At 63.1% G+C, this 57,300-nt stretch carries 52 protein-coding genes and 2 tRNA genes (1 of these 54 only partly in view); 25 read left to right on the top strand and 29 right to left on the bottom strand.

Translation table 11 applies throughout. The annotated features are described in order from the left end of the window. The 4 genes in view from ACN0YJ_RS08690 to ACN0YJ_RS08675 are tightly spaced (at most 36 nt apart) and all read right to left on the bottom strand, a layout consistent with a single transcriptional unit that may run on beyond the window. Window positions 1-68: the beginning of an ATP-binding cassette domain-containing protein gene (locus ACN0YJ_RS08690; RefSeq protein ID WP_417495953.1), read on the bottom strand. The gene continues 421 nt to the left of window position 1, outside the view; 68 of the gene's 489 nt are visible here — the first part of the coding sequence; it begins with the start codon at window positions 66-68; its stop codon lies beyond the left edge, outside the window. Then, window positions 65-1,357 (bottom strand): ATP-binding cassette domain-containing protein, encoded by a 1,293-nt coding sequence (locus ACN0YJ_RS08685; protein WP_417495952.1) that lies wholly within the window; start codon window positions 1,355-1,357, stop codon window positions 65-67. Before ACN0YJ_RS08685 ends, ACN0YJ_RS08690 begins: the two co-directional genes overlap by 4 nt. Window positions 1,358-1,393: 36 nt before the next feature. Further along, entirely contained in the window at window positions 1,394-2,830 is a 1,437-nt protein-coding gene (locus tag ACN0YJ_RS08680; protein WP_417495951.1) for a sulfotransferase family protein, read from the bottom strand. A gap of 7 nt (window positions 2,831-2,837) precedes the next feature. Next, window positions 2,838-3,680 (bottom strand): sulfotransferase, encoded by an 843-nt coding sequence (locus tag ACN0YJ_RS08675; protein ID WP_417495950.1) that lies wholly within the window; start codon window positions 3,678-3,680, stop codon window positions 2,838-2,840. Window positions 3,681-3,886: 206 nt separating this feature from the next. Between ACN0YJ_RS08675 and ACN0YJ_RS08670 the strand changes: the two genes are divergently transcribed. After that, the gene (locus tag ACN0YJ_RS08670; protein ID WP_417495949.1) at window positions 3,887-4,390 is read left to right on the top strand and encodes a c-type cytochrome; all 504 of its coding nucleotides are present in this window, start codon (window positions 3,887-3,889) and stop codon (window positions 4,388-4,390) included. Here ACN0YJ_RS08670 and ACN0YJ_RS08665 read toward each other — a convergent pair. The 3 genes from ACN0YJ_RS08665 to egtB form a co-directional block, all read right to left on the bottom strand. Then, on the bottom strand, window positions 4,387-5,073 hold the full coding sequence (locus tag ACN0YJ_RS08665) for a hypothetical protein (protein ID WP_417495948.1): 687 nt from the start codon (window positions 5,071-5,073) through the stop codon (window positions 4,387-4,389). The two genes, ACN0YJ_RS08670 and ACN0YJ_RS08665, sit on opposite strands and share 4 nt — an antisense overlap. Window positions 5,074-5,150: 77 nt before the next feature. After that, window positions 5,151-5,918, bottom strand: coding sequence for a class II aldolase/adducin family protein (locus ACN0YJ_RS08660; protein WP_417477871.1), 768 nt, complete (start codon window positions 5,916-5,918; stop codon window positions 5,151-5,153). A 73-nt stretch (window positions 5,919-5,991) separates the two neighbouring features. Continuing rightward, a complete protein-coding gene (gene egtB, locus ACN0YJ_RS08655; protein WP_417495947.1) occupies window positions 5,992-7,230 on the bottom strand; it encodes an ergothioneine biosynthesis protein EgtB in 1,239 nt (412 codons plus the stop codon). Between egtB and ACN0YJ_RS08650 the strand changes: the two genes are divergently transcribed. From ACN0YJ_RS08650 to ACN0YJ_RS08635, 4 genes are all read left to right on the top strand, one after another. Next, complete coding sequence (locus ACN0YJ_RS08650; RefSeq protein ID WP_417495946.1) at window positions 7,111-8,409, top strand: DUF2336 domain-containing protein; 1,299 nt, start codon at window positions 7,111-7,113, stop codon at window positions 8,407-8,409. The two genes, egtB and ACN0YJ_RS08650, sit on opposite strands and share 120 nt — an antisense overlap. Before the next feature lie 28 nt (window positions 8,410-8,437). Then, entirely contained in the window at window positions 8,438-9,202 is a 765-nt protein-coding gene (locus ACN0YJ_RS08645; protein WP_417477868.1) for an NAD kinase, read from the top strand. 84 nt (window positions 9,203-9,286) lie between these two features. Continuing rightward, window positions 9,287-9,787 (top strand): response regulator, encoded by a 501-nt coding sequence (locus ACN0YJ_RS08640; protein ID WP_417495945.1) that lies wholly within the window; start codon window positions 9,287-9,289, stop codon window positions 9,785-9,787. A 13-nt stretch (window positions 9,788-9,800) separates the two neighbouring features. After that, on the top strand, window positions 9,801-10,325 hold the full coding sequence (locus tag ACN0YJ_RS08635) for an Hpt domain-containing protein (RefSeq protein WP_417495944.1): 525 nt from the start codon (window positions 9,801-9,803) through the stop codon (window positions 10,323-10,325). Here the strand turns inward: ACN0YJ_RS08635 and ACN0YJ_RS08630 are convergent. Both ACN0YJ_RS08630 and ACN0YJ_RS08625 read right to left on the bottom strand, forming a co-directional pair. Further along, the gene (locus ACN0YJ_RS08630; RefSeq protein ID WP_417495943.1) at window positions 10,301-11,437 is read right to left on the bottom strand and encodes a DUF2336 domain-containing protein; all 1,137 of its coding nucleotides are present in this window, start codon (window positions 11,435-11,437) and stop codon (window positions 10,301-10,303) included. The two genes, ACN0YJ_RS08635 and ACN0YJ_RS08630, sit on opposite strands and share 25 nt — an antisense overlap. Before the next feature lie 80 nt (window positions 11,438-11,517). Then, window positions 11,518-12,318 carry a hypothetical protein gene (locus ACN0YJ_RS08625; protein WP_417477864.1) on the bottom strand — a complete coding sequence of 267 codons (801 nt, stop codon included), beginning with the start codon at window positions 12,316-12,318 and terminating at the stop codon, window positions 11,518-11,520. Between the two features lie 178 nt (window positions 12,319-12,496). Here ACN0YJ_RS08625 and ACN0YJ_RS08620 point away from each other — a divergent pair, with 178 nt between their 5' ends. Further along, the gene (locus tag ACN0YJ_RS08620; RefSeq protein ID WP_417488685.1) at window positions 12,497-12,898 is read left to right on the top strand and encodes a DUF6491 family protein; all 402 of its coding nucleotides are present in this window, start codon (window positions 12,497-12,499) and stop codon (window positions 12,896-12,898) included. 530 nt (window positions 12,899-13,428) lie between these two features. On the opposite strand, the gene ACN0YJ_RS08615 is transcribed toward ACN0YJ_RS08620, so the two are convergent. Together ACN0YJ_RS08615 and ACN0YJ_RS08610 are read right to left on the bottom strand one after the other, a co-directional pair. Continuing rightward, window positions 13,429-13,505 (bottom strand) — tRNA-His (locus tag ACN0YJ_RS08615). Between the two features lie 108 nt (window positions 13,506-13,613). Further along, window positions 13,614-14,408 (bottom strand): M48 family metallopeptidase, encoded by a 795-nt coding sequence (locus ACN0YJ_RS08610; RefSeq protein WP_417477862.1) that lies wholly within the window; start codon window positions 14,406-14,408, stop codon window positions 13,614-13,616. A gap of 132 nt (window positions 14,409-14,540) precedes the next feature. Here ACN0YJ_RS08610 and ACN0YJ_RS08605 point away from each other — a divergent pair, with 132 nt between their 5' ends. The 3 genes from ACN0YJ_RS08605 (at window position 14,541) to phhA (ending at window position 19,116) form a co-directional block, all read left to right on the top strand. Continuing rightward, the gene (locus tag ACN0YJ_RS08605; RefSeq protein ID WP_417495942.1) at window positions 14,541-16,676 is read left to right on the top strand and encodes an AsmA family protein; all 2,136 of its coding nucleotides are present in this window, start codon (window positions 14,541-14,543) and stop codon (window positions 16,674-16,676) included. 139 nt (window positions 16,677-16,815) lie between these two features. Continuing rightward, window positions 16,816-18,078: a beta/gamma crystallin-related protein gene (locus ACN0YJ_RS08600; protein ID WP_417495941.1), complete on the top strand. Its 1,263-nt coding sequence runs from the start codon at window positions 16,816-16,818 to the stop codon at window positions 18,076-18,078. A gap of 156 nt (window positions 18,079-18,234) precedes the next feature. Then, window positions 18,235-19,116 carry a phenylalanine 4-monooxygenase gene (phhA, locus tag ACN0YJ_RS08595; RefSeq protein ID WP_417477859.1) on the top strand — a complete coding sequence of 294 codons (882 nt, stop codon included), beginning with the start codon at window positions 18,235-18,237 and terminating at the stop codon, window positions 19,114-19,116. 73 nt (window positions 19,117-19,189) lie between these two features. Here the strand turns inward: phhA and ACN0YJ_RS08590 are convergent, their stop codons facing one another. From ACN0YJ_RS08590 to ACN0YJ_RS08550, 9 genes are all read right to left on the bottom strand, one after another. After that, window positions 19,190-19,615, bottom strand: coding sequence for a response regulator (locus ACN0YJ_RS08590; RefSeq protein ID WP_417477858.1), 426 nt, complete (start codon window positions 19,613-19,615; stop codon window positions 19,190-19,192). Between the two features lie 85 nt (window positions 19,616-19,700). Next, window positions 19,701-21,041: an N-succinylarginine dihydrolase gene (gene astB, locus ACN0YJ_RS08585; RefSeq protein WP_417495940.1), complete on the bottom strand. Its 1,341-nt coding sequence runs from the start codon at window positions 21,039-21,041 to the stop codon at window positions 19,701-19,703. Between the two features lie 20 nt (window positions 21,042-21,061). Then, window positions 21,062-22,507 (bottom strand): succinylglutamate-semialdehyde dehydrogenase, encoded by a 1,446-nt coding sequence (gene astD / locus ACN0YJ_RS08580; protein WP_417495939.1) that lies wholly within the window; start codon window positions 22,505-22,507, stop codon window positions 21,062-21,064. A 10-nt stretch (window positions 22,508-22,517) separates the two neighbouring features. Next, window positions 22,518-23,528, bottom strand: coding sequence for an arginine N-succinyltransferase (locus ACN0YJ_RS08575; protein ID WP_417477855.1), 1,011 nt, complete (start codon window positions 23,526-23,528; stop codon window positions 22,518-22,520). A gap of 16 nt (window positions 23,529-23,544) precedes the next feature. Further along, the gene (locus ACN0YJ_RS08570; protein ID WP_417495938.1) at window positions 23,545-24,813 is read right to left on the bottom strand and encodes a hydrolase; all 1,269 of its coding nucleotides are present in this window, start codon (window positions 24,811-24,813) and stop codon (window positions 23,545-23,547) included. Between the two features lie 78 nt (window positions 24,814-24,891). After that, on the bottom strand, window positions 24,892-26,178 hold the full coding sequence (locus ACN0YJ_RS08565; protein WP_417495937.1) for a cystathionine gamma-synthase family protein: 1,287 nt from the start codon (window positions 26,176-26,178) through the stop codon (window positions 24,892-24,894). Window positions 26,179-26,392: 214 nt separating this feature from the next. Further along, window positions 26,393-27,469, bottom strand: a complete 1,077-nt coding sequence (locus tag ACN0YJ_RS08560) for an OmpA family protein (RefSeq protein WP_417477852.1) — start codon at window positions 27,467-27,469, stop codon at window positions 26,393-26,395. Between the two features lie 411 nt (window positions 27,470-27,880). Next, window positions 27,881-29,440, bottom strand: a complete 1,560-nt coding sequence (locus ACN0YJ_RS08555) for a L,D-transpeptidase family protein (RefSeq protein ID WP_417495936.1) — start codon at window positions 29,438-29,440, stop codon at window positions 27,881-27,883. A 120-nt stretch (window positions 29,441-29,560) separates the two neighbouring features. Beyond that, the gene (locus ACN0YJ_RS08550) at window positions 29,561-31,435 is read right to left on the bottom strand and encodes a cation:proton antiporter (RefSeq protein WP_417495935.1); all 1,875 of its coding nucleotides are present in this window, start codon (window positions 31,433-31,435) and stop codon (window positions 29,561-29,563) included. Window positions 31,436-31,675: 240 nt separating this feature from the next. Here ACN0YJ_RS08550 and ACN0YJ_RS08545 point away from each other — a divergent pair, with 240 nt between their 5' ends. After that, window positions 31,676-33,742: an amidohydrolase family protein gene (locus ACN0YJ_RS08545; protein ID WP_417495934.1), complete on the top strand. Its 2,067-nt coding sequence runs from the start codon at window positions 31,676-31,678 to the stop codon at window positions 33,740-33,742. Window positions 33,743-34,758: 1,016 nt separating this feature from the next. On the opposite strand, the gene ACN0YJ_RS08540 is transcribed toward ACN0YJ_RS08545, so the two are convergent. The 4 genes from ACN0YJ_RS08540 to ACN0YJ_RS08525 form a co-directional block, all read right to left on the bottom strand. After that, the gene (locus tag ACN0YJ_RS08540; RefSeq protein ID WP_417477848.1) at window positions 34,759-35,301 is read right to left on the bottom strand and encodes a CDP-alcohol phosphatidyltransferase family protein; all 543 of its coding nucleotides are present in this window, start codon (window positions 35,299-35,301) and stop codon (window positions 34,759-34,761) included. Between the two features lie 34 nt (window positions 35,302-35,335). Further along, complete coding sequence (locus ACN0YJ_RS08535; protein ID WP_417477847.1) at window positions 35,336-35,974, bottom strand: lysophospholipid acyltransferase family protein; 639 nt, start codon at window positions 35,972-35,974, stop codon at window positions 35,336-35,338. Further along, window positions 35,975-36,925: a phosphatidate cytidylyltransferase gene (locus ACN0YJ_RS08530; RefSeq protein ID WP_417477846.1), complete on the bottom strand. Its 951-nt coding sequence runs from the start codon at window positions 36,923-36,925 to the stop codon at window positions 35,975-35,977. It abuts the gene before it with no gap. Between the two features lie 146 nt (window positions 36,926-37,071). After that, window positions 37,072-37,647, bottom strand: coding sequence for a hypothetical protein (locus tag ACN0YJ_RS08525; protein ID WP_417477845.1), 576 nt, complete (start codon window positions 37,645-37,647; stop codon window positions 37,072-37,074). A gap of 177 nt (window positions 37,648-37,824) precedes the next feature. On the opposite strand from ACN0YJ_RS08525, the gene ACN0YJ_RS08520 reads away from it, so the two are divergent. The 13 genes from ACN0YJ_RS08520 to ACN0YJ_RS08460 all read left to right on the top strand — a co-directional run bounded on the left by ACN0YJ_RS08520 (window position 37,825) and on the right by ACN0YJ_RS08460 (window position 49,729). Further along, complete coding sequence (locus ACN0YJ_RS08520) at window positions 37,825-38,100, top strand: helix-turn-helix domain-containing protein (protein WP_417477913.1); 276 nt, start codon at window positions 37,825-37,827, stop codon at window positions 38,098-38,100. A 64-nt stretch (window positions 38,101-38,164) separates the two neighbouring features. Then, window positions 38,165-39,901 carry a SulP family inorganic anion transporter gene (locus ACN0YJ_RS08515; protein ID WP_417495933.1) on the top strand — a complete coding sequence of 579 codons (1,737 nt, stop codon included), beginning with the start codon at window positions 38,165-38,167 and terminating at the stop codon, window positions 39,899-39,901. Next, window positions 39,894-40,232 (top strand): DUF983 domain-containing protein, encoded by a 339-nt coding sequence (locus tag ACN0YJ_RS08510; protein ID WP_417477843.1) that lies wholly within the window; start codon window positions 39,894-39,896, stop codon window positions 40,230-40,232. The genes ACN0YJ_RS08515 and ACN0YJ_RS08510 overlap by 8 nt, the downstream gene beginning before the upstream one ends. Window positions 40,233-40,279: 47 nt before the next feature. Further along, on the top strand, window positions 40,280-40,642 hold the full coding sequence (locus ACN0YJ_RS08505; RefSeq protein WP_417495932.1) for an ArsR/SmtB family transcription factor: 363 nt from the start codon (window positions 40,280-40,282) through the stop codon (window positions 40,640-40,642). Beyond that, a complete protein-coding gene (locus ACN0YJ_RS08500; RefSeq protein ID WP_417477841.1) occupies window positions 40,639-41,112 on the top strand; it encodes an ArsI/CadI family heavy metal resistance metalloenzyme in 474 nt (157 codons plus the stop codon). Before ACN0YJ_RS08505 ends, ACN0YJ_RS08500 begins: the two co-directional genes overlap by 4 nt. After that, window positions 41,112-42,140: an ACR3 family arsenite efflux transporter gene (gene arsB, locus ACN0YJ_RS08495; RefSeq protein ID WP_417477912.1), complete on the top strand. Its 1,029-nt coding sequence runs from the start codon at window positions 41,112-41,114 to the stop codon at window positions 42,138-42,140. The genes ACN0YJ_RS08500 and arsB overlap by 1 nt, the downstream gene beginning before the upstream one ends. Continuing rightward, a complete protein-coding gene (gene arsC, locus ACN0YJ_RS08490) occupies window positions 42,137-42,574 on the top strand; it encodes an arsenate reductase (glutaredoxin) (RefSeq protein WP_417477840.1) in 438 nt (145 codons plus the stop codon). The genes arsB and arsC overlap by 4 nt, the downstream gene beginning before the upstream one ends. 156 nt (window positions 42,575-42,730) lie before the next feature. Further along, entirely contained in the window at window positions 42,731-43,846 is a 1,116-nt protein-coding gene (locus ACN0YJ_RS08485; RefSeq protein ID WP_417477839.1) for a hypothetical protein, read from the top strand. 28 nt (window positions 43,847-43,874) lie between these two features. Further along, entirely contained in the window at window positions 43,875-44,924 is a 1,050-nt protein-coding gene (locus ACN0YJ_RS08480; protein ID WP_417477838.1) for a hypothetical protein, read from the top strand. Window positions 44,925-45,029: 105 nt separating this feature from the next. Continuing rightward, entirely contained in the window at window positions 45,030-45,920 is an 891-nt protein-coding gene (locus tag ACN0YJ_RS08475; protein ID WP_417495931.1) for an N-formylglutamate amidohydrolase, read from the top strand. Then, the gene (locus ACN0YJ_RS08470; protein ID WP_417495930.1) at window positions 45,917-47,308 is read left to right on the top strand and encodes a YfcC family protein; all 1,392 of its coding nucleotides are present in this window, start codon (window positions 45,917-45,919) and stop codon (window positions 47,306-47,308) included. The genes ACN0YJ_RS08475 and ACN0YJ_RS08470 overlap by 4 nt, the downstream gene beginning before the upstream one ends. Window positions 47,309-47,383: 75 nt before the next feature. Continuing rightward, window positions 47,384-48,712, top strand: coding sequence for a M20/M25/M40 family metallo-hydrolase (locus tag ACN0YJ_RS08465; protein ID WP_417495929.1), 1,329 nt, complete (start codon window positions 47,384-47,386; stop codon window positions 48,710-48,712). Between the two features lie 123 nt (window positions 48,713-48,835). Beyond that, complete coding sequence (locus ACN0YJ_RS08460; RefSeq protein ID WP_417495928.1) at window positions 48,836-49,729, top strand: LysR family transcriptional regulator; 894 nt, start codon at window positions 48,836-48,838, stop codon at window positions 49,727-49,729. Window positions 49,730-49,856: 127 nt separating this feature from the next. Here the strand turns inward: ACN0YJ_RS08460 and ACN0YJ_RS08455 are convergent, their stop codons facing one another. Together ACN0YJ_RS08455 and ACN0YJ_RS08450 are read right to left on the bottom strand one after the other, a co-directional pair. After that, the gene (locus tag ACN0YJ_RS08455; protein WP_417495927.1) at window positions 49,857-51,959 is read right to left on the bottom strand and encodes a HAMP domain-containing methyl-accepting chemotaxis protein; all 2,103 of its coding nucleotides are present in this window, start codon (window positions 51,957-51,959) and stop codon (window positions 49,857-49,859) included. 242 nt (window positions 51,960-52,201) lie between these two features. After that, window positions 52,202-52,277, bottom strand: a tRNA-Lys gene (locus ACN0YJ_RS08450). A gap of 149 nt (window positions 52,278-52,426) precedes the next feature. Here ACN0YJ_RS08450 and ACN0YJ_RS08445 point away from each other — a divergent pair. Next, complete coding sequence (locus ACN0YJ_RS08445; RefSeq protein ID WP_417488708.1) at window positions 52,427-53,002, top strand: hypothetical protein; 576 nt, start codon at window positions 52,427-52,429, stop codon at window positions 53,000-53,002. Here ACN0YJ_RS08445 and ACN0YJ_RS08440 read toward each other — a convergent pair. Genes ACN0YJ_RS08440 through queA form a run of 3 tightly spaced genes read right to left on the bottom strand, consistent with a single transcriptional unit; the run spans window position 52,999 to window position 55,735 of the window. Next, window positions 52,999-53,541, bottom strand: coding sequence for a GNAT family N-acetyltransferase (locus ACN0YJ_RS08440; protein WP_417495926.1), 543 nt, complete (start codon window positions 53,539-53,541; stop codon window positions 52,999-53,001). The two genes, ACN0YJ_RS08445 and ACN0YJ_RS08440, sit on opposite strands and share 4 nt — an antisense overlap. After that, window positions 53,538-54,680 carry a tRNA guanosine(34) transglycosylase Tgt gene (gene tgt / locus ACN0YJ_RS08435; RefSeq protein WP_417495925.1) on the bottom strand — a complete coding sequence of 381 codons (1,143 nt, stop codon included), beginning with the start codon at window positions 54,678-54,680 and terminating at the stop codon, window positions 53,538-53,540. Before tgt ends, ACN0YJ_RS08440 begins: the two co-directional genes overlap by 4 nt. Continuing rightward, window positions 54,677-55,735, bottom strand: coding sequence for a tRNA preQ1(34) S-adenosylmethionine ribosyltransferase-isomerase QueA (gene queA, locus ACN0YJ_RS08430; protein WP_417495924.1), 1,059 nt, complete (start codon window positions 55,733-55,735; stop codon window positions 54,677-54,679). Before queA ends, tgt begins: the two co-directional genes overlap by 4 nt. A 202-nt stretch (window positions 55,736-55,937) precedes the next feature. Between queA and ACN0YJ_RS08425 the strand changes: the two genes are divergently transcribed. Further along, on the top strand, window positions 55,938-56,942 hold the full coding sequence (locus ACN0YJ_RS08425; RefSeq protein WP_417495923.1) for an endonuclease/exonuclease/phosphatase family protein: 1,005 nt from the start codon (window positions 55,938-55,940) through the stop codon (window positions 56,940-56,942). The last annotated feature ends 358 nt before the right edge of the window (window positions 56,943-57,300 follow it).

The following is a 57,300-nucleotide window of genomic DNA, read 5'->3' as shown; positions in this document are numbered from 1 at the left end:
GCCTCGTCGGTCTCGGCCAGCCCCATCCCGGCGGCGATATTGTCGCGCGCGGTCAGCTTGTAATTCATGGCGGGCTGGATCTGCGGCACTGGCAGTGCCGCAGATCCAGCCCGTCGAGCGTAACGCGGCCGCTATCGGGCGCGTACAGGCCGGTGGCGAGCTTCACCAGCGTCGTCTTGCCCGAACCATTGGCACCGACAATGCCCAGCCGGCTGCCATGGGGGAGATGAAAACTGACCGCGTCGAGCGCCGGGCGTTTGCGGCCCGGATAGGTGTAACTCACAGCGTCAAAGCGCAGACCATCGGCCGGGTCGGGCCCGGCGGCGGCACCGCTGCTGCGATCCTCCCCGGGCAAGGCCAACACCGCGAAGAGATTGGCGACATAGAGCAGATCCTCAACGACGCCATTGAAGGCCGCCATCAAGGACGACACATTCGCCTGGCCCTGTTTGAGCAGACCAACGAGCATCACCATCTGGCCCAGCGAGATCGCGCCGCCAATCGTCACCCAGACGATCCAGACCTTGCCGCCCAGAAACACGGCCGAGCTCAGCACGCCCAGCGCCGAGGCAATCCAGGCCTGGCGCGCGTGCAGGGTGCTGTCATCGGCATGCAGGGAGTGGAAGAGCTCGCCATAACGGCGCAGCAATTCATCGCCGAAACCGAAATGCAGACGCTCGCGCGCGGCGGCCTCGGTCGTGACCAGGCTTTCCAGATAGCTGCGCTCGCGCATTTGCGGCGACCGGCCGGTATAGAAGCGATAGGCCGTGCCGGCGAAATGGAGATTGCCGATAAAGAGCGGCAGGCCGCCGGCGACCACCAGAAGGAAAAGCCAGGGCGAAAAACCGGCCAGCAAGGCGGCGACCGAAGCCAGGGTCAGGCCCTGCTGGGCGGCATCGAACAGGCGGTTGACCAGATTATAGGGCCGGCTGGCCGCGTATTGCCGCGCCAGCAGGAACTGCTGCTGGATCACCGCGTCCTCGACCTGGGCCAGCGACAGCGCCGCCGACTTGCCCAGGATGAGCGAAGTGACGGCAAAGCCGAGTTCGGCGTGCAAGCGGGTCTTGTAAAACGTCAACAACCGCCGCGCTGCAAGCAATACGGCGAGAATGGCCGCTTCAGCCGCGACCCAGATCAGGGCCAGATCCCGGTCGGCGGGGCTGGCGCTGTCCATGGCCGTGACGACGCCATCCATCACCAGTTTGGACAGGTAGAGCGCCAGCGCCGGCAGCAGGGCGACGAAGACGGTCAGGCCGGCAATCAGGATCGTCAGGCCACGGCTGGCTGACCAGGTCAGGCCAAGCGTCCGCCAGGCATGGCCGGCGGCCTCGGCAAAACCGGGAAGCGGCGGCGTCACGGCATGCTCTGACCGACCGGAGCTGGACATGATGATCTAGGCCACACGCGCCGATTGCGATTCGGCTTCGGCCTCGGCCGTCATCATCGCCGACAGGACCGCCCCCTTGTGCGGGAAAGGAGCCGCCGGGACCGGCCGGTCGAGGAATTCGGACAGTTTGTTGAAGCCTTCACCGGAACAGATATCGATGATCAGAAGATCGTCGGGCCGGTCCTTGAAATACGCCATCACGGAACGGACATGCTCGTCGTAAACATGGGAGAAGCGTTCCGGATCGAAATTATAGCAGCCATAGACCGCCGCGCGCAGGAATTGGCGCATCCGCAAATGGATGCCCTCATCGGGATCATCAAAGTCCTTGAAGGCCGGTCGATTATACCAGTGGCGTGAACACGAGGCGAGCCAGGCATCCTTGTCGCGGACGGTGAGGATGAATTTGCTGCCCGGATAGAATTTGTCGAAATGCGGGTAGAAGGGGATGGTCGTGATATCGGTCAACCCATCGAGATCGCGCAGCAGGGTCAAGTCATACTGCGCGTTGGACAGCTCGATATAGGTGTCCTCGTCGATCGGATAATGCGAGCAGTCAAAACCGAGCATTTGCAGGGCGCCCGTCAGACTGCGCGTACCGGTACGGCTGAGGCCGAGACCGAAGACTTTCGGCTTCTGGGCGCTCTGGCCATAGGCGACGCGGCCGCGGTTTTCCACCAGCCAGGCGTCCAGCTCCTCGCGGGTAAAACTGCCCTTCTCCTCAAGCCCCAGACGCGCGATCTCGGCACTGGCATGCTGCGGCAGGGCCTCGATGAAGTCATGCACCTGCTTGGGCGATGCCGAAGCCGGCACGGCCTGGCGGGCGAACTCGACCGCATGGCGCGCCATGGTCAGGTCGCACATCGCCCCGTCTTCGGTCTTCCAGGCCCGCATCGCGCGTGTCAGGCGTTGCGACTGGACCTTGGTGCGGCTGCGCAATTGGCGCAGGGCATATTTCATGAAGACATGGTGATAGGACTGAAAATGGTCGTGCAGAATGTCGAAATTGCGGAATTGCTTGCTCGACCCCATCGGCTTCATCGCCAGATTGCGCAGACGTGATTCCGGACGCAGCACGTATTTCAGGTCATTCTCGGGCACTGTCGTCGCCGCCATCGCCCGCACTACATCAATGCGGGTGATATGGACGCCGCAATGCAGCCGCCCGCGGAAACGGTCACTGACATAGGCGTCAACATAGGGCGCATCGCACGCATCGATGAAGGCGCGCATATCCTCGAGGATCAGGCAGTCGGCGTCGACATAGACCACATAGTCGCAATCATGCTCGATCCGGAGCATCTGGTTGACGCATTCGGTGAAGGGGCGAACATCGTCGAGGATGAAGGTGTTTTCCGGCCGGATATGCTCCTGCGCCAGGGCCAGGGCGACGTCGCGCGTACGCTCGTCAATCTGCCGGAAAACCAGGTCAACTTTTGCCATAATATGCTTATGCTCCAACACTGAACTGAGCGTTCAACGGTCCGGCCAGATCTTCAAACAAAGCCAGATGCGCAGGATCAAGCTCCTGCTTCCATCGCAAATCGAGTTCAATCCCGCCGGAATGATTCTCGTAATAGGCACTGGTACGGTCCGTCAGGCTGACGAAAGCCTCGTCGGGATCGTCAAACCGCGTTTTCGCAGCGATGAACTGGGTGCCGCTATTACCGCCCAGCACATGGTGCGACTGTTCGGCGAAACGCAGCATGGCCGGCTCGAATTCGATCTGCATCATCTCGCACACCCGGCGCACCTCGTGCTCGGTCCGGGTCGACAGATTTTCGTAGCTGATCTGCAATTTGGGCCCCTCAAACCGGTCGAACAAGGCCTTGCTCAACTCCATTTTTCCCATCCATTGCAGGATCTGCGCCTCGGCACCGCGATCGGGGTATTTGCGGATCCGCGAATTGACAACGGCCCGGCCATCGCGGGTCAGAAAAAGCAGAAAGGCCCGCCCTCCAGCCTGGTTCATCTCGGCGGCACGCGCTTCGATCCAAGCCTCGTCTTTTGTCGAATCGATGATGACTGGGCGATGAACGTGGGCGGCAATCTGTTCATAAAGCGGGCGGTCGCGATCCCAGCGAAACCCGGCCCAGACCTCGCAGCCTTCGCCGCAAATCTTGCAAACCCGCTTGCGCAGCGGCTTCCTCTCATCACCGAGATTGCGTACCTTGGCGCCCTCACCGGCGTAGAAGGCCTGTGAGTGGCTGCCCAGGATCATGCCCAGCAGCGTCGATCCGGAATGCCCGGCGCCACACATCATCACAGCCTTGAGCTCGTCAACGCGATTCATGCGACCCTCTTGATCGACCCATCCAGCCCGCCAGGGACCGATTGTCCCTGATCGGCGATGTGGAACTCCAAATCCTGCTCCACTGCAAGGTAAATTGCATCTCCGTCTGCCAAACCTGGCAGGCGGCCGAGAGCGGCATGCTGCCACATGGCATTGCCTCGCGGTCGCACTATACCGGATACTCACGCCGCAAGCGGAGAAGAAATATGTCCCGAATTCTGTTGCCCGTCCTCGCCGCGCTCGCCCTGTCGGCTTGCAGCGATGATGCCGGCCCGGCCGCTCCAGCCAGCACGTCCGCTGCGGCCCAGTCGGTGAGCGCTCCGGGCAGCGCGGATCGTCCTGCGCCGGACACTGGTCCGAGCGTGCAAGACGTCGCCCTCACCACATCCGGTGCCGACCTCGCCAACGGGCAACGCCAGTTTCGCCGTTGCCAGTCCTGTCACACGCTCAATGAGGGCGGACGGCATACGGTCGGACCCAATCTACATGATGTGATCGACCATCCGGCGGCCAGTGCGGCGGGCTTCAGTTATTCTCGTGCCCTGCGCGAGTCGGGGCTGATCTGGGACCTGGAGACGCTCGACGCCTGGATCGAAAATCCGCGGGAACTCGTGCCGGGCAACCGGATGAGCTTTGTCGGGCTGCGCAATGCCGAGGATCGCCGGGACGTGATTGCCTATATGGCCGCGACGACCGCCCAGGGCGACTAGAAACGGCGCCAGACCGAGACGAAGACCGCCCGCTCCTCGATCGTATTGCGTCCAGACGGGGTCATGGTCGCACCCATATGCCATTCGACCGCCCCGATTTCGCGGCCAACCGAAAACTGTAATTTGTGTTGCTCGAATTCGGGCACCCCGGGCCGGGCCGAATCCAGACTCCAGACGGAAAACGATTGTGCCAGGACATGCCAGCGGCGCGCCGGCTGCCAGCCCAGGGTGAGGTCAAACCGCGCCTCATCTGAATACACACCGTCACGCTGGCGGTAGGCAAGCTGGGCGTCGGCAAACAAGTCATCGGCGAGAGCCGCGCCCCAAAGCGTTCGCACCTCCCAGGCATTGCCGCCATCGCCCAGGGGTTGATTGGAGATATTCTCGCCCTCACCAGGCAGCATCACCATCGCCTGCAGCGAAACCACCTGCCGCGCGTCGGAATAGAGCGCGCCGCGCAGACCGATCTCGGTGGCCGCAAAGCCCTGGGCACTGTCGAAATCGGGGCCCCTGCGGCGTTCCACGGTCTGCCAGGCCGCCCGCGAAACCAGGGTCAATCGGTCGCTCAGCCCGTATTCGAGATAGAGGGCAAGCTCGTCCTTGTAGAAATACCCGTCATCGCGCCGCTCCCCCGCACCGTCGAAGGACAGGTCAGCGCGATCAAACAATGTCGTCGTAATCATCAATCCTTCGCCGCGCGGCTGCGGCCACGCCCCGGCCGCAGCGGGGGACGTGGCCGCGAGCAGCGCCAGCGCCAGGATCAGGCGTCGAAGCCAGGGCTTTCCCGGCGGACCCGGTCGAGCAGGGCCGCCCAGGCAATTTCCTTGAAGAACTCGTTGCCGGCGATCTCCGAGGACTGTCCAAACACGCGATCTTGCATCTTCTGATCCCATTCGATCAGCTCTCCGCCAGCTTGCGCCATCACCTGGATGCGGCACGCACGCTCCAGTAGGTAGATGCGAATATACGCGCTGAACGGGTGATCGCCAACTGCCAAAGTGCCGTGGCTCGACAGGATCATCAAATTCTTGCTGCCCAGATCGGCGACAAGCCGCTCTTTTTCGTCGGCTTCCAGGGCAATGCCTTCATAGCCATGATAGGCGACGTCATTGTAAACATTCATGGCAAGCTGCGAAATCGGCCTCAGACCGCCCTTCTGGGCTGCCACCGCAACGCCGGCATCGGAATGCAGGTGCAACGCCACATGCACATCCTCTCGCGCCGCGTGAATGGCGGAATGAATGGTGAAGCCGGCCGGATTGATGCCATAGCGCGATGGTGGAAGCACATTCCCGTCCAGGTCAACCTTGACCAGATTGGACGCCGTCACATCCTCATAGAGAAGACCGAAGGGATTGAGCAGGAAATGCTCTTCCGGGCCGGGCACGCGCATCGAGATATGGGTGAAGAAAAGGTCATCCCATCCATGCATACGCACCAGGCGATACAGCGCCGCCAGGTCACAGCGCGCTTTCCATTCTTCGGCCGAAACCTGGTCCTGAACCGACATTGTCGTTTGATCGTCCATGCTCGTTACCTCCCGCAAGGTGTTGTCGTTTTATGTTTTGTGAGGGCAATCATCCGATGCCGGGCGGGTTCGGTCAAATGTCCTTTGCCAGCCGCAGGCCTGAAAACTGCCAGCGCGCCTGCGGCGGGAAGAAATTCCGGTAGGTCGGGCGGATATGCCCTTTCGATGTGGCGCAGGATCCACCGCGGAGCACATATTGGCCGCTCATGAATTTGCCATTGTACTCGCCAACGGCACCGGGGGCGGGCCGGTAGCGCGGATAGGGCGCATAGTCGGACCGGGTCCATTCCCAGACGCCGCCAAACATCTGGCGCAGGCCAATGCCCGGACCGCAGACATCGGGATGGGCCGACTGGCCCGGGACTGCAAAACGCCCGTCCGGGCCAGCAGAGCGCCGTGCGGCGTGTTCCCATTCGCGCTCCCCGGGCAGGCGGGCGCCGGCCCACTCGGCATAGGCGGCCGCTTCATAGAAGCCGAGATGCACGACCGGCGCATCGGGCCGCGGCGTCACTTCGCCATGCAGGGTGAATTCGCGCCACGCCCCGTCGTCCTCACGCCAGTAGAGCGGTGCCTGCCAGCCTTCGGCATTCAGGCGCGCCCAGCCATCGGACAACCACAGCGACGGTGTGCGATACCCACCATCGCGGATAAAGGCCGCATATTCCGCATTCGTCACCGGCCGGTCCGCCAGGGCGAAAGGGGTCAGAAGGGCTTCGTGGCGCGGGCCTTCATTGTCGAACTGGAAGGGCAAGCCCTCGACACCGAATTCGAACAGCCCGCCATCAAACCCGACCCAGGACGCACCGCTATCATCGCTCGCCGCGCCCGGTCCGGTGTCCGGAAACGCTGCTGGCGCAAACGGATTGTGCGACAGCACATGCTTGATGTCGGTGAGGATGAGCTCCTGGTGCTGTTCTTCATGCGCCAGTCCCAGGCGCACCAGGGGTTCGAGCCGCTCCAGCGCCTCGCCTTCAAGGGTCGTGAGCAGGCGCGTCATTGCGTCATCGACATGCCGGCGGTAGCCCAGCACGTCTGCCAGCCCCGGCCGGGACAGGAAGCCGCGCTGATGGCGCGGGTGACGCGCCCCGATCGTGTCATAGTAAGAATTGAATAAATAATTATATTCGCAACTATATTCGCGATATCCGTCGAGCACTTCCAGAAGCAGGAATGTCTCCCAGAACCAGCTGGTATGGGCGAGGTGCCACTTGGTCGGACTGACATCGGGCATGGTCTGGATCACCATGTCCTCACAGTCGAGACGCTCTACCATTGCTTGTGTGTTCGCTCTAATGCGCGAATATTCAACCAAGAGTATTGGTTCGGACACGTCCTTCACTGTCAGTTGCCTCCCGGTTCAGCCTCATTAACAAGTTTTCAAGGCCGATCAGCCTTAATGCTACACAAGAACAAGCAAACTCATGCCAGGTCCATGGTCAGCAACTCTGCGCAAGCTATAGCCCAACTCGCACAATTGCGAGACCCCACCAAGCGTCAGCAGCTTGCGATGGGCGTCACGGATATGTGTCTGGCGCAACCGCTGGCGCCCTCCGCGGAACCTGTGGTGGGCGAGTTGTTGATCACGCTATCGGGCGCGATCGACGCGCCAACCAAACTCGCCATGGTGGAAAAACTGGCGACATCGGAATGGGCGCCGCATTCCGCGATCCGGCATTTTGCCTTCGACGAAATCGAGACCGCCTGCGTGGTCATTCGCAAAAGCCCGCGGCTCACCCAGCAAGACATGATCAGCCTGGCCGAAACCGGCTCAGTGGACCACCGGCGCCACCTCGCGAGCCGGCCGAATCTCGGCCTCGCGGTAACCGATGTTCTGGTCAAGCCAGGCGAGGCCGTCATTCTCCGGGCCTTGGCCAATAATTGCACCGCACAGATCAGCGAATCATCGCTCGACATCTGCCTGAACGTCGCCAAGGACCATATGAAGCTGCGCGAGGCGCTGGCCCGCCGGCACGATCTCTCGGCCGAATATGCGACACAGCTCTGCATCATGTTGCCGGAAAACTGGCGTGAGGATTTGTACCGGCGCTTCGGCCTCGACAAGGATTATGTCGAAGGCCTCGCCGTCAAGGCGGCCTTGAGCGCGACCTCTGCCGGCGTTGACGACGAAGCCATCCGGGCCATCAACGCGGCCGAGAAATCCGGTGCGCTGACCGGGAAGTACGCGTTGACGGCCTTGCGCGCCGGCAAGGCCGCGGTATTTGACCACGCGGTCGCCCGGCTTTGCGGTTTGACCCCGGCGCAATGGCGCGTGGCGCTGGCCATGGGCGGGGTGCGCGCGGCTGCAATGGCCTGCCAGGCTTGCGGTCTCGATCGCACTGACTACCCGATCATTCACCGGGCGCTGCAACGCGATGGCCGCATGCACCAGCAGCTCGAGGGCGAGGCCATGAATGCGGCCGCCAATATCTTCCGCATGTACGGGCCGGAGAAAGCTGCCAACACCTTGCGTCAGATGGGAAGCAGGTCTTGAATACGCGCCGGTCATAACGGACGCCCCCTTGCCCCCTACCCTCGCCTTTCTCGCCAGCCCCCGCCCCGACGCCAAGGCCGCCAAAGCCCGGCTTGAGCAGCAATACGGTCATGTCGATCTGAATGAGGCGGAAGTCATCGTCGCGCTCGGCGGCGACGGGCTTATGCTTGATGCGCTTCATGCGGCCATGAAGTCGGGCGCCAGCGTCTACGGCATGAATTTCGGCTCGGTCGGCTTTTTGATGAATGAGTTCCGCGAGGATGATCTGCTCGCTCGCCTGGGTGACGCCGAACACGCCCGGCTTCATCCGCTGCGGGCCTCCGGCGAAGATGTCTATGGCCACCCGTTCCAGGCGTTGGCGATCAATGAGGTCTCGCTGTTACGCGGCACGCGGCAGACCGCCAAGATCCGCATCAAGATCGACGGACGGCCCCGGATGGGCGAGCTACAGGCCGATGGCGTCCTGGTCGCCACACCGGCGGGCTCGACCGCCTATAATCTGTCGGCCCATGGTCCAATCCTGCCATTGAATTCGAAAGTCCTGGCGCTGACGCCAATCAGCGCCTTCCGCCCGCGCCGCTGGCGTGGCGCGCTCCTGCCGCACAGCGCCACGGTCGGGTTTGAGATTTGCGAACCACGCCTGCGCCCGGTTCATGCCGTTGCCGATAACCAGGAATTCCGCGAAGTGAGCTGGGTTGAAGTGGTCGAGGCCAATGATGTCACCTTGACCATCCTGTTCGACCGCGGACGCGATCTGGCCGAGCGAATCCTGGCAGAACAGTTTGAAAGTTAGTTGTGCTTAGGGGGGTGTTAAGCACCCCGCCCTATAGTCAACGCAAGTAACTCAATTCGCACCCGCACCGGCGAGACGATAAAAATGGCGCTCGAATCACTCCTGTCCCAGACCCGTATTCTGGTCGTGGACGACAATGCCGCATTGCGGGGCGTCCTCCGGGTCTCACTGCAAGCCTTCGGCTGCGCAAAAGTGGTCGAGACCGGTTCAGTGGCGCAGGCACTTGATATCCTGAAGACCCAGCCGATCGATCTGGTCATCACCGACTGGAAAATGAAACCGCGCGACGGGATCGACCTGGTCAGCAGCATCCGCTCACCGGTGTCCAGCCCCTGCCCCGGCCTGCCCGTCATCATGCTGACGGCCTATGACGGCACTGACAAGATCCGCCAGGCTCGCCGTGCCGGCGTCAATGCCTTCCTGATCAAGCCCGTTACGGCTGCCGCCCTCGCCAGCTGTCTGCGCGACGTGCTGACCGGCGATCAGGGCTATGTCGAAACCGATTCCTATGTTGGCCCCGAACGTCGGGAGGCCGACCGGTCTGACCGGTCTCATTCGGCCGCCCAGCTCACCGTTTCCCACTAAGAGGATCTCACGCATGGCCAAGATCAATCCTGATGTCGAAATGATTGCCGCGCCCAACATGCTGCAGATCAAGATCGGTGGGCCGATTGGTGCCGCCGACCTGCACCTCATCGAGAAGGCCGACAACGCGCTCAATGATATGCGATCGGACTTCGCACTCTGGCTCGAGGATGAGGTCGAAAAGCTCGAGAAGTCAGCCAGTATTGCGCGCAAGGAAGGGCTGAAGGGCTCGGAAGGTGAAGAGCTTTTCATCCGTGCCCACGATCTGCGCGGCCTCGGCTCGACCTATGATTTCCCGATCATCACCCGCATCGCCTCATCCATGACCAAGATGATCGACATGCCGGAGAAGCGCGCCGTGGCTCCAATCGGCCTCGTGCTGGCGCATGTGAATGCGATCCGCGCGGCCCTGGTGCAGAATATCCGTGACAGCTCCGATCCGGTCGCCGCCGAACTGGCTGATCAGCTTGCACTCATGGCAGAAGAATTCGCGGCACCCTGGAAGGACGAAGCTCAGCCCGCCGCCGCCAGGGGCTGAGCATCCTCGGCGAAGCGCCGCAGCATGTAATCCAGATCTTCCTCGGGAATCCCCTGGAACCGCGTAATGGCCCGCTCCGCCAGGACGCGGCGGAAGTGTTCACGGCTCTCGCCGTCATGGGGCATCTCGGTTGAATGATAGACATCGAGGCCGGCCCGGATCGCCGGATAAAGACGCGGCGGCATGCCGGTCCGGTCATAGATCGCGCGCAGGCCCAATGGCCCGGCATCATGAACCAGCAGCCAGGCCTTGGCGTGCGGCAATCCTGACAATTCGGCAAAGGCATGCTCGACGAAGGAGACATGCCCGCGAAACAGGGCCCGCAGGATCAGGGACGGCGTCAGCCGGCTATTCATCCGCAATTGCTGCACGAAATGCTTCGGATCATGCGCCAGGCCCGCCTGGTCCACCAGGTCGATCGTCGCGCGCTCACGCGCGCCCTCGGCGATCTCGACCGCGAGCTGCGGCGGCAGGGCATGATTCTTGACGAGACGGTCAAGCGCCTGGTCACTGATGTGCGAAATGAGGCGTTCGGTGATATCGAGCGGCAGGTGGGACCGGGCGACAAATGCGTCCATCACCGCCTGGCACTCGCAGAATTCAGCAAAGGCCCGCTGATAGGCAGCCTCGTCGAACTCGGCACCGTCATTGGAGGCGGCGAGACCCACCGCGACCTCATCCTTGGAGTCGAGAATTTCGTGCACCACAATCGCCGAAACCTGGTCGCGGGCGGCCACGGCGCAAAACTTCGCCGAACTCGCCCCGTGAAGGACTTCGATCAGATCCTCATCGGTCAGCGAAGGGCAGGATAGCAGCACGGGAGCAGCAACAGAGTCGACGTCTGATGCGAGCTTAACGGCAATGTCGTGGGGTAGGTTAGGCGACTGGCGCAGCGTCACTGCAAGCGACCGGCGAACCAGCTCGGCCGCATCGCGCGCGATCAGGTCAAGAATGTCATGGGCCGCTGCGCGCTCAACATCGGACAGGGTTGCAGCGTCGATACGATGGCAGATCTTGCGTGCCGCCAAGGCTCGCTCTTCATCCGTTTGTCCCCGCACCAGGCGGCGGACATCGGTTTCAGTCAGGCGATTTCGCAGCGCAATGACGGTCATGGTTTTCCCGAATTCTTTCAGAACTTAATGAAGCTTAACGCCGACATGCTTAATGAAAGCTTGTCGGCACTCCGATCCATTTACGTTTCACGCACACGTCCTGCGGCCGGCGCATCCAGTGAGGCGAGAATTTCCAGCAAGGCCGGGGACAACTCACCATCACCGACGCGCTGGCTACCCGGATTGACGGGCCCGGCATACAGTCCGCCCGGCGCGCCCGAGCCAGCCCGGGGCGCAGCCGGTTGGGCAGGCCCCGTATCCGGCAGGCTGACGACCGGCCGCTCCCGGGTCAGCGAGGCAAGAACCTCACTCGCCGAACGCGGCCGCGACCCGTCGTAGAAAATCGGCCGATTCGCCTGCGCAGCCTGGGGGAAAAGCTCATCGGCCGGGACGCTGGGCGAACGTTCCGCGGCGGCAATCAGGCCTGCCGCGCCATGGGCACCGAGAAAATGGGCGGCATAGAGTTCACCGCCCGAGGCTGGCCGCCCCAGCCGGGTTTCGATGACCTGGGCGTTCTCCGAAGCCAGTTCACCAGCCATCCGCGCCGCCGTTTCAGGATCGAAACGGAGATCCAGGATCCGCGACCGCTCGGCCGGGTCGGAGACAGCCAGGCGGCCGCTCTGGTCCCGGGTGATGGATTGCGCCGCATCGCCATGCCCGTGCTCGGCGCCATGGCGCTGCATCACGCCCAGCCAGGTCTGCTCGATGAACTGATACATGCCCGCCGCACTGGAGGTCGAAGCCTGGGCGCCGGCGTCGAAATTGCTTTCCCGTGCGGCCGTGCGCAGCAGAAAGTTGAAATCGGTACCGGTCTCCTGCGCAGCCTGACGGATCAGGCGCGTCGTGGATTCCTGCTGGCTTACTTCAATCGGGCTGACCACGTCAGACCTCCGCAATTTGGCTAAATCGATTCGTGGACAAGCATCGCGCCGCGACGCCTAACCGCGCGTTAACGATGATTGGGCTTGCTGGTGCTGGTAATACACGCTAAAGGTGATCAGCTTGTTGGCGGCGGAGAAATGCTGTCTACTCGCGTGGCAACAGATAGCGGAGTCGAAGATGAACCGAACACTGATTACCGCCGCCGCCGCACTAGCCGGCCTGATGGCGCTGAGCGCCCCGGCTGCTGCAGAGCGCATCCGTCTCGTCAACATCTCTGGCTACAGCGTCATTGATAACGAGCACCTGGTCCTCAATGGCGGCCCGAATCGTCACCACCTTGTCACCATGCGCAGCCGCTGCGCGGGCTTGCGTCACGGCGTCCAGGTCAGCCTCAGCTTCCCTTCAACGACGACGCTCTACACGCCCTTCCTCGAATATGTTTCGACGCGCGAGGGTAGCCGCTGTGCCATCGACACAATCGAGCCCGTAGAGAGCGTCGACGCCGCGCGCGCACTGATCGAGCAACGCGCAGCGGAAGAAGCCGCCGCCACCGCGGACACATCCACGCCGATCCGGTAGCGCGAAAGCGACCAGGCCCGGCCGGGCCCGCATCCCGGCACTCCCCCAACCGCACGCCCGCCAATCTGGCAAAATGGGCTGCGGCGGGGATCACGGCGGCAATTAATGGTTACGGTTTCGGCCCGTCATCATGGGCCAATCGGAAAAGCCTGCCGAGCCACGAGCTGAGACTCGACCTCTCCGTCATCGCCCGCATGGCGCGCGTCACAGCGCGGCCGCGTGTCTGTCCAGTCGACCCCGGATCGGGCGCACGGCCTTGGGCCGGAGATGACCCCAGCCGGAGATGACCCCAGAGGGTGTTCCGATGCTCGCATCCCCGGTCATGCCGTGACCGATTGCGCGCCACTGGCCCCAGGGGCGGGTCTTGGCCGATACCATCTCATTGAATTTATGAGCGTAACCGTTTGAAGCACCTGCGCAGACGGAGATTCCCGATGAGATTCAGTCCGCCGAACAGAGCGCGATGCGGCATCTGCGCCGACCCGATAAATGCAGGCTATGTGGTCAAATGCAGGCTGTGTGGTCGAAAATGGTACCGCCTCCCCGAATTGAACGGGGGACCTCTAGATCCACATTCTAGCGCTCTAACCAACTGAGCTAAGGCGGCACCGGGCACGCACCTGTTGGACAGGGCGTGAGGCGCGGGAAACTAGCGCCACCATCGTGCGGTGGCAACCATGCAATCAGGCCATTAACAGGCCAAGTTCAGCCGGGCTCAGACATAACCGCGCGCGGCCATATGTGCCCGCATTGCCTCAATCCGATGCTCATCGGACGGATGGGTCGAAGCGAATTCGAGCTGGCCGCCCTGATGGGTGGTCGACATCGCGATCCAGAAATCGATCGCCTGGCGGGGATCGTAGCCGGCGGCCACCATATAGTCGACGCCGAGGCGGTCGGCCTCGAACTCATGCTGGCGCGAATAAGGCAGGATAATCCCGAGGCTTACGCCCATGCCAAGGGCTGCGCCGAGCTGGTCGCTATAGGCAATCTCGGAACTGTTGGTGAGCGCCGTGCTGACCAGGCTCATTCCGATTTGCGCGGCCATCTGCTGGCTGGCGCGTTCGGCAGAGTGACGCCCGGCGATATGACCGATCTCATGGCCCATCACGGTCGCGACATGGTCATCGGTTTCCATCAGATCGAGAATGCCCTTGTAAAACCCGACCTTGCCATTTGGCAGGACCCAGGCATTCACCGTGTCGCTGTCAAAGACGACGAATTCCCAATCCAGGTGGGTCTGGCCGGAGGCACTGACGATCCGCTGCCCGACACGATCGAGCCGGCGGGTATAGGCGGGATCGCGTGAGACACGCTCGCGCTGCAGGCTTTCACGCCATGCCTGGGCTGATAATTGCGCCAGTTGCGAGTCCGAGACCAGCATTAGCTGGCTGCGCCCGAGGGCCGCGTTTTCGGCACAGCCTGCGATGAATGGAAGCATCGTACCGGCGGCCAGACCCATCAAAATTTCGCGGCGACGGATCAGTTCTGTTAGTTTGCTCTTGCTCATCCTCAACTCCCCCTTCGGTTTTCCGTCAATTAACCGTAAGACTATCGTAGCGCTGCCATTCCGTCTCGTCTGAAATCGGCGGAAATGGTGATCGCGCGGCATCTGCAAGTAACCGGCCCGGAGTCCGCTACCATGACACGCCTGCTGCAAGTCATCTTCGTTCTGATCGTGCTCATCATCGGTGCAGCGATCATCATCCCCTTCGTCCTGCCATCCTCCTTCTATCAGGACCGCGTTCGGCTCGCCGCCAGCGAGGCCCTGAATCGCGATGTCGCGCTCGATGGCGCGCTGGAGCTGCGGCTGCTGCCACGGATCGAGATCCGGGCCAGCAATGTCTCGATCGCCAATGCGGACGGTTTCGGGGATGCGCCCTTTGCGGAAATGGGTGAAATGCGGGTCGCGGTGAAGCTGGAGCCCCTCCTGTCGCGCCGGATCGAGATTGCGGAATTCGTGCTGATCGACCCGGTTATCCGGCTGCAACAGCGCGGGGCGCGCAATAACTGGACCTTGGCCCCGGCGGGCGCCCCCCCGCCAGCTGCGACCACGTCGGATGGCGGGTTTCGCCGCCCCGGCGCCTTGCCGCTGGAAGCCAGTTTCGGCGATGTCCGCATCGAGAACGGAACAATAAGCTATTCCGATGGCACCCAGAGCCATGACATTACCGGCCTCGACCTCGCGATCGGCCTGCCATCCCTGGACGGTCCGATGCAGCTGGACGGCGCCCTGAGTGCCAATAACGAGCGGATGAGCTTCAGCGCGCGCATCGCCTCGCTCAGAGGGTTTTTCGAAGGCCGGGAGACCGGTCTTCTGTTCGATCTCGGTGGCAATCTGGTCACGGCGCATTTCGACGGCAATTTCCGCGAGTCCGCCGATCTGTCTGTCGATGGCGCCTTCAACACAACCGTGCCCTCGATTCGCAATCTGGCGCGCTTTGCCGGCACCGAGATGCCACCGGGTGACGGCCTGCGCCGCTTCAGCACCAGCGGCCGCATCGCCGGTGACCCGGCGCATATCGCCCTGACGGCAGAGGCCATCCGGCTCGACGATATTGCCGGCTCCGGCCGCCTGACCGTCAATCTGGAAGCTGCCAGGCCACGTCTCGACGGCGCGTTGAATCTGACAACACTCGACATCACCCCCTATCTGCCCGAGCCGGCTGCAGAGCCTGCCACCAGCACGGCGCAAATCGCCCCCTGGAGCGAGACCCCGATTGATCTGGCCGGGCTCGGCCTGGTCGATGCCGATCTGCGGCTCAGCGTCGGGATGCTGAAATTCGGTGAGATCGACGTCAGCGATACCGAATTGCGCATGCGGGTCCTCAATAGCCGGCTGGAAGCCAATCTCACCCAGATCGCGCTCTACCAGGGACGCGGCACGGCCGACATCGTCGTCAATGGCCGCTCGCGCACCCCTTCCTACTCGCTGCGCGCGGACCTGACCGGGCTCGACGCCGAACCCTTCCTCACCGCCGTCGCGGGTTTTGAACGCCTGCGCGGCACCGGTGCCATGGAGCTGGCCTTCACCAGTTCGGGCGCGAGCCAGGCAGCCATCATGCAGAGCCTGGCCGGCAATGGTCAGTTCAGTTTTTCCGATGGCGCGATCACCGGCCTCAACGTTGCCCAGACCATCCGCAATGTTTCCAGCTTCGTATCCGGCAATAGCTCAGCCAGCGATTCAGAAGCGCCCGCCGCGACGGGCGAGAGCGCAGAGACGGATTTCAGCGCCCTCACCGGCACATTCACGGCCAGCGCCGGCCGCATCAGCAATTCCGATCTCCTGCTGCTCAGCCCGCTCCTGCGGATCACGGGGAGTGGCTGGGTAAACCTGCCTGAACAGAGCGTGGACTACCGCCTGCAGCCACGCGCCGTCGCCTCGATCCAGGGTCAGGGTGGTGATCGTGACCTTCAGGGGATCACCGTACCGGTGAGAATTCGCGGCGACTTCAACAATATCAACATCGGCGTCGACACCGAGGCCGTGGGGCAGGCCTTGCTCACCGGTGCCGTGAGAAACGCCCTGGGCGGCTCGAGCGGCGAGGCCACGTCGCCGGAGGACGCCGTCCGCAACACCCTGCTCAATGCGTTGGGCCTGGGTGGCAGCAGCGAACCCGACGCCGAACAGCCGGCGGATGGCGCCGAACAGGCCCAGCCCCAGGCCGAGGATCCGGCGCAACAACTCCTGCGCGGCCTGCTCAATCGTGGACGCAGCACGCCGCCCCCCGATCCCGCGTCCGATGAAGACCCCACGGACGATAATGGCAATCGCTGATCAGGAGCGGAACCCGGTGCCAAGCCACCGGGTTCCAATGGCTGAATGCCCGCTGAACGCGATTGTGCTATTGAGTTCAGCTTCCGTGCAGCATGCTTGTCACGATACACTCACCATCCTGTCCTGACGGAGATCAACGATGAAGATACGCTATCGACTGACGGCCCTCGCCGCTCTGCTGATCGCTGGCGCCACGGGCGCGGCCAGCGCCCAGGAAATCATTCTCTTCGACCAGCCCAACTTCCAGGGCCAGAGCCTGACAATCAATCGGGCGACAAGCGATCTGTCGGCGATGCGCTTCAATGACCGCACGAGCTCATTCCGGATCGTGTCGGGTCAGTGGGAATTGTGCATCGACTCCAATTATTCCGGTGGCTGCTTCACCTATACGGGCAGCGAGGCCAATCTCGGACGCTACGACAATCTCTACACCGGTGTACGCCCGGTCGCGCCAATCCGGGGCAATCCGGGTCGCCCGGGCGGAGGCAATTCGCTGACGCTTTATTCCGGACCCAATTTTTCCGGTCGCGCCATTGTCGTGACCGAATCCCAGTCCGATCTGAGCCGTTTGGGTTTCAACGATGCCACCCAGTCGATCCGCTATAGCGGACGCGGCAGCTGGCGCGTCTGCGATGACTCCAATTTCCGCGCGGCCTGCATGCAGGTGAATGGCGATCTTCCCACAATCCCCGGCGGCCTGGCGGGGCGGATCAGTTCGGTAGAGCCGGATTATAACGGCAGTCCCGGTGGTCCCCGTCCCGGTGGCCCTGGCGGAAATTACGGCCCACAGCCGCGCAGTGGTGTCTGGCTCTTCGACGGTGCCGATTTCACCGGCCAGCGCGTCGACATCCAGCAAGACATAACCAATCTCGAACGGGTCGGGTTCAATGACCGTGCCGACAGCCTGGCTGTCGCCCGCGGCGAGACCTGGCAGGCCTGCGAGCATTCCGACTTCCGGGGCCGCTGCGAGTATTTTGAAGGCGACAGTGTCGAGGATCTGACGCGCTACTACCTGCGCAATACAATCTCGTCTCTGCGCCGCGTCGATGGCGCCTATGGCCAACCCGGCAATGGCTATCCGGGACCGGGCGGTGGCTCCGGCTATCCTGGCCCCGGCGGTGATCGCGGCATGAATGTGCGCGGCGGTGTGCGCGGCGTCGACGCCGCCTTCTTCGCCCGCCCGGAAGTCAATGGCATGGGTGTTGACCGGTGCCTTGGCGAAGGTGGACGTTTCTGCGACGCGGAAGTCGCCCGCCGGGTCTGCCGGTCAGCCGGGTATAGCCAGGCCGCCCATTTCTCGGTGGACCGCTACAGCCGCAGCCGGACCTGGTTTATCGGTGCGAACCAGGAATGCCGGGCCGGACGTTGCGAGCCCATTGTCGACCTGCTCTGCACCAACTGATCCGGCAGACGCTCGTAACTGAACCGGAACGCCGCCCCCACCAGGGGCGGCGTTCTGCCGTCTGCAGCTGCGCAGCGCCCAATCACCCGTTTCGTCCCGGAGCAAAGCGGCGTATATTGGTTACAAACGAAACTAACCTCGCACAGGATGCCTGCCATGCCCGTCAATGACCCCGTCGTCGCCGAACAAACCCCGGCCGCGGATTTCACGATCGAGCAGAAATGGGACCGCTATTCGGCCGAGGAACATGCGATCTGGACCACGTTGTACGAGCGGCAGATGAAGATCCTCGGCGACCGTGCCGTCCCGGAATTCTTCAAGGGTCTGGAATTGCTCAACCTCAATGAGGGCGGCATTCCCGACTTCCGGCGCATCAATGAAAAGCTCGAAGCCCTGACCGGCTGGACCGTTGTCACGGTCCCCGGCCTGATCCCTGAAAAGGAATTCTTCGAACACCTCGCCAATCGCCGCTTCGTCTCGGGGCGTTTCATACGCGATGGCGAAAAGCTGGATTACCTGCCTGAGCCTGACATTTTCCATGATGTCTTCGGTCACGTCCCGCTGTTGAGCCTGCCGGTTTTCGCTGACTATATGGCCGCCTATGGACGCGGCGGGCTGCGTTCGATCGGCTTCGATGCCATCGAGCAAATCACCCGCCTCTACTGGTACACGGTCGAATTCGGCCTGATCAACACGCCCGAAGGCCGGCGGATTTACGGGGCCGGCATCGTCTCCTCGCGTGCCGAGTCGATCTTCAGCCTCGAAGCGCGCTCACCCAACCGTGTGCATTTCGATATCGAGCGGATCATGCGGACCGATTACCGCTATGATGACTTTCAGCAGAGCTATTTCGTGATCGACAGTTTTGAAGAATTGATGGAAGCGACCTATCAGGACTTTGAGTCGATCTATCAGCGCTTGCGCGGCCAACCCGATCTCAAGCCATCCCAGATTATCCAGGGTGACAAGGTGTATAGCGAGGGCAGCCAGGAATATGCCCTGGCCGGCGGCCTGCTGAAACAGGCCGCAGCACTCTGACGCGCCATCAGCCGTTCAAACCCGGCAGGCTTGGTTTCAGGCGCTCTTGAAGCGGGCGACCGCCTGAAACGACCTAGCGGCAGACCAGACGCCGGCGCCCATTGGCCTGGACTTCAATGCCCATCGCCTGCGTATTCGCAAGGGCCGCTTCGAGCTTCTCGCCCGAGATCGGTTTGACGATATAGAAGCTGGACCCGGCCTCGCGGCACCGCGCTTCCTTGTCTGGATTGAGGGCGCCCGAAAATGCACCGATGGCGCCGCCATGCAGGACTTTACTCGCCAATTTGATAAACTCGATGGGATCGTCTCCGGCCAATCCCATATCGGTCAGGACGAGGACCGGGCCGCCGGCCCGGCGATATAGATGGGCCAGGGCCTCTTCGGGATGGGTGAAGCTCTCAAAATCCAGGTCAAACCCGGCATCCTCGAGATCTGTCCTGAACAGGAAGTGCTCGTCCGGATCATCATCGATCAGAATGATTGGAACGCCTTGGCTCACAACGTCTCCCCATAACAACCGCGAGTGGTTCGCCGCGATACGATCCTGATTCGGGGCAAATGGCCGCAATCTTTCCGAATGGTCATCAACCGCGCTGGAAAGGATAGAAGTCCGATCCAAGATCGAGCAGACCGGTCAGCGCATCCAGCGCCTGCCGGCTTTCGAGCAGCAATTGCGGGTCAGCCAGGTCGGACGGCATCAAGCGCTCCCGGTAATGCGTCTGCCCCCATGTATTGAGCGCCGCAAACAGCTCGGGGGTCATGATCACATTCGCCGAAACGGCCTCGCGTTCGGCCTCTGTCAGCACGACACGAAGCCGCAGGCAGGCGGGGCCACCCCCATTGCGCATCGATTGCCGGACCGAGGCAAAACGGACGGCGCCAATCGGGCCATTGCCACTGACCAGCCGGTCGCAATAGGCGCGGGTCGCCGGGTTCTCCCGTGTCTCTTCCGGCGCCAGCAGGACAAGACGGTCCTCGCCGGGCATCTGCAGCAATTGGGAATTGAACAGATAGGAGGTGATGGCATCGTCGAGCGAGACTTCGCTGGCGGATACCTCGACAAAATCGGGTTCGAACAGGCCGTCTGCGGCGCGCCGGATAGCGGCGACCGCCCCTTCCCGGTCCTCGAAGGCCTGCTCGTGATAGAAAAGACAGGTGCGCGTGCCGACACAAACCACATCATTATGGAAGGCGCCGGCCTCGATCGCGGTGCGGGATTGTTGCAGCAATACGGTGCGGGCCGGATCTAGCTGATGCCGGCGGGCGATCGCCTCGCAGCTCTGGCGCGTCTGCCGCGCCGGGAAACGGCCATCATAGCTGGAGGCGGCATCGCGGCCCCAGACGAGCAATTCAACCCCGGCCGCGCCATGATTTTCGCAAAGGCGGACATGATTGGCGGCGCCTTCATCGGCGAAGTCAGATTGATAGGGCAAGGCCTCATGGACGCAGAAGCGGGCATCGTCCGCGAAAATACGGGCCAGGGCCCGCTGTGTCTGCGGCGCCTCGATCGCGCGATGCCCGGTCGTCAACAGATTGGCCGAAGTGAAATGCACGCGGCCGTCTGCGCTGTCAGCCGAGGGCGAGACCATGGCTGCATTGGCGGCCCACATCGCCGAGGCCGAACTGGCGCGGCGCAGCAAATGCGGCGCCTCGCGCGAGACGCGCTCGATGATCTGCGTATCACTGCCGGAAAAACCCAAGGCCTTGAGCAGGGGCAGATAAGGCCGCTCATGCGGCGGCATCACGCCCTGCAGCAAGCCGATATCGGCCAGGGACTTCATCTTCGCGATGCCTTCGAGCACGGCTTCGCGGGGCGAGGATGCCAGCCCCTCGCTGCGTGCACTCGCCAGATTGCCCTCGGACAGACCACCATAATTATGGGTCGGCCCGACCAGCCCGTCGAAATTGGCTTCAATGGCAGTCATGGGACAGGCCTCTCACAGCTTCAGTCGATACCCTTGATGGCCATGTATTCCGGCTCCGGCGCGGCCTGGGTGGCAACGGGGAAGGCGCAATAATCAGCCGCGTAATAGGCGCTCGGGCGCAGATTGCCCGACTGGCCCGGTCCGCCAAATGGCATGTTGGACGCCGCACCGCAGGTTGGCCGGTTCCAGTTGACGATGCCGGCGCGGCTTTCGACCCAGAAGCGTTCCCACAGATCACGGCTGTCAGACACCAGCCCGGCCGACAGGCCGTAAGCGGTATTGTTCGCCACCTGCATCGCATCCTCGAAGCTGGCCGCGCGTGTGACCTGCAGCATCGGACCGAAGACTTCCTCATCGGGCACCTCGATACCGGTAACGTCGAGCAGGCCCGGACGCAGGAAAGCATCGCCAAGCGCGTCGCGCTCGACCTTGCGCAAGGCGATCGCCCCGCGCGCGAGCAGATCGTCCTGGGCGTCCAGCACGCCTTGCGCGGCACGCGCCGAAACCACCGGGCCGATGAAGGGCTGGACCGCGTCATTCCACTTGCCGATCGTCAACTGGCCGGCCATCTCGATAATGGCGGCGATGACGGCATCGCCGGTCTCACCGCGCGGCACGATCAGACGGCGGGCGCAGGAACAGCGCTGGCCCGCCGTGATATAAGCCGAATGCACGGCGATACTGGCTGCGGCGCGGGCATCGGCGGCATCCCAGACGACCAGCGGGTTATTACCACCCATTTCCAGCGCCAGCTGGATACCCGGACGGCCGGCGAATTTTTCGTGAATGAATTTGCCCGTGCCCCAGGAGCCGGTGAAGAGCACGCCGTCGAGCTCGGCATTGTCCAGCGCTGCGGCACCGGTGTCGCGAGCGCCCTGGACCATATTGATGACGCCCGCCGGTAGCCCTGCGCTATCCCAGGCCCGGATCATGGCTTCGCCCACACCCGGCGTGATTTCAGACGGCTTGAAGACGATCGTATTGCCGGCGATCAGGGCCGGTATGATATGGCCATTGGGCAAATGGCCCGGGAAATTATAGGGGCCGAGCACGAACATGACGCCGAGCGGCTTGTGTTCCATGCGCGCAAAGCCGAAGGCGGTGTCGCTCTCATAGCCGCCGGTGCGGTCGGCATGGGCGGCGATGGAGATGTCGACCTTGCCGATCATCGCGCCAACTTCGCCAGCTGTTTCCCACAGGGGCTTGCCGGTCTCGCGTGCGATCAGATCGGCGAGCTCGTCCTTGCGGCTCGTCAGCTCGGCCTTGTAGCGTTCCACCGCCGTAATACGGTCTGCCAGCGATGTCCGGCCCCAGGCCGCAAAGGCCTGGCGCGCGGCGGTAAAGGCTGCGGCGACATCATCAGCGCCGGCGGCCTTGCCCTTCCAGACCAGCGAGTTATCGGCCGGATTGGTCGAGGTGAAGGCCGCGGCTGAGCCATCGCGCCATTGTCCATTGATGAAATTCATTGTGTTACCTCTACCGGCGCCAGAATCGGGCGCGCTCTCCGTCTCGCAGATCCATCGCCCGCATCACGTCATGGGAGATGCCAAGCACATCGCCATCATCGACGGCCTCGACGGCGCACGTGCGAAAATCTTCAATTCTGTCGGTCGACAATATGCCCTGGACGCCGCCAGCCGTGGTCGCGGCGCGCACCGTCACCTCGCGGCTTTCGCGCAGGGTCCGGATATTCTCCGTCCAGTTCGAAACCAGCGGGCCACCATCGAAAATGTCGACATATTTATCGTAGTGGAAGCCTTCCCAGCGCAGCAGATTCAGCGCGCCAACGCCGTCGCGGTGGGGCTGGCCGATCACATCGCGCACGGATTGCGGCAGCAAATCGACATAGATCAGATGCTGCGGACCGAGATCGAGGATGAATTGATTGTCGGTCGAGGCGCTCAACCGGTCAGCCTCGTCGAAATCCATGTGGAAGAAGGGCCGCGAGACATGGTCGAAAAACGGCGAGGAGCCATCCTCCAGCACGACCCCGCGCAATTCGGCCAGGACTTTCTCGCCAAAGCGCTCCGGCGCTGCGCCCATCAGGAGATAGCGTGACTGGGCGACCAGGCGCCCGGCCCCGCCGCCGCGTCCGGCTTCGGACACGAAGAGTGTGCCGACCTCGGTCGATCCGGCGAAATCATTGACCAGCAGCATGGCATCCATGTCGAACCGGCGCCGGGCATCGACCGAATGCTGGGCAATGGTGATGATCTTGAAGTCCCAATAGGGTTTGGACACTCCGACCATCGCCTTGATCGCCGAACAGCCGATAATCCTGCCGCTTTCCGTGTCCTCCAGCATGAGCTGATAGGTGTCTTCCGTCTGCCCTTTCGGGTCGGACAGATAGGCCGCTTCGGACTTCTCCAGCCGTTCAGCCAACACATCGCGTGTGACCGACAGACTAGTGAAACCGGTCCCGGCTTCTTCCGCCAGCAGGCTCAGGGCATCGATATCAGCTGCCTTGGCGGCACGTACGATCAACATTGTCTTCCCCGACCTGTCAGTCTTGTTGTTGGACCAGGGCGCGCGCTTCGCGCGCATCGAACCGGCCTTGAGCAAATTTCATCAACATCACGGCCGACAGCTTGGCGCGCTCGGCGAAGCTGGACAGTTTCACGATCTCGCGATCGGAATGAATATCGGCACCGCGCACACCGAGCGTATCGACATTGGGACAGCCGGCCGCCCACAGATTATTGCCTTCGCAGACACCGCCCGTATCCTGCCAGCGAATATCCAGCCCGAGGCTCGATCCGGCCGCGCGCGTCCATTCGAACATTTTCGCATTGGCCGGGCTCATCGGCTTGGGCGGACGTGTGAAACCGCCATGGAGCTCGGCGCTGATCCCGTCGCGAATCCGCACCATATCGAGCAGGCGCTCGAGTTCAGCCAGCACCCAGATCCGGTCATTATCGGTCTTGACGCGGATATTGAAGCGCACCACCGCATTATCCGGCACTACATTGGGCGGGCCGCCGCCATCAATGCGGGCGAGATTGAAGGTGACGTCCTCGCGCCGACCATTCAGCCCGTCCAGCTCGAGACCGAAGGCGCAGGCGGCAGCGAGCGCATTGCGGCCGAGATGGTGTTCGCGGCCGGCATGGGCAGCGCGACCGGACAGTTTGAGCGACCAATTGCCCGAGCCCTTGCGGGCACCGGCCAGTGAGCCATCGGCCAGGGCCGGCTCATAGGTCATGCCGATGTCGGCGCGGGCACCGATTTCGGCCAGAACAGGCGCCGAGCCGAGCGAACCGATTTCCTCATCCGGACTGATCAGGACATCGACGCCGATCTGGTCTTTCCAGGGCGAGCGTTGCAGGGCCAGCAGGCCGTGCAGCATGACCAATATTCCGCCCTTCATATCAGCCACACCCGGTCCGTTGAGCGTGTCCTCATCCCACAAGGTCGTAGACTGGAATGTGCTGGAGAGCGGGAAGACCGTGTCGTGGTGCCCGGTCATGGCGATGCGGACCGGCGCCTCCGGCCGGATGCGGCAACGGAAAGACGGGGTATAGGGTTGTTCGTGCACGCGGCCATCGGGCTCGACCACGGTGGAGGGCTGCAGTTCGACCGCATTGATACGGGCATCATCGAGCTCGTCAAATGCGGTCTCGAGACAGGCCCTCATGCGCTCCAGCCCTTCGGGATTTCGACTGCCGGAATTGATCGCGGACCAGGCCTTGACGGTCTCGATCATCGCGTCGCTGCGCGTATCGACCCAGTCGAGGACGGCGCGCTCGTCAGCATTGAGCTCCAGAGGATTCAACATGGCTCAGTGATAATGGTTTAAAAGAAGTGGTCTAGCCCCGGCGGACATATCCGCCGGGGCCAGGCTGTCAATTTCGGCTCAGGCCTTCTCGAGCGCCTGTGCCAGATCGGCGATCAGGTCATCGGGATTTTCGATACCGACCGAGATCCGGACCAGGCCTTCGGAGAAACCCTGGCGCTTGCGCAATTCCGGATCGACACCGCGATGGGTCGTTGAGCCGGGATGGCAGATCAGGGTCTCGGTACCGCCGAGGCTCACAGCAAGCTTCATGACCTGCAGGGCGTTCAGCATACGAAAGGCGCTGGCCTGGTCGGCGAGATCGAACGCGAAGGTCGAACCGGCCGAGATGCATTGGGTCTTGAAGACATCCGCGTCACGATTGCCCTCGCCCAGGAAGCCCAGATAGCGAACGCGGTTCACCTTGGGGTGGTCGCGCAGGAAGGCGGCGACTTTTTCGGCCCCCAGCGCCGCGGCATCCATGCGGATCTTCACGGTTTCCAGCGACCGCAGCAGCATCCAGCAGGTGTGCGGATCGAGATTGGTCCCGAGATAGCCGCGCAAGCCGCGCACCAGCGCCATCGGCTCGGACCCACCCAATGCGGAACCTGCGATCAGATCGCTGTGGCCACCGACATATTTCGTCAGCGAATACACCAGGACATCGGCACCGAGCTTGAGCGGCGCCTGGCCGACAGGACCGAGGAAAGTATTGTCGACCACGATCCACGGGCGCTTGCCCTGTTTCTCGGCAATCATGTCGGCGATGCGATTGCAGGCCGCCAGATCGACCAGGTCATTGGTCGGATTGGTCGGTGTTTCGGTATAGATCACGGAGACCGGGCCAAGCGCCATGGCGGCCTCGGCCGCTTCGCGGATCTCGGCCTCTGAGGCGGCTGCGAAGAAATCGACCGTCTTGATGCCATAATTGGGCAGGAATTTGCGCAGCAGGCTTTCAGTGCCGCCATAGAGCGGGGTCGATTGCAGGATCACCGAACCGGTATGCGCCAGCGCCATCAAAGTGGTCGAAATCGCTGCCATGCCGGAGGAGAAGACCGCAGCTTCCTCGGCCGCATCATAGAGTGCGAGACGGTCTTCGAGCACTTCCATGTTCGGATTGTTGAAGCGCGAATACATCAGACCCGCCGACTCCGGATCGCCCTCTTCGGCCTGGCCCAGCGCCACACGGAAGAAGGAAGCGCCAGCCTCGGCGGTTTCAAATGCAAAGGTCGAGGTCAGGAAGACCGGGGGTTTGATCGACATTTCCGAGAGCTTGGGATCATAGCCATAGCTCATCATCTGGGTCTCGGGGCTCAGCGTGTGGCCGGCCACGGCATGTTTGCGGTAGGGCTTGTCGGGTTTGCTCATCGGTAGGTCCTCGAAATCGCGCCGGGCGGGGCCACCCCGCTGCGTGTCGGAGGGATTAGAACCAGCTTCGAGCGCGGGTCAAGCCTGTCCTGAAGACGCCGGAAAAACCGGCCCACCCTGCCCGCATCACAGGGGTTTACGGCATGATTCTTCCAAGAAAAAGGGCGGCCCGGCAAAAAGCCGGACCGCCCGATTTTAGGCATCATACTCAAGATTAGTTGAGAACGATGACCACTTCTGCACGACGGTTGAGCGGCTCGCGCACACCGTCTGGCGTCTGAACCGCATTGCGGGTTTCGCCGAAGGCTTCCAGCGAGATCGTGCTGGCCGGGACGCCGAGGCGAACCAGTTCATCACGAACAACGCGGGCACGGCGCTCGGACAGACCCACATTGTAGGATGCTGCACCGGAACGGTCGGTAAAGCCCGAAACCGAAACGCGTGTCACGCCGCAAGAACCGCGCTGGTTCGAAGCTTGTGCGATAACTGCACGCGCTTGATCCGTCAGGTCCGCACGATCCCACTCGAAGTAGACTGGGAACTGCACATCGTTACACACGACCGCTGGTGGCGGTGGTGGTGGCGGTGGCGGTGGTGGTGGCGGTGGTGGCGGTGGTGGCGGTGGTGGAGGTGGCGGTGGTGGCGGAGCTGCGAAGGAATAACGCAGACCAACCCATGCCTCATGTCCAGCCAGCGCATCAACGCTCACGCCTGGAGAGTAGTCAGAGCTGCCAGCCGAGAAATACCGGTATTCGGTATCCAGGGTCAGGCGCTGGGAGAGTTCCCAACCGATACCGGCCATGACTTGCCAAGCGAACGGGCTGTCGCTGTCCGTCGAGACAACATAGTCAGCTGGCGTCGCTGCAACTGGCATTGTGCCAGCAGACCAACCGGACAGAGTCGCGTTGGTTTCAGCAATACCGACACCGACACCGACGTAAGGGTGGTAGGAGCCATTTGGATTGAAATCGAAGATGGCATTCGCCATCAGCGACCAGATCTGGAACTTGCTCGAGCTGTCCTCGAAAGAACCAACGGCGCCGGTATTGTTATACCGATGCGCCAATTCGCCTTCAAAACGGAAACCATCGGCCCATTCGTAGCCGATTGCAGCCGCTTCGCGCCAATTGCCTTCGCCATTGATTTCGCCAGTCAGCGAACCAGACACATCAGTGTCGCCTGGGCCGCCATAACCGGCAGCGCCACGACCATACCAGCCTTCGTCAGCGAACGCGGGAGCCGCTGCCAGGAAGGCTCCGACGGCGACCGCCGTAAAAAGCCGATTTTTCATTATACCCCCTCCGGAGGCTCGCGCCTCCTTGGTGTGAAAGTGGATTCCCGGAAACGTTCCGAGAAAATCGAAAACACCCACTCCGGATATTTCCCATTCATTTCATTACAACAACCTGACCAGCTTCGCCACAACGAAGTCCGAGAAAACACGCAATCGGTGCATATTTCTGATGCCGTTGCAGAGACGCTACACCTTTGCGGCGAAAGCTGGGCGCGGCCGGCCGGTCAAATCGCGACATTATCGGCTGATACGCCTGCCACAGCATGGATCCGCCCCGGTTGGGCGCGATTAACCGGCGGGCGATGGCGGAAAAGCTCAAATGCTGCACTGCGACATCACCTTGAGCGTGTGCGGCCCGGTCAGCATCTCGCAGCACACTTATCGGACCGCGCCGCGCCGCAGATTTGCCTAGTTGAGCGTCGCCTGCGCCCCGCCACGGCTGGCGATTCGTTCGTGCTCGAGGTCCGAGGCCTGGGCAAGCGCGCCCTCGAACCGGCGAATCAACGCCCCGTCGCGCCGATAGAGGTCATTGAGATAGCGCACATCGCCATCGGCATCGCGCGCCACGGTCCAGTAATTGATATGGACCGGCAAGCGCTCATCAAGCCAGACAACGGTCGGCGTATTGCCTGCGGCGACCTGCTCAATCTGTTCGGCACTCCACCCCTCCTGGCTGCTCAGCACCCATTCGGCGAGCACAAGCGGGTCATGGACACGAATGCAGGCGGCAGAAAAATCCCTGCGGGTCTCGGAGAACCGGTCCCGCTCGGTAGTATCGTGAATGTAGACATTATGGCTATTGGGAAAGATGAACTTCACCTCGCCCATCGGATTGCTGCCACCTGGCGGTTGCGACATGCGATAGGGCCAGTCCCGCCCCCAGCGGCTCCAGTCGATATCGTAGACTGAAATCTGGGTGCCACTCGCATCATAGATCCGGAACCCCAATTGGGCCGCCAGACCGGGATTGCGGCGGAATGACCGAAAACGGCTCTGCGCCAGCCCACCCGGGATACCCCACCAGGGATTGAGGACAAGATACTGCATGTCCTCGGAAAATTCCGGGGTCGAACTGACTTGCCGCCCGACCATTACGCGGTGCCGCCGGGCCAGCTGACCATCCTGCCAGGCCTCAAGGGTGAAGTCGGCCAGATTGACCCGGATGTGGCGACGCCCCGGCTCCCGGCTCTGCCAGCGGCGTTGTTCAAGATTGACGCGCAATTGCGCCATGCGCTCTTGCGGCGTGATATTCAGTTCGCGCAGCGTCGCCTGATCCATCTGTCCGGACGGCGAGAGATTGGCCCGGCCCTGATATCGCCGGACCGCCGTTTCCAGCCGCACGTCAAATGCGTCGCCGGCACTCCAGTCTTCCCGGTAGACATCCACCGCCGCCAGCCGGGCGCGCAATTGATCGACGCGCGGGCCGCGATCACCATGCGCCAGGCTCGGCCCCGGCTCAATGTGTGGCCAGATCGGTTGCAGGGCCATCATACGAAGCATTTCAGCCCGCAGCGCACGGTATTCCCCCAGTTCCGGAGCAAAGCCGTCCAGCGTCTGCGCCACACGATTATCGGCCAGCGCGCCCGCGAGCGCATTGTGCAAGCCGGCACGCTCCGCCGCATCGGGCGTGTAGAGCTCGTGAGTCTGCGAATCCATCAGGCCGTAGCGCAACCAGGCGCCAAAGCGCAGGAAGGCCCGCGTCGCCATAGCCGCACGATGTTCGTGCGGCAGCGACCGATCGAGCAAATCCTCGGCTGTGCGGTCCAGCGACGGCAAACCATGACCAGGCGCATCGAACAGGGCGATCGCCAAGGCCTCGATGGCCGCCTCGCTCCAGGCCGGCAGAACCGCCAGAGGTATGGGCGCACTGCGCACTGTTGATATCGTGTCCGTTCCGGCCGGACGCACATCTTCAGCCCCGGCCGCAGCCGGGCCGCAGGCGAGCATCAGAAACAGCGTCAGAAACAAACATGTCCGCAGCAAAGCCGGCCCTCCCCAGAACCCGAAACCGGATGTTAACGATATTCTCCGGCAATCGAAAGCTGAAAGCCCAACCGTCGGCCAGACGGGTGCTGCGCGCCGGCATGCTCAGCTCTCGAGCCGCTCTTCGGCGTCGTCCGCCATCAACTCCGCGAGCGAGACGACCCGCGAATGGGCCTTTTCCATGTAGGCGGTATTGTCGAACACATCGGTATCGGCGTCCCAGACCTCGAAGAGTTGACGCAGGCTTTCCTCATCATGCTCGGCGAATGCCCTGGTCTTGCGCTCGGCCTGGCTGGGCGAGCGCCCGAGGAACTCCAGCGCCTGACGGCCGGCTTCGAGCGATGAGCCGAACAGCTCACGGATCGCGCTGTCGGCACCCGCGGCGCGCAATTGGTAGACATGCTCCCGGCTCGCCGCACGGGCGATGATGCGGACATGGGGGAAGCGTTGCTTGACGTGCTGCACGAGCTCAACGGCCCGGTCCTGGCTGTCAGTGGCCACGATCAACAGGCGCGCCTTGGCGATTCCCGCCGCCTCCAGCAGCCCCGTGCGCAGCGCGTCTCCGTAATAGACCTGGATGCCGAATTTGCGCATCACTTCGATATGAGCGGGAGAATTGTCGAGCACGACGGGGCGGTGACCATCCATCACCAGGAGCCGCTGCACGATCTGACCAAAACGGCCCATCCCGGCAATGATGACCGGCGCCGCCTCGTCGATCAGATCTGCCGGCCGGGACGGCCCGCTGCGAGCCGAGACATGCGGCGAGACCCAACGCTCGAACACGATCATGACCAGCGGCGTGGCCATCATGGAGAGCGCGACGACCAGTCCGGTGATATTGGCGATATGATCGGGCAGGACCTGTACGCCGACGGCATAGGTCAGCAGGACGAAACCGAACTCGCCGCTCTGGGCCAGCGAGAAGGTGAACAGCCAGCGGGCATGCCCGCGAATCCCGAAGACCAGGGTCAGCCCCCACAGGATCACGCCCTTCACCAGGATCAGCGCCAGGACCAGGCCAAGGATTAACCCTGGCGTCTGCGCCAGCAGGGAAAACTGCATCCCCGCCCCGACCGTGATAAAGAAGACGCCGAGCAGCAGGCCCTTGAAGGGTTCGAGCACGCTGACCAGCTCGTGCCGGTATTCGCTATCGGCCAGCACGACTCCGGCCAGGAATGTCCCGAGCGCCGCCGACAGGCCGACCCAGCCCATCAGCAGGGCAGTCGATATCACCAGCAGGAGGGAGGCCGCGAAGAAGATCTCGTGCAGGCCGGTGCGTCCGATGGCACGAAAGACCGGCCGGGTCAGATAGCGGCCGACCAGGATCACCAGAGCCACCGCGCCCAGCGTCAACAGCGCCTGCCCCCAGGCGGGCAAGTGCATGATCAGGCTGAGATCAGCGGCCGGCGCGTCGGCCCCTTCAGCCAGGAGCTGGGCACTCGACATCGGCATCTCGCCGGTGCCTGTGCCGACGGCCAGGAGCGGCATCAGGGCGAGCATCGGGATCACGGCGACATCCTGGAACAGCAGGACCGAGAAAGCTGACTGGCCGCCCTCGCTGCGCAGCCAGCCCTTTTCGCCGAGCGTTTGCAGCACGATCGCGGTCGAGGACAGCGACAGGATCATGCCGAGCGCGATCGCGACGCGCCAGTCCATCCCCAGCGCCAGTGCGCCGGCCAGGGTCAGGCCGGTCACCGCAACCTGCATTCCGCCCAGCCCGATCAGCCTGACCCGCATGTCCCAGAGCAGGCGTGGCTGCAATTCCAGGCCGACCAGGAACATCATGATAACCACGCCGAATTCGGCAAAATGCTGCACATCCTCAGTATGCGAACCGACCAGTTCGAGCAGCGGCGCAATCGCGATCCCCGCCAGCAGATAGCCCAGCACCGAGCCGAGCCCGAGCCGGTGCGCGATCAGCACAGCGACGACGCCGGCCCCGAGATAGATAGCCGCCTGCAGCAGAAATGATTCCATGAGGACATGGTGCGCGCGCCCGCGGCAAAGCTCAATCGGGCGAGGACTGGAAATTTCCGTAAAACGGGTGAAATGACACGGCGATGACGACGATTATCATCGCCATCGCCGGGTCAGGCCCGGACGGCATGAGCGCATAGCCTGGTCCGGCGGGGACCGGCCCCGGCCGCGCTGCGCTGACAGCGCCGGGATTCGGTGTTAGTGCTGGGCATAAATCCAATCATATTCGGGGGAATTCTCATGCACGCATCGTCCAAAATCGGCCTCGCCCTGGCGCTCGCCGCGAGCCTCGTGGCCTGTGGCAAGTCCGGAACCACGCCGGACACCGAAACCGCGGCCGCCGCAACCGAGGCCTCGCGCTTCACCGTGCTGGTTGGTGGCACCGACATCGGTGCGCTTGAGATCACCGCCTCCGAAACCGGCTATGGCGTCGAGTACGAGTACCGCAATAATGGCCGCGGCCCGACCATCTCCGAAACCGTGGCGCTTAGCGCCGCCGGCTTGCCGACACATTGGACGATTGAAGGTGCCTCGACCTTCGGCAATCCGATCTCGGAGCGCTTCGAATTCGAGGACGACCAGGCCAGCTGGACTGATGCCACCGGCAGCGATGCAGCCGTCATCGAGGGCGAGGCCTTCTACGTGCCCCAGAATGCCAGCCCCTATTGGCTGGCGATCGCCGCGCGCGCCCTGATGGACACAAGCGACGCCTCCCTCAACGCCATTCCCGGCGGCGCGCTGCAGCTGAACGAGATCGGGCAATTGCCGGTCAGCGACGGCGAAAACCAGCGCCTGGTCACCAGCTATGCCATGACCGGCACCAGCCTGGATCCGACCTATATCCTGATGGACGGGCGCGCCTTCTTCGCCCTGATCACGCCGCGCTTCGCCATCCTGGAAACCGGCTATGAGGCCGAAGACGAACGTCTGCGCGCCCTCGCCGCCAGCTATGGCGCGGCACGGCTGGAGGATATCCAGTCACGCACGGCGCATGATTACGGCGCCCCGGTCCGGATCCGCAATGTGCGCGTCTTCGACCCGGCCTCCCAGGCGCTCGGCGCCCCGGTCTCGGTCGTGGTCGAGGGCGAGCGGATCGCTGCCATTGATGCGCTCGATGTGCCAACCGCTGCCGGTGAGGTCGAGATCGACGGCGGTGGCGGATCGCTCATCGCCGGCCTGTTCGAAATGCACGCCCATATGGGCGAGACCAGTGCCGTGCTCAACATCGCCGCCGGCGTCACCAGCGTGCGCGATATGGGCAATAATAATGAGGTCCTCGGCGCCCTGATCAACCGCATTGAAGCGGGCGAGCTGGCCGGACCACGCGTCTTCCGCAGCGGCTTTATCGAGGGGCAAAGCCCGTTCAGCTCCAATAATGGCATCCTGGTCAATAGCGAGGCGGAGGCCGTTGCCGCCGTCGACACCTATGCCGATGCCGGCGATTTCATCCAGATCAAGATCTACAACTCGATGAATCCCGACTGGGTTCCCGCCATGATCGCGCGCGCCCATGAGCGCGGCCTGCGCGTTTCCGGCCATGTCCCCGCCTTCACCAATGCCGATGCCATGATCGCGGCCGGCTATGACGAGATGACCCATATCAACCAGGTCATGCTCGGCTGGGTGCTTGAAGAGGGCGAGGACACGCGTGAGCTGCTGCGCCTGACCGCGCTGCGCCGCCTGCCGGCGCTCGATCTCACCAGCGAGCCGGTTCAGAACACCATCAATGCGATGGCGACACGCGGCGTCGCGATCGATCCGACCCTGGCGATCCATGAGGCCTTGCTGCTGTCGCGCAATGGTGAGCTGACCCCCGGTGTTGTCGATTATATTGACCATATGCCGGTCGACGAACAGCGCAGCGCCCGCGCCGCCTGGGCCGATATCGCCAATGCCGAGGATGACGCCAATTATCGCGGCGCCTTCGACCAGATCCTGACCACGATCTCGATGATGCGCGAAGCCGGCATTTTCATCGTCCCCGGCACCGATCTGGGCGGCTCCTTCACCCTGCACCGCGAACTGGAACTGTATCAGCGCACCGGCATGACCGCCCCGGAAATCCTCGCCTGGGCCAGCCATGGCATGGCCGAATATCTCGGCGTCGATGACGAGCTCGGCACAATCGCGCCGGGCATGCTGGCCGATTTCTTCCTCATCCCGGGCGATCCGACCCAGGACCTCGCGGCGATCAAGACCATCTCGATGGTGTCGTCCAACGGGGTGATTTACTACCCGAGCGAAATCTATCCGGAGTTTGGCATCCGGCCGTTTACCGAAGTGCCGAATGTGATGACGGCGCAGTAGGTTACAGGGTTGAGCCTATAAAACTCCGTCATCCTGACGAAAGCCGGGACCTCGACGTGACAGGTGCGGAGCCTGCGATATCGAGGTCCTGACTGACGTCAGGATGACGTGGGATAATTGGCAGTGGGCGGGGATAGGTTGGCGGTTGCCACCAACCCCAAACACATCATTTCCCCGGAGGAGCGAAGCGAATTCCGGGGCCGACCAGCGGTTGGTAGCCTGGCTGGATTCCCCTCCGGTAGGCCCCGGAATGAATCCGGGGGAAGAACCTTGTGTATTGATTGGAGCGGTTGGCGCGCCCACCGCGCCGGTTTCAAGGAAACCGGATATTCTCCGGGCGACCAGACCGATCCAATCAAGGAACGGTCTGTCGGCGGTCCCATTTCACATATGTCCGGATTTTGCAGAAAACACTCTGCCAGTCTGTCACCCTGTCACTGGAGGGCGATTACTCTGCCTGTACAGGCCCGGACACCATGACAGGGCACACGGCAGAGACTATCACCGTGCCATCGCAAAGCCGTCCTTGCCGCAAGGTCGGGCCGGCCGCCGGGCTGCGCGCCTGGCGCGGCGCGAACGCGTTTGTGGTGATCGATCGACGATGTCAAAGAGCGAAACTGCCGCGATTATAACCGCGCAGCCCCGGGGGCGGACAAGGTATCCCGCCGGGGGCGGGGTCCAGCAGCCAGGCTTGCCGACGCACGTCTCGCCAATGTTGTGTGTAGTGAGAACGCGGCGCCCGTTGCGCCCAGCCCCACCAAAAATCTCATGCCGAGATTTCGCCCTGCGAGCTTCAGCGCGTCAAGGCGCATGCCCGCAACGCGGCGCCGAAGGCGGCCTTGACGCGCTGAAGCTCGCAGGGCCCGCTGCTGGCAAGAGATTTATGGGAGGGTGTGCACCGGGGCGCACATGTTTGAACTGGAACAGGGATGTGGCGATTAATTGGTGTATGTCCCCGATTATTCCGATTATTTACCGAGGGCGGCACGCGCCGGGACAGGTCCGCAAGGCCGGCCCTACCCCGCCAATGCGCGCACGGTCTGGCGCGCATAGCCAGCCAGCGTCACCAGGGTCAGCGCCGCGGCGAGCACGATCAGTGCTTCGGAAATGGGGGACAGCGCGATTTGCGTGCCGGGTACCAGGTCCAGTGGCACCATCGCCAGACCCAGTCCGGCAAAGCTGAGCACTATCTTGGGGTATTCGAAGCGCGAGGATGCCAGCACCAAACGGGCCGCCAGCGCCTCCCCAAACGAGGCGACGATATTGCATCGTGCAACCAGGACGACCGCACCACAGGCCGCGGCCAGACCGAGGTCGCCATAGACCAGCAAGCCGGCAACCGCAGCGAGGGTCAATAGTCGGTCGGCCACAAGATCGAGCATCGCGCCCATGGCTGAGCTTTCGCCAAGCCCGCGGGCGAGCTTGCCATCAACGATGTCGAGCAGGCCCGATCCGAGATAGAATGCCAGCGCGGTCCATCCCGGCCCGCCGGTCGCGAGCAGGTAGAAGAGCGGCAGCACCAGGCCCATCCGGAACAGGGTGACGGCATTGGAAATCATGGGTGTCTCCGTTTGAAATCGGACAAGGATGCGCTCACAGCCAGCGCAGCGGCGGCGCATCCTTGCGCAGGGTTTCGATCGTCGTCTTGACCTGGTCCATGAAGGCGGCGCGATTACCTGGCCAGGTGAAGGGGGCACCGATGATGGCGCTGCAATTGAAGGGTACGAGAAAGCGGGCCCCGCGCGGCAGAACCCGCCCGGCCCCCTGCAAGTAGACCGGCGTGATGGGTGCCTGCGGGAACTCTTCGGCAAGGCGGGCAATGCCGGCCTTGAAATCACCCATCTCCTCGGCCTTGCCGCGCGTCCCTTCCGGGAAGATCAGCAGAATCTCGCCGCGAGCCAGGGCCGCCTTGCAGCCTGCCAGGACATCGCTCCGGCCCGCGCCGGTGCGGGTGATGGGCAGGATGCCGACAACGCGTTGGTAGAACCAGCTTGAGAACGGCGTCTTGAGGAAATGGTCCGCCGCCGCGACCGGCCGGATCTTCGCCAGGCTGGCGGAAGGGAAGAGACAGATCAGCAGCAGCGTGTCGATATGGCTGTTATGGTTGGCGGCGATCATCGCCGGTCCCGTCACCGGGAGATTGTCGCGGCCGCGCACATCAAACCCGATAATCAGCCAGGCGAAGGGCTTCACGAGCAGGACCAGGATCAGACGGCGCACCAGTTGCAGCATCTAGAACCGCTCCAGGGCGAAGATCGCCAGCATGTGAAAATACCAGGGCGCGGTGAACATCAAACTGTCGAGCCGGTCGAGGACGCCGCCATGGCCGGGCAGGAAGAGACTGGTGTCCTTCACGCCCAGATCGCGCTTGATCGCCGACATGGTGATATCGCCAAAAAAACCGAGCACCGGCAAGACCGCTCCGATCAGCACGCTGGGCCAGAAGGCCAGCGGTGTAAAAAATGGCGCCAGCACGACGAAGACAATCGCCGTCGTCACAAAACCGCCGATGGCGCCTTCCCAGGTCTTGTTCGGACTGACGGTCGGGATGATCTTGTGGCGGCCCAACGCCTTTCCCCACACATATTGGGCGACATCATTGAACTGGGTGATGAATATCAGGAAGAAAACCAGCCCGGCCGCGCCCGCCTGCGGCACCTCCGCCGCCGGTGTACGCATCAGAAATGCGACATGACCGAGATTGTAGACGCATACGATCACGCCCCAATGCATCACCCCGATCGTCGCCAGAAACCCGTCCGTCCGTCCGAGCAGGGTCATCATCACCGCCGTCCCCACGAAGACGTAAATCGGCACGATCACCAGGAAATAAGCGTAATTATCGATCCAGATCGCCCAATAGCTGATCAGGATCGAGGCATAGACCACCAGCACCACCAGACGGTCCTCACGCCGGGTCGGCGCCAGGGTGAGGAATTCGCGCAGGGCAACGAAACTGACAAGGGCGAAGACAATCGTGAAGGCCTGCCAGCCGGCCAGAAGGGCGCCGCCGATCACGCCGCAAATCAGCCACCAGCTGCGCATGCGCGGACCGAGATCGCTCCAGCGACCCGGTTGCACACGCGGCAGGATGACCGCCGCGAGACTGCCTGCGAGTAGAAGCAGCAGCAGGCCGGCAAAGCCGGCGCCGAGCGGTGCAGGTAGCGGGGCGAACGGATTCACCCCGCCCCGCCATCAGGGTGGCGGGCGGGCGCGGACCTGCCTGCGAGTTTCAATCTGCACGCCAAGACCGGATTCCCCATTGCCTTTGCAACCCTAGCGGTGAATCGGCTTCACGCAACAGGGATCAGGTCGATGCCGCACGCCCCCTATTCCGGACACCGCACCAGCGTCCAGGCGTCCTTGCGGGCATCGCCGGACCAGTGGACGAGATCTCCGTCCACGATCGCCATATTATAATCGAGCGGTTGCTCATCGCCCTCGACGCTGCAATGGCCGGTGATGTGCCATTGCGCCGGGCCCGTCTGGTCCACAAGCTCGAAATCGCAATGGGCCTCGTACTGGTCATAGCCGTCGGCGCGCAGGACCATCGGGGCCCACTCATATTCCTGGGTGTCGCTGCATTGCGCCAGATCGACGCCCCAGGTGCCGACATAGGCGGGCTCGGCCACCGATGCCGATGGGGTGGGCCCCTTGCCCGGCACGGCCGGAGCGGGCTCAAGCGGGACGGGTTCGATAACAGCCGCGGGCCCGTCCGACGCCTGGCTGTCCGCCGCCTGGCCGTCCGCCCCGGTCGCAGGCTCGACAATCCCGGCAGGCGTGGCCGCGTCCGGGGCTGCAGGCGCCTGGTCGCCCTCCACGCCCCCGCAGGAGACGAGCAACGCCGCGGCGAGCAGGAGCGAACCTGCCGGCACGGCTTTTACGAAGCGATCGAAGCTGGACATGAATTTCCCCATTGGTCTGAAAAACCCGAAATATCCCGGCCAGATTGGGCGAGAGCGGACGATTGTTCAAGCGCGCAAGGTTCATGGGCGGGGGAATGCAGCTGAAGCAACAATGATGATGTTTGAAATATCATGTTTCATGTGTATGCTTGAGTATCAATAGGGAAAATGGCGATCATGATCACTTCGGCCCAGATGCGCGCGGCGCGCGCCCTGCTCGGTATCGACCAGAAGACGCTGGCGGCCCAGGCCGGCGTCTCGGTCCCGACCATCCAGCGCATGGAGGCCAGCGACGGCAATGTGCGCGGCGTGGTCTCGTCCCTGGTCCGCGTGGTCGAGGCGCTTGAGGCCCTCGGCGTCGAGCTGATCGGTGAGCAGGCGCCCAGTCAGGGCACCGGGCGCGGCGTGCGGCTCAAATCGCCGCCAATCCATGAGACTTCAACGACCAACTAGTTTTTCGCGACGGCGACCGCCGACTGATGCCGACGATCCCGCCGCCTGACCCAGGCAGGTGGACATGACCGAGACGACCCCAAAGAAGACCCCGCCCGACTTGCCGGGCACGCCAGCGCTGGGCGAGCTTTTCCTGCCCAAGCTGATCACCGTCTTGCGCGAGGGTTATACGCTGACGCATCTGCGCAGCGATGCCATCGCCGGCCTGACCGTGGCGATTGTCGCGCTGCCGCTGTCGATGGCGATCGCGATTGCCGCCGGCGCCTCACCGGCCCAGGGCATTATTACCGCGATCATTGGCGGTTTCTTCGTCTCCCTGCTCGGCGGCAGCCGCTTCCAGATTGGCGGTCCGGCCGGGGCCTTCATCGTGCTGATGGCAACGACAGCCCAGACCTTCGGCATGGACGGGCTGATCCTGGCGACGATGATGGCCGGGGTGATCCTGATGGGGATCGGTTTTCTCAAACTGGGCACCTATATCAAATTCATCCCCTACCCGGTCACGGTCGGCTTTACCGCCGGGATTGCCGTCATCATCTTTGCCAGCCAGATCAAGGAATTGCTTGGCCTCACCCTGTCAATCGGCGAACCCGGGCCCCTGCTGGAAAAACTCCCGGTGCTCTGGCACGCCCTTCCAACCATGGACGCGCTGACAGTGACGGTGTCGGCGGCCACGGTGCTGGTGATTATCGGCATCCGGCACTGGCGGCCGCAATGGCCGGGCATGCTGATCGCTGTCGCCCTGGCTGCCGGTGCGACCGCGGCCTTCAACCTGCCGCTGGAGACGATCGGTTCGCGCTTTGGCGGCATTCCCTCCAGCCTGCCCTGGCCGTCCATGCCCGCAATCTCGCTGACACGGCTGACCGAACTCCTGCCCGCCGCGATTGCCTTTGCCCTCTTGGGTTCGATTGAATCCCTGCTCTCGGCCGTCGTCGCCGACGGCATGACCGGGCGGCATCACCGCTCCAATAGCGAACTGGTCGCGCAAGGCGTTGCCAATATCGGCTCGGCCCTGTTTGGCGGCATTTGCGTCACCGGCACAATTGCCCGCACCGCGACCAATGTCCGCGCCGGGGCACATGGGCCGGTTGCCGGCATCCTGCATGCCGGATTTCTCCTGCTCTTCATCCTGATCGCCGCGCCGCTGGCGAGCTTCATTCCGCTGGCTTGCCTGGCCGGGGTGCTGGCCCTGGTGGCGTGGAATATGGTGGAGAAACGCGCCTTCATGATCCTGCTGCGGGCCTCGCGGGCCGACGCGTTGATCCTGTTGGCGACCTTTGGCCTGACCATTTTCCGCGATCTGACCGAAGCCATCGTGGTCGGTTTTGCCATCGGCTCGGTGGTCTTCATCCACCGCATGTCGCAGACGACGGCGATCGAGAGCTGGACGCCCTTCGTCGATGAAGACAAGCCCGACCGCATCACGGCCCCGGCCGATGCCAGGGCGGGCCCCGCCGAGCAGGATGCGGAGATACTGGTCTACCGGATCAGTGGCGCCTTCTTCTTCGGGGCTGCCGCCTCGATCGGCTCGGTGCTGGAACGCATCGCCGACACGCACCGCGTCCTGATCATTGATTTTGCCGCCGTGCCCTTCGTCGATTCAACCGCGGCCCACATGATATTGGGCCTGGCCCACCGGGCCCGCAAGCGCGGGCTGCCGGTGATCATCTCGGGCGCCTCGAAAATCGTGCAGCACAAGCTGGTCGCGCTCGAGATCACCGCGCCGCTGGTCAGCTATGAGCCGGCGCTGGCGCAAGCCATGAGTGCGGCGCGGGCCTGGATTGATGCCCGCCATGAATAAGCTCCTGCCGATCTGGCGCGCCTTCAATCTGCGCTGCCCGGCCTGCGGCAAGGGCGCGCTCTATCGCCGTTATCTCAAACCGGTTGCGGCGTGTGCGTCCTGCGGCGAACCGCTCGGCGAGATCCGTGCCGAAGACGGGCCGGCCGCCTGGACGATACTCGGGCTTGGCCCCATCCTGGTGCCGATTGCCTTTCTGGTATCGATGAGCGGCGCGCCCATCTGGCTCACCCTGCCGCTGCTTTTGCTGGGCGCGCTCGGCGTCGTGCTGGTCGCCCTGCCGCGGGTGAAGGGGGTCTTCATGGCGGTGCTGTGGATCATGGCCCAACCCTGACACAGATCGGGCTTGACAGGGATCATCGTTTCTATAATCGTTGAAATATGGAAACATCAATTGCCCTGCTTCGTCTCTCTGCCCTGGCCCAGGCCAATCGCCTGTCCGTATTTCGCCTCCTGGTGAAGGCGGGCAAGTCGGGCCTGGCCGCCGGCGAGATTGCGCGCCAGCTCGAGATCGCGCCCAACACGCTCTCGGCCCAGCTGACCGTGCTGGCCAATGCCGGCCTGGTCGATAGCCGCCGCGATGGCCGCTCCATCATCTACACCGCCGCCTTCGAACAAATGGGCGAACTCATCGTCTATCTGGTCGAGGATTGCTGCCAGGGCGATGCCGGCATTTGCGCGCCACTGGTCGACGCCACTGATCGCATCGCCTGTTCAACCCCATCCAAGGGAGCCTGCTCATGAAACGCCTGCACATCCACCTCGCCGTCGATGACCTGCCCGGTTCGATCGGCTTTTATTCGACACTCTTCGCGAGTGCGCCGACGGTCGAGAAAACCGACTACGCCAAATGGATGCTCGAGGATCCGCGCGTCAATTTCGCCATCAGCGCCCGCGGCGCCAAGACCGGCGTCGAACATCTCGGTATCCAGGTCGAGAATGGTGAGGAATTGGCCGAAGTCTATCAGCGCCTTGCCAGCGCCGATGCGGCCGTGCTCGAAGAGGGCGAGACGACCTGCTGCTACGCCAAATCCGAAAAAAGCTGGGTGCATGACCCCAGCGGTGTCGCCTGGGAAGTGTTCCACACGACCGGCGAAGCGGTCGATTATGGCGGTGCCGCTGCCGCCAGCGACCTGCCGCCCTCCGCTCTCGCCGAAGCCACGACCCAGGCATGCTGCACCCCGTCGATCAAGCGCGAGGGCGCGTGCTGCTGATGGGATTGTTCGAACGCTATCTCACCGCCTGGGTCGCGATTGCCATTGCGGTCGGCATCGGGTTGGGCCAGTTGATGCCGGACCTGCTGGGCGCCCTCGCCGGGCTGGAAATCGCACACGTCAATCTGCCGGTCGCGCTGCTGATCTGGGCCATGGTCTGGCCGATGATGATCGGGATTGACCTGGCCAGTGTGAAAGAGGTCGGCAAGCAGCCCAAGGGCCTCGTCATCACCCTGGTGGTCAACTGGCTGATCAAGCCCTTCACCATGGCTGCGCTCGGCGTGCTCTTCTTCAAACATGTCTTCGCCGGCCTGATCCCGCCGGCCGATGCGCAAGGCTATCTGGCCGGCCTGATCCTGCTCGGCGCGGCGCCCTGCACCGCCATGGTCTTCGTCTGGTCACAGCTGACCCGCGGCGATGCCGCCTATACGCTGGTCCAGGTCAGCGTCAATGACGCCATCATGGTGTTTGCCTTCGCGCCCATCGTCGCGCTTCTGCTCGGTGTCACCGATATCGTCGTGCCCTGGGAAACCCTGCTGATCTCGGTCGGGCTCTATGTCGTCATCCCGCTGATCGCCGGCATGGTGACGCGGCGCCTCCTGATCCGCCGCGGCGGCCCTGCGGCGGTGACCGCCTTCACCGACCGCATCAAGCCGGCCTCGGTTATGGCCCTGCTGGCGACCGTGGTCTTGCTGTTCGGCTTCCAGGGCCAGGTCATCCTGGCGCGGCCGCTGATCATCGCCCTGATCGCGGTGCCGATCATCCTGCAATCCTACGCCATTTTTGCGCTCGCCTATGGCGCGGCCTGGGCCTGGAAGCTGCCCCATGCGGTCGCGGCCCCTTGCGCGATGATCTCGACCTCGAACTTCTTCGAGCTCGCCGTCGCTGTCTCGATCAGCCTGTTCGGGTTGAATTCCGGCGCCGCCCTGGCGACCGTGGTCGGTGTGCTGGTGGAAGTGCCGGTGATGCTCTCCCTGGTCGCCATCGCCAATGCGACGCGCGCCCGTTTCCCTGGAGCCAGCACATGATCCTCATTCATCACAACCCGGCCTGCGCGACCTCGCGCAATGTGTTGCAGACAATCGAGGCGGCCGGCTATGCGCCCGTGGTGATCGACTATCTCGAACAGGGCTGGACGCGGGCGCAATTGCTCGGCCTGTTCGCTGCTGCCGGCCTGACACCGCGCACCGCCCTGCGCGAGACCAAATCGCCCGCCGCCGAGCTCGGTCTGCTCGAGCCCGGCATCAGCGATGACCGCATCCTCGACGCGATGCTCGAGCATCCTGTTCTGGTCAACCGCCCCATCGTCTGCTCCGCAAAGGGCGTCCGGCTCTGCCGCCCCAGCGAGACCGTGCTCGACCTGCTCGACACGTGGCCACAAGGCCCCTTCGCCAAGGAGGATGGCGAGATCATCATTGATGCAGCCGGCCAGCGGACCGGCACGCCCGGTTTCGCGGGTTGATCCTGCCTCGCAGCGAGCCGCCCCGATCATAATTACTCAACCCAAACAGGAATCTAAACGACTCATCGCTCGACTTTACAACAAGGGGTTGATCTTTTCCCGATGCGGTCAAACAATGTCGACTGGCCTCAAGCAGGCCATGTGGGGGACATTGAAATGGCGGAGACGGACGAGGGCACGCCCGGTCCAGGGGACACTGCACCCGAAAACGAGCTGGCCGCGGCGGCGATCAACGCCGAGCCGCAAGAGGTCGAGTCAGCGCCTGAGAACGGGCTCGGATTCGAGTTCGAGGGTGCCGCAGAGCTGGAACAGGTCGACGCGCTGATCGGGCGCGCCCATTTCGGCGTTGGGGGCGACCATATCGCGCCGTTTTCGCGACAATTGCGCAAGGCGATGCGCGATGATTTCCCGTTCGACAATGACATTCACGACATCGCAGACAAGGCGATTGACGATGTTCAGGTTGGCTATGGCCTGATGCGCCTCAGTACGTTTCTCGCCTATATCGTCCTGATGGTCCTGCTGAGCTCGACCCTTCATGCCGGCTATCCGCAGATGCAGAACCTTCTGGTCTGGGACGTGCTGGTGGAGCTGATCGCCCAGCTCCCCGGGGTGAGCAGCCAACGCGAATTCGTTTACGCCTACGCCGCCTTCGGGTTGGTAATCTTTGCCGGCCTGCGCGTTGTCATTCGCGCCCTGTTCAAGCGGGAGATTGAGATCAATGGCGAGAAATTCGCCTATAAGGTCAAGTCCCGCTATGACGACATCATGTCCAGAATGGACAAATGTACGCGTAACGCCCTGCTGGAAAGCGATAATTGGGCGAAGCGGGCCAGTCTCTGGACAAAGATCGCTCTCTGGTGCTCCAAGCGCTCGGAATATCTTGACCGGTACGCGACCACGGTGGGCTGGAAAGCCCGCTTCACGATCAAGATGTTTCATATCATCTCGCTCGGCGCGAAAATCGCCATTGGTGCCTATGTCTGCTTCACAATTGCCGTCAGCCTGAACGCGGCGCCCGATGGCAGTCTGGCGGTTCACACGGATATTTTCCGTGTCCTCGCCGGCCTCGTGGCAATCCCGGCCCTGATCTATTCCTGGGCGATCCTGCACTGGTTTCCCGGTGACATCTGGACCGAGAAATTCGCCAAGCTGGTTGAGGATGAGTCCGCGCCCACCGGGAATTATTTCGACGATATCTCCGACATGGTGGAGAGCTTCGTGCGCACGATCAGCGCGAGCCGGTTCAATGGTGGTCAGCGCAATAGCTGAGCGGCCCTGAAACCTCGGGGGGAGGCGGATGACATTTGAATTATCGAAGCGGGCGATAGCGACGATCGCTGGCTATACCACACTGATTACCTGTTTGATTTTGATCGTCCTCTTCCTGCTCTTCGGCCGTGAGACGACCGATATATCGTCGCGCCCCTGGCCGCCGGCCCTCGCCACAGCGCTCGCCTTGCCGTTCGCGACGGCCCTGGCAACGGTCTGGATCGATCTGACCGCGAGCGACCATCGCACCACCTATCAATTCCGCACGGCGGAAAAGCCGATCTCGCTGCAATGGCGGCTGCTGCGCAATCTGACCCTGATTGCCTACCCGCAAGCGATCATCCTCGGCTTCGCCGTTATTGAGCTGGCTCATCACAATGCGCTGACCACCGGCAATCTGGGGCCGGTCTTCATTCTGGTCAGCGCGATGATGGCGACCGCGGGCTGGCTATATACCAATTATGTCGATGCGCTGAAGACCCGGCACATCGCCGCCATCGAGCATTTGAGCCACATCAACTCGAATGAGCGCCATCGCAATTATGCCAGCGCACTCAAAGCCTTCATCGCCGAGCAGCATGGCGAAGGTGTAGACGGAATCGGCGACCTCACCTTCTCGCTAGAGACCGTCAAACAGCTTTGGGAGGAATCCGCGACCGTCAGGGTCGAAGGCAAGGAATATACATTTCGCGAAGTCTGCCGGTATTTCCTCGGCTATCTGGAACATGTCGCGATCAGCATCCGGGTCGGCATTTATGATTTCGACATCATCCAGCGGCAGCGGCGCCGGCGGCTCATGCTGTATTTCAACACCCTGTTCTACGTCATTATCTACCAGTCCGCCGCGACGGAAAATCCACGACACCGCCGCCGGAAAAACCACTACCGGCGCGGCAATGACATGTGGGAAAATTTCATCTGGCTGATCATGAGAATGGATGACAAATCCCGCATCAATTCAGACCTCCATCCCTACCGGCGGATCGACCCGCGGCGCTTGCGCAAACCGACCAAGCCGGCTCCCCAGCCCGCGTCCGGTTTCAATTATGCCGGCCTCGCCGAAATCGACGACGCCTAGCCCCCGTGCCGCCCGGGGGGCCTGGCCTCAATATTTGCTGGTCTAGCGCCCCGTTTCCCGGAAGATTGCCCGGCAGCGCCGAATCCACGGTGCCCGGAGTTCTTTGTGCTGACACCCCGTCCTGCCGCGCCCGCATTCCGACTCTCCCTGCCGGAGGAGGCCACGACCATTCCGCTGGTGCTGGATTCGCCGCATAGCGGCACGGCCCTGCCACCGGGCTTCGAGACATTGGCGACGCGCGACCAGCAGCTCACCGCCTGGGACGCCTTCATTCCCGATCTGTGGCGCGGCGCGGTCGATGCCGGTGCCAGCCTCATAGAAGCGAATTTCGCCCGCATCGTGATCGACCCCAACCGGGCGGTCGATGATATCGATCCGGACGTCGTCGACGGGGCGTGGCCGCTCGCCTGGGGCAAGCTGGCGCCGACACGCTATAGCGCGCGCGGCATGGGTCTGATCCGCAAGCTGATCCTTCCCGGCCTGCCCCTGTACTCCAGCCCGCTGACGCCGCAGGAAATTCACCATCGGATCGACGCGCTCTACACGCCCTATCACTGCGCCCTCGCCGAGCGGCTCGATGCCCTGCATGCCCGTTTCGGCGCGGTCTGGCATATCGATGCGCATTCGATGAAATCGCAGGCCAATGCGATGAATATTGATCTCGGCGAGGCACGGCCCGACATGGTGCTCGGCGATCTCGACGGGAGCAGCGCGGCACCGGAATTCACCGCGCTCGTGGAGCGCGAATTGCGCGCCTGCGGATATTCGGTCGCGCGCAACCAGCCCTATAAGGGCGGCGATATCGTGCGGCGCCATGGTGATCCGGCGCGCGGGCGCCACAGCCTGCAGATCGAGATCAATCGCGCCCTCTATCTCGACGAGGCACGCTTCGAGCCCTCGTCCGGCTTTAACGAACTCCAACGCAATCTCACCCGCGTCGCCCAGGCGATTGCCACCGATCTGCGCGCGCGGATCCAGCCAGGACAGAGCCGATGACAAACACCGCCAAGCCGGCGCGCCCGATGAATCCGGTCATCATCCTGCTCGGCATTCTGCTGCTGGCGACACTGATGACCTGGATGGTCAGCTCGGGCAGCTATGAGCGCAGCGGACGGCTGATCGTGCCTGACAGCTATGCGTCAATGGACAAGGACTGGTCGCTGGCCGGGGTATTCGTCCCGGTCGAGGCCCGCGAGGGCATGGCCACCCCGGTCAGCCTGACCGAGACCGTACGCGCGATTCCCGAAGGCCTGCAGCGCGCGGCCAATCTCATCTTCATGGTGCTGATCATTGGCGGCCTGTTCGGAATTCTCGACCGTGCCGGCGTGGTCGAGAATGGCATCAACCGGCTGCTGCACGCTGTGAAGGGCAATATCATGGTCCTGGTCGCCGCCCTGATGACGATCTTTTCGGCCGGCAGCGCCTTTCTCGGGCTCGCCTCGGAATATCTGATCGTCATCCCGGTGATGACCGCGCTGGCATCACGCATCGGCCTGTCGCCGATCATCGGTTTCGCCATCGTCACGATCGCGGTCAAGGTCGGCTATCTCGCCTCGGTCACCAATCCGATCCCGCTGACCATCGCCCAGCCGCTGGTCGGGGTGCCAATCTTTTCCGGCGCCGGATTGCGGCTCGCCTTCTATGCTGTCTTCCTCGCTGCCGGGATCGGTTTTCTGCTCTACCGGGTGCGCGGCATGACGAATGGCCAGGCCATTACGGTGAGCGACCATCCCGTCCCCGATATGAGCTGGCGCGAAGGCGCGATGCTGGCCATCCTGGTCGCCGGGATCGGCGTTATCCTGACCGGATCGACCCGCTGGGAATGGTCACATCACGAGCTGTCCGCCTGCTATATCGCCATGAGCCTCGGCCTCGCTGCGGCCAGCGGCCTGTCGCCGAATGACAGCGCCGACGCCTTCATTTCCGGCATGAAGAAGGTTCTGCTCGCCAGCGCCCTGATCGGGGTGGCCATGGCGGTGACCGTGGTGCTGGAAGACGGCCGCATCCTCGATACCATCGTACACGCTCTCAATGGGGCGGTCGGCGAGCATGGGGCCTATGTCACCGCACTCTCCATGTTCGGCTCGCAGCTCCTGCTCGACTTCCTGATCCCGTCCACGTCCGGGCAGGCTGCGGTGACCATGCCGATTCTGGCGCCGCTGGCCCAGCTCGCCGATGTCGGGCCACAGACCACCGTCATCGCCTTCCTGTTCGGCAATGGCATCACCAACATGCTGACCCCGACCTCGGGCACGCTGTTGGCCTATCTCGCCGCCGGGCGCATTGACTGGCTCGACTGGGCCAAATTCATCGCGCCGCTGTGGGCCGGCTTCATTGTCATCGCCTGCGCCCTGCTGGCCATCGCCGTTTGGCTGGGCGCCTGAGACGAGCGGCGGGCGCTGGCCTGCCTCGTCATTCCGGTTATATTTGACCGCAAACCCGCCGTGTCAGGAGCTATCATGTCCGCCAGAACGATCATCGCCAGTCTTGCCGCCCTCGCCGCGCTGGGCGGCTGTGCCAACACCGGCTGGATGACGCCTCCAGCTGCGCCGGCCGGGATGGTGGCGTCGGCCGATGACGGCATTGTCGCCGGCCTGCTGACCAACAATCAGGTCCAGACCGCCTTTGCCGAAATCGAAGCCATGCGCACGCTCAATAATGAGCGCCTGGTGGAGCTGACCGAAATCCCCGCCCCACCCTTCGCCGAACAGGCGCGCGGCGCTGACATGGCGGCGCGGATGCGGGCGCTCGGGCTGGACGATGTCAGCATTGACGAGGTCGGCAATGTGATCGGCCGGCGTCCCGGCACGGCCGGCAGTGCAGCGCGCAGCATCGCCATTGTCGCCCATCTCGACACCGTCTTCCCGGCGGGCACTGACGTCACCGTGCACCGCGAGGGCGACCTGTTCACCGCGCCAGGGATTGGCGATAATTCGCGCGGGCTTGTCGTCCTGCTCAGCCTGATCGACGCGATGCAGCGGGCCGGCATCGAGACCCGCGATGATATTGTCTTCATCGCTTCGGTCGGTGAGGAAGGCCTGGGCGATCTGCGCGGTGTGCGCCACCTCTATCGCGATGACGCCTCCCCCTTTGCCAGCTTCATTGCTATTGATGGCGGCGACGCCGCGCGCCTGGTCGTCACGGCGGTCGGCTCGATCCGCTACCGCGTCACCTTCCGCGGTCCCGGCGGTCATTCCTACGGACATTTCGGCCGCGCCCAGCCACACCAGGCCCTGGCTGAGGCGATCCTGCGCTTCACCGAAGCCGCGACGCCCATCACCCTGGACGGCACCAGGGCGACCTTCTCCTTCGGCCGCGTCGGCGGCGGCACCTCGGTCAATTCCATTCCCTTCGAGAGCTGGATGGAGGTTGATATGCGCTCGGCCAATCCGCAAAAACTCGACGCCCTGCACCAGGCATTCCTCAGCTCGGTGGATGCCGCACTCGAGGCGGCCAATGCGCACCGCCGGCTGGGTGACACCCTGACGGTCGAACTCGACCCCGTCGGCTCGCGGCCACCAGGCGAAGGGGATCTGAGCGCCCCCATCGTGCTGCACGCCATGGCCGCGATCCGGGCCATGGGTCAGGAGCCGGAACTCACAGCTTCCTCCACCGACGCCAATATTCCGATCTCGCGCGGCATTCCCTCGGTGACGATGAGCCGCGGCGGCGTCTCCCGCAATGCCCACGCACCCAATGAGAGCTGGCTTGACGAGGACTCGCATGAGGCGATCCAGATGGCCCTGCTGGTCGCACTGGCCGAGGCCGGGCTGGTGCGCGGCGAATAGATCCCCGGCGGCAAGACTGCCCGCTCCGGTTTCGTTTTCCGGTTGACTTGCGAATCGCGCTCATTCATTTTTGGTTGAATCGCCTACATTTTTGGCTGCCCCTCAATCAATTTTGGATACCCAATGATGCGCGACTTCGATTGGTCCCACCTGCAAACCTTCCTGTCGGTCGCCGAGCACGGAACCCTGTCCGGCGCCGCCCGCGCCACTGGTGGCAGCCAGCCGACCATGGGCCGGCATATCGCCGCCCTTGAGGACCAGCTCGGCGTGCGCCTGTTCGACCGGGCGCCACACGGGCTGGCGCTGACGCCGACCGGCGCTGATCTGGTCGAGCATGCCCGCGCGATGGCAAAAGCCGCCAACCAGCTATCCCTGACCGCCAGCGGCCGCAGTGAGCGCATTGGCGGCACGATCCGGATCACCGCCTCCGAGATCATGTCGACCTATACCCTGCCCGCCATATTGACCGAATTGCACCGGGCCGAGCCGGAGATCGAAATCGAGCTGGTTTCATCGGACCGCAGCGAGAACCTGCTCCAGCGCGAGGCCGATATCGCCATCCGCATGTACCGGCCAACCCAGGCCGACGTGTTCACAAAAAAAGTCGGAGACCTGCAGCTCGCCATGTTCGCGGCGCATGACTATATCGCCCGGCGCGGCGCACCGACAACGGTCGAGGAATTCCGCGGCCACGACGTGATCGGCTATGACCGCAGCGAATTGATGCTGCGCGGCTTCGCCGAAGTCGGCCTTCAGGTGGACCGGCATTTCTTCGGCTTCCGGTGTGACAGCCAGGTCGTGGGCTGGCAGATGGTCGTTGCCGGCTTCGGGATCGGTTTCAATCAGCTTGAGGTCGGACTCGCAGAACCAGCGGTGCAACGAATTGAAACCGATACGCCCATGCCCGCCCTGCCAATCTGGCTTACCGCCCACTCAGAACTCAAGACCAGCCGCCGGGTCCGGCGCGTGTTCGACTTCCTCGCCGAAGCACTGAAGCGAGCCGCTACGCCGCAGTGAGGCAAGCGCTTCGCGCGCGCCGTGCGGGATGTGAAGGAGGACGGGCCGTCTGGTGGCCCGCCCCCACTCCATTGCTGCGCAGGCAAGTCGCCGTCGAAGGCGGGGCCGATGCCGGACGGGTTTTGCGTCAGGCAGCCCGGACGCCCGTGAGAAATTCGGCCACTTGCTGACTGAGCATCTCCGATTGCTCGGACAATTCGGTCGCTGCGGACAGAACCTGGGACGCCGAGGCACTCGATTCGGCGACAGCCCTGTTAACGCCGCTGATATTGCTCGAAACGTCCTGTGTGCCGACAGCCGCCTCCTGCACATTGCCGGCGATCTGGGCAGTGGCCGCATGCTGTTCCTCTACCGCGCCAGCGATCGAGGTCGCGATGTCACTCAACTCGGAGATGGTCGCCGACACCGAAATAATGGCCTCCGCAGAGCTGTCCGTCGCCGCTTGAATGGCTTGAATCTGTTCAGTAATTTCGGTGGTCGCGGTCGCGGTCTGGAGCGCCAGCTGCTTGACTTCCTGGGCAACGATAGCGAACCCCTTGCCGGCTTCGCCGGCGCGGGCTGCTTCGATTGTGGCATTGAGCGCCAGCAGGTTGGTCTGTTCTGCAATTCCCTGAATGATCGAGACGACATCGCCAATGCGTTGCGCGGCGGCGGCAAGGGCGTTGACTTTCTCGACTGTGCCGCCGGCTTCCGTCTCGGCACTCTGTGCCTTGTGCGACGACTCACTCGCCTGACGCCCGATTTCCTGAACCGACGCGCTCATCTCTTCCGTTGCGGTCGCCACGGTCTGGACATTGACGGTTGCCTGCTCGGCAGCCGCCGCGACAGCGACCGACTGACGGCTGGTATGTTCGGACGACTCCAGCAAGGTCTGGGCCGCCTGGGTCAGCTCGGTTGCCGCGCCGGAAACGGAGAGGACAATCTCACCGACAGCACGCTCAAAGCTATCCGCCAGATCCATCCGGCCCTGACGCGTCGCCTCAGCCTGACGGGCTTCGGCCTCAACCTGTTCGCGTTCCAGTTCCAGCTTCTCCTCGGCATTCTGCTTGAACACCAGGACGGCACCGGCCATGGCGCCGATCTCATCGCCCTTGCCAAGACCGGGAACCTCAATATCAAGCTCGCCCTGAGCCAACCGCCCCATGACCCTGGTCATGTGTGTGATTGGCGGAATGATGCTGCGGATCGTGCCATAGGCGACGCCGCCAGCCAGCACCAGGCCGGCAAATAGCAAGACCCACTGAATTGTCAGCAAGCTCGAAACCTGGCGTGCACTCTGGGCCGCATCGTCCCGCAGCAGCCTTGCCTGGTCATCAGTAATCCCGCCGGTGCGGGTTCCGTCAGGCTGGAGCGCGCCGGAAAGAATGTCCAGAAGGCGTTCGGCGCGTGGCGCCGCTTCGGAGGCCAGCATCAGGTTGGCCATATTCCACCGGTCCGAACTCCGGATACCGAACATCTGCACCGGGAGCGGCGCAAATTCATCCCGGAGCGAGACAAGCCGGGCCAGGTCTCTGGCCTGGCCCGCCGACATCAAATCCCGCGCTTCGCGCAGATCGTTCAGGCGGGCCTCATTGCGGCTCCACGAGGTGCCGAAAGCTTCGGCGAAACTCTCATCGCCCGTCAGAAGATAGGCGCGGATACTGGCAAGGCTCACCGCCAGACTCCCGCGAACATCGGCCATCATACCGAGCATTCGCGTGCGGTCGGCCCCTCCGGCCGGATTGGCCAGTTCCTCATCGATCATCGCAGTAGTCACCGCCAGCATGCTCGCAGCGAGCGGCGCAGCCTCATCGGCCAGAATGACATTGGCGGGAAACTGGCCGGGCGTATTGGCAATCGCCTCGACCTGGTCCTGGGCGATCGCAAATGCGTCCAGGACGGTCTTGAACTCCGCCCAGAGTTCAACATTGCCGGCATTGGTCCAGGATTGAGACAGACGATCCATTTCGGCGCGCTGGCGCCCGATATCGAGCCAGGCCGCAGCCCGCTGGTCTCGAAAACGGGTATCACCGGTCAACATCCAGCCGCGCAGGGCTGCAAGCGACCCATTGATATCATTGGTCAGCGCCTGGCTGGCATAGGATGTCGGCGTTCTGAGTTCGACAATACGATCATTGGTTCGCCTGATATTCCCGACATTCACGATGGTGAAGGCCACGGCGACAACGAGAATAAGCACGACAACCGCGAAACCGCCTACGAGCCTGTGCGCCAGCTTGATATTGCCCATTACCCGAACTCCCAAATTGATAAACATCAAGGCTTCAGCCCGAATGGTTAACGAAAGGCAAAGGCCTGAAGCCGGGAATATTTTTATTCCTCAGAACGGGAGCGCGCTGTTCGGGGGTCAAAGAATAGTCGCAGGGAAAACCTGCCCCGCGCCCTGGCCCGGCGCGGCCACAAGGCGGGTCGGCGCGCCATGGCGCTCTGCGCGCATTGGCGCCGGAAAGCGATCGGAGGGGGATCCAGTAATGGTGAGCCCGCCGGGGCTCGAACCCGGGACCTACTGATTAAAAGTCAGTTGCTCTACCAGCTGAGCTACAGGCTCCTCATTTGAGGAGGGCCCTACCTATAGGGCCGATTCCGGCGGGTCAATCGCGCTTTGCCTATGGATTTCAGCAATTGGGATGCGATTTTGCCATAATTGCCGGTAATATCGAATGCATGAGTGAAAAGATCAGTCTCCTGACATGTGTGATGGTGGCGTTAGCCGCCAGCGCATGCTCGTCGACCGGACAAAGCGCCGGCGGTTTTGGCCGTGAGGAAACCAGCACAGCTGTCGAGGATGCCATCGGGCTGCCGCGCGACCGGCCCGGGCCCGTCATGGTTGATGAGGGCGATGATACCGTGCCCACACCCTATGGCGGCGACGGATCGCCGCGGCGTTGCTCGACCATCGCGCGCGATGTCGCCCGGCTGACTGTCGTGCTCGGCCCCGATGTCGAGGAGGCACAGCGCCAACAGGCCGAGGAGGACACGCAGCGCGAAGGCTGGATCAGCCAGGGCGCGCAGTTCGCTTCGCAGGCACCGGAACTTGCCACGGACGGCGCCTGGGGCCTGTATCACTCCACGATTGTCGGTCTCAATCCTGTGCGCCCGGTGATCCGCTTCATCGGCGGGGCCGGCCGGATCGAGACCGATGCCCGCGAACGCCGTGAAATGGCCCAGCGCCGACGCGCCTATCTGCGCGGAATTTATGACGGTTTCGGTTGCCCGGCGGTCCAGATGCGACGCGCTTTCGAGGCCTATGGACTGGTTGACGCCTCGAACTAGGACACAGGCCCGAGCTGGCGCCAGAACATGCGCGTATCGCACGCCGCCCCGTCGGGCATCAGCGCGTAGCCAGGAATGACGCCCAGCGCTGTCCAGCCGGCGCGGTGATAGAGACGATCAGCGGGCGTGCCCGGTACCGTATCCAGAACCAGCAGGGTCTTGCCCGCCTCGCGCGCGGCTGCCTCGACCGCGTCCAGCAAGGCCGCCCCAAGCCCCTGCCGCCTGGCGCTGGAATGAACCAGCATTTTGGAGACATCACCGCGATGCGGCTGGTTGTCGGGTTGGGCCAGCACCAGCTGGACCGAGCCGGTCACACGGCCGCCCTCCCCGTCTATCGCTGCGAGCAAGATGCGTTCACCGCGCTCGACACTGGCTATAATCCCCTGCCAGAACGAGCGCGCCCGGTCACGCGAGAACGGCGCCATGAAGCCGACTGAGGCGCCGCCATTGACGATGTCGAGCAGGAGGTCGCAGAATTCATCCAGCCGGGCCGTGAGCTCCTGTGCCGTCAGGGCGCGGATGACGAGCGCGCCGCTCATGCGCTGCGCGTCGCCGCCTCGGCGACGCCCTGGTCCCATTTCGCCCGAAACTCGCGCCGGAAGGCCTCGAATTCACCCGCCGCGATGGCGGCGCGGATGCGGGCCATCAGGTGTTCGAAATAGGCGATATTGTGCCAGGAGATCAGCATGGCCGAGAGGTATTCGCCTGATTTGAAAAGGTGATTGAGATAGGCCTTGGAATAGTCCCGGCTGGCGGGGCAATCGATCTCCGGCGCCAGCGGCGTGTCATCCTCGATGAAGTCAGCGCGCTTGATATTGATCGGACCATAATCGGACCAGGCCTGGCCATGACGGCCCGAGCGGGTTGGCAGGACGCAATCGAACATGTCGACACCGCGTGCGACGGCTTCGACCAGATCGATCGGCTTGCCGACGCCCATCAGATAGCGGGGCCGCTCGACCGGCAGGTGCGGCGTGGTGAAATCGAGCACATCGCACATCTGCTCGAAGCCCTCGCCGACGGCCAGGCCGCCGATGGCATAGCCGTCAAAGCCGATTTCCTTAAGTCCTTCAGCTGATTGACGCCGCAGATCCTCGAACACCGAGCCCTGGACAATGCCGAACAAGACCTGGTCATCGCGGGTGCCAAACGCGTCTTTCGAGCGTTGCCCCCATCGCAATGAGAGCTCCAGCGAGGCCTTGGCTTCGGCGGGGGTGCAGCCGAAAGCGGTGCATTCATCGAGCTGCATCGAGATATCGGCACCGAGCAGGTCAGCCTGGATTTCGATGGAACGCTCGGGGGTTAGGTGATGCTTCGAACCATCGATATGGCTCTGGAACGTGACACCCTGCTCATTCATCTTGCGCAATTTGGACAGCGACCAGACCTGGAAACCACCGCTATCGGTCAGGATCGGACCCTGCCAGGTGGAGAATTTATGCAGTCCCCCCAGACGCTTGACCCGTTCGGCACCGGGGCGGAGCATGAGGTGATAGGTATTGCCCAAAATGATGTCGGCGCCGGTATCCCGGACCTGGTCCATATAGAGCGCCTTGACGGTGCCCGCCGTGCCGACCGGCATGAAGGCCGGGGTGCGGATATCGCCGCGCGGGGTCTTGAGCACGCCGGTGCGGGCCTTGCCGTCTGTGGCGTGGATTTCATAGGCAAAAACGCTCATCGGGCGCGCTCCAACAGGCTGGTATCCCCGTAGGAATAGAAACGGTAACCGCTTGATATCGCGTGCGCATAGGCGCGCTGCATGGTGTCGAGACCGGCCAGGGCGCTGACCAGCATGAAGAGGGTCGAACGCGGCAGGTGGAAATTGGTCAGAAGCGCATCCGTGATGCGGAAATCATAGCCCGGCGTGATGAATATCTCGGTGTCGCGGCTGCCCGCTTCGATGCGGCCGACCTCAGGGGCCAGGCTCTCCAGGGTGCGCAGCGCGGTGGTTCCGACCGCGATGACGCGGCGCCCCTGTAACCTTGCCGTATTGATGGCGTTGGCTGCCTGCTCGCTTGCCGTACACCACTCGCCATGCATGCGGTGGTCTGCCGTATCCTCGGCCTTGACGGGCAGGAAGGTGCCGGCGCCGACATGCAGGGTGACATCGCAGCGTTCGACGCCGCGCGCGGCCAGCGCGTCGAACAGGCGCCCGGTGAAATGCAGGCCGGCGGTCGGCGCAGCGACACTACCATCTTCGCGTGCGAACAAAGTCTGATAATCTTCAACGTCTGCCGCATCAACATTTCGCTTGCGAGCTATATAGGGCGGCAAAGGCGGGACGCCGGTCGCGGCAATCGCTTCATCGAGCAATGCGCCGGACAGGTCAAAGGCCAGAAGCGTGTCGCCGCCCACCCCTTTCTCGATCACGTCGGCGGAGAAGCTGCCGAATTCGATCCGGTCGCCGATCTTGAGCCGCTTGGCCGGGCGGATAAAGGCCCGCCAGCGATCCGGCCCGGCGCGCTTGTGCAGATTGATCTCGCAGCTGACATCACCGCCACCGCCGAGTTCGCGCGCGGCGCGTGTGCCCACCAGGGCGGCGGGGATGACGCGGGTATCATTGAACACCAGAAGATCACCGGCCCGCAGCAGATCCGGCAAATCGAGCACGGCCTTGTCGGCCAGCTGGCCGGCGGCATCGACATGCAGCAGCCGGGCGCTGTCGCGGGGCCGCGCCGGGCGCAAGGCAATACTGGCCTCGGGCAGGTCAAAATCGAAATCATCCACGCGCATGGGCAGGGGTCTAAAGCATTTTCAGCAAAAGTGGGAACCGGTTTTGCGGTTCGAAAATGCGACCACTTGAACCAGAGCATTTTCAGCAAAAGTGGGAACCGGTTTTGCGGTTCGAAAATGCAGCCCTCACTTCGGCCAGACACACCGCTTCGCAATCTTTGCTGTGTATGAGAGGCTGGAGACTGCCAAACGGATATTCGCCTTGCGTCATACGATTACCGCCATTCTGGCCACCGGGCTTCTGTGTGGGCTGGCCCTGCTCTTGATGCTGGCCCCGCTCTGGCGCGGCTTTGACGCCTTGCGCGAGATCTGGCCCATCCTGCTGATCATTGGCGGTATCGCCGCCGGGAGCATCCTGGCCAACCGGCATCGCGGTGCCCGCCTGCTCAGCCTGGCGGCTTTCGCGGTCATCCTGCTGCCGGGCATAGGCGAGACGTTCGACGCCTGGCGCAGCGAGCCGGTCGCCCCTTCCCCTGGCGCCTATGAGATATCCATCGGCACGCATAATCTGTGGGGCCGCAATGCCTCGCCGATGCAGGCCGCCACGCTGCTGCCGCCGCGCGCGCCGGATGTGCTGGCTCTGCAGGAAAGCTTCGGACGGGCGCGCGAGACCGGTGAGGCGCTGGTCGCGCAATATGCCCATAATGCCCGTTGCCGCTCCAACCGCCTGCTCAGCAATCTGCCGATTCTCGCATCCGGCTGTGTCGAACTCCCCCCGGCCGTGCTGGCCGCCGCGACCATCCCCTGCGACTGGGAAATGCCGCCGGCCGTTTGGGCCCGCATCCAGCTGCCCGATGGCAGCGAGGCCGTCTTCGTCTCGGTGCATCTGACCTGGCCCTTCCCCGGCGCCACCCAGGACTGTCAGCGCCGCGGCCTGAGCCGCGCCCTGGCGCACTGGCCGCAGGACCGGCTGGTGGTGATGGGTGATTTCAATGCCGCATCACCCGCCTATGCCCTCTCCCGGCTCGAACGCGATCTCGGCCTGACACGCCGCTCGATCGGCATCGCCACCTTCCCCGCCGAAGGCCGTTTCCAGCAGGCCGGCCTGGGCATACCGCCCTTCGCGCCGATGCTGCTGGGGATTGATCACATCTTCGCCGGTGAGGCCTGGCAGACGGTCAGCATCGAGGCCGGCCCGAATACGGGATCGGATCACCGGCCCTTGCTGGCAGTGCTGCGATTGCAGTCGGAAAGCGCTCAGCCGTGAGGCCCGCAATGGCGGCAATTGCTCCGGTCATGATTTAGCCTGCCCCCCCTGTTTGATCCGTCTTGATCAAACGTCATCATGACGAAGGTCAGGACCCAGTTTCAGACGCAACGCAAATAAGAGGGGCGCCAGATTTCAGGACCTCGGCGCTTTATGAACTGGGCCCTGACCTTCGTCAGGGTGACGATATTTGTTGCGCTTTTAGTTGGTTCCGCGACCAGCGATGCGCTCCCGGTTGAGCTCAGATGAGACCCGCATCAGACAGCTCAGCACCCAAGTCGGGACATGGCCGTAATCGCGGCTGGTCACGCTCCGGGTCTATAGTGCGGGGTCTGCGTAGAGCAGCCCCAATGGACCT

The organism is Maricaulis sp., assembly GCF_048270095.1.
Lineage (GTDB): Bacteria > Pseudomonadota > Alphaproteobacteria > Caulobacterales > Maricaulaceae > Maricaulis.
This window is presented reverse-complemented; position numbering and strand designations above follow the sequence as displayed.

Coding starts and splice junctions, on each gene's coding strand:
- ACN0YJ_RS08680 (WP_417495951.1), bottom strand. CDS start 2,830: ATGGCAAAAGTTGACCTGGTTTTCCGGCAGATTGACGAGCGTACGCGC.
- ACN0YJ_RS08675 (WP_417495950.1), bottom strand. CDS start 3,680: ATGAATCGCGTTGACGAGCTCAAGGCTGTGATGATGTGTGGCGCCGGG.
- ACN0YJ_RS08670 (WP_417495949.1), top strand. CDS start 3,887: ATGTCCCGAATTCTGTTGCCCGTCCTCGCCGCGCTCGCCCTGTCGGCT.
- ACN0YJ_RS08665 (WP_417495948.1), bottom strand. CDS start 5,073: ATGATTACGACGACATTGTTTGATCGCGCTGACCTGTCCTTCGACGGT.
- ACN0YJ_RS08660 (WP_417477871.1), bottom strand. CDS start 5,918: ATGGACGATCAAACGACAATGTCGGTTCAGGACCAGGTTTCGGCCGAA.
- ACN0YJ_RS08650 (WP_417495946.1), top strand. CDS start 7,111: ATGGGCGAGGTGCCACTTGGTCGGACTGACATCGGGCATGGTCTGGAT.
- ACN0YJ_RS08640 (WP_417495945.1), top strand. CDS start 9,287: ATGGCGCTCGAATCACTCCTGTCCCAGACCCGTATTCTGGTCGTGGAC.
- ACN0YJ_RS08635 (WP_417495944.1), top strand. CDS start 9,801: ATGGCCAAGATCAATCCTGATGTCGAAATGATTGCCGCGCCCAACATG.
- ACN0YJ_RS08630 (WP_417495943.1), bottom strand. CDS start 11,437: ATGACCGTCATTGCGCTGCGAAATCGCCTGACTGAAACCGATGTCCGC.
- ACN0YJ_RS08620 (WP_417488685.1), top strand. CDS start 12,497: ATGAACCGAACACTGATTACCGCCGCCGCCGCACTAGCCGGCCTGATG.
- ACN0YJ_RS08610 (WP_417477862.1), bottom strand. CDS start 14,408: ATGAGCAAGAGCAAACTAACAGAACTGATCCGTCGCCGCGAAATTTTG.
- ACN0YJ_RS08605 (WP_417495942.1), top strand. CDS start 14,541: ATGACACGCCTGCTGCAAGTCATCTTCGTTCTGATCGTGCTCATCATC.
- ACN0YJ_RS08600 (WP_417495941.1), top strand. CDS start 16,816: ATGAAGATACGCTATCGACTGACGGCCCTCGCCGCTCTGCTGATCGCT.
- phhA (WP_417477859.1), top strand. CDS start 18,235: ATGCCCGTCAATGACCCCGTCGTCGCCGAACAAACCCCGGCCGCGGAT.
- astB (WP_417495940.1), bottom strand. CDS start 21,041: ATGACTGCCATTGAAGCCAATTTCGACGGGCTGGTCGGGCCGACCCAT.
- astD (WP_417495939.1), bottom strand. CDS start 22,507: ATGAATTTCATCAATGGACAATGGCGCGATGGCTCAGCCGCGGCCTTC.
- ACN0YJ_RS08575 (WP_417477855.1), bottom strand. CDS start 23,528: ATGTTGATCGTACGTGCCGCCAAGGCAGCTGATATCGATGCCCTGAGC.
- ACN0YJ_RS08570 (WP_417495938.1), bottom strand. CDS start 24,813: ATGTTGAATCCTCTGGAGCTCAATGCTGACGAGCGCGCCGTCCTCGAC.
- ACN0YJ_RS08565 (WP_417495937.1), bottom strand. CDS start 26,178: ATGAGCAAACCCGACAAGCCCTACCGCAAACATGCCGTGGCCGGCCAC.
- ACN0YJ_RS08560 (WP_417477852.1), bottom strand. CDS start 27,469: ATGAAAAATCGGCTTTTTACGGCGGTCGCCGTCGGAGCCTTCCTGGCA.
- ACN0YJ_RS08550 (WP_417495935.1), bottom strand. CDS start 31,435: ATGGAATCATTTCTGCTGCAGGCGGCTATCTATCTCGGGGCCGGCGTC.
- ACN0YJ_RS08545 (WP_417495934.1), top strand. CDS start 31,676: ATGCACGCATCGTCCAAAATCGGCCTCGCCCTGGCGCTCGCCGCGAGC.
- ACN0YJ_RS08540 (WP_417477848.1), bottom strand. CDS start 35,301: ATGATTTCCAATGCCGTCACCCTGTTCCGGATGGGCCTGGTGCTGCCG.
- ACN0YJ_RS08535 (WP_417477847.1), bottom strand. CDS start 35,974: ATGCTGCAACTGGTGCGCCGTCTGATCCTGGTCCTGCTCGTGAAGCCC.
- ACN0YJ_RS08525 (WP_417477845.1), bottom strand. CDS start 37,647: ATGTCCAGCTTCGATCGCTTCGTAAAAGCCGTGCCGGCAGGTTCGCTC.
- ACN0YJ_RS08520 (WP_417477913.1), top strand. CDS start 37,825: ATGATCACTTCGGCCCAGATGCGCGCGGCGCGCGCCCTGCTCGGTATC.
- ACN0YJ_RS08515 (WP_417495933.1), top strand. CDS start 38,165: ATGACCGAGACGACCCCAAAGAAGACCCCGCCCGACTTGCCGGGCACG.
- ACN0YJ_RS08510 (WP_417477843.1), top strand. CDS start 39,894: ATGAATAAGCTCCTGCCGATCTGGCGCGCCTTCAATCTGCGCTGCCCG.
- ACN0YJ_RS08505 (WP_417495932.1), top strand. CDS start 40,280: ATGGAAACATCAATTGCCCTGCTTCGTCTCTCTGCCCTGGCCCAGGCC.
- ACN0YJ_RS08500 (WP_417477841.1), top strand. CDS start 40,639: ATGAAACGCCTGCACATCCACCTCGCCGTCGATGACCTGCCCGGTTCG.
- arsB (WP_417477912.1), top strand. CDS start 41,112: ATGGGATTGTTCGAACGCTATCTCACCGCCTGGGTCGCGATTGCCATT.
- arsC (WP_417477840.1), top strand. CDS start 42,137: ATGATCCTCATTCATCACAACCCGGCCTGCGCGACCTCGCGCAATGTG.
- ACN0YJ_RS08485 (WP_417477839.1), top strand. CDS start 42,731: ATGGCGGAGACGGACGAGGGCACGCCCGGTCCAGGGGACACTGCACCC.
- ACN0YJ_RS08480 (WP_417477838.1), top strand. CDS start 43,875: ATGACATTTGAATTATCGAAGCGGGCGATAGCGACGATCGCTGGCTAT.
- ACN0YJ_RS08470 (WP_417495930.1), top strand. CDS start 45,917: ATGACAAACACCGCCAAGCCGGCGCGCCCGATGAATCCGGTCATCATC.
- ACN0YJ_RS08465 (WP_417495929.1), top strand. CDS start 47,384: ATGTCCGCCAGAACGATCATCGCCAGTCTTGCCGCCCTCGCCGCGCTG.
- ACN0YJ_RS08460 (WP_417495928.1), top strand. CDS start 48,836: ATGATGCGCGACTTCGATTGGTCCCACCTGCAAACCTTCCTGTCGGTC.
- ACN0YJ_RS08455 (WP_417495927.1), bottom strand. CDS start 51,959: ATGGGCAATATCAAGCTGGCGCACAGGCTCGTAGGCGGTTTCGCGGTT.
- ACN0YJ_RS08445 (WP_417488708.1), top strand. CDS start 52,427: ATGGTGGCGTTAGCCGCCAGCGCATGCTCGTCGACCGGACAAAGCGCC.
- ACN0YJ_RS08440 (WP_417495926.1), bottom strand. CDS start 53,541: ATGAGCGGCGCGCTCGTCATCCGCGCCCTGACGGCACAGGAGCTCACG.
- tgt (WP_417495925.1), bottom strand. CDS start 54,680: ATGAGCGTTTTTGCCTATGAAATCCACGCCACAGACGGCAAGGCCCGC.
- queA (WP_417495924.1), bottom strand. CDS start 55,735: ATGCGCGTGGATGATTTCGATTTTGACCTGCCCGAGGCCAGTATTGCC.